Below are 55,929 nucleotides of genomic sequence, written 5' to 3' on the forward strand. Positions count from 1 at the left end.
CGTGTGAGTGACCAGACGGCATTCTTCAACCTCGAGGCAACCGGTAAGCCCGGTCAGCTCGTCGAGATCGACGACACCGAGAAGATCTTCTCGAACCCGACGCAGAAGGCCACCGAGGACTATATCTCCGGCCGCTTCGGATAGCCCCTGGGATTGCACACTGCACGATCATGTTTCACCCCCGTTTCCGACAGGAGACGGGGGTGAAACTTTTTGGTTGTGGTGATAGTTCCCACTCCGGGGCGCAGAGCTGAGCGTCGTTGGGCGCCCGAATAATTCGATGAGCAGCGCAAGTGCGCCGAGTGCGCGCTGAAGTAGCCGACGATGTGAATCTCGTGGATACTGACGACGCTTCGGGCAATGCTAATCTCGGCCCGACAGCACGCTGTCGATCGATGTCGTTTCACAACAGGAAGGGCTTGTCAGTGCACCTCACCCCTTCAGATACCGAAAAGCTCCTCCTGAGCGTTGCGGGCATGGTCGCCCGCGACCGCCGCGAGCGCGGGGTACTGCTGAACTACCCCGAAGCGATGGCCCTGATCTCGTGTTGGATTCTCGAGCGTGCGCGTGACGGAATGACGGTTGCGGAACTGATGAACGCCGGTCGGCAAGTGCTCACCCGCGACGACGTGATGGAAGGGGTACCCGAGATGATTGCAAACGTCCAGGTGGAGGCCACTTTCCCGGACGGTCGCAAGCTGGTCACCGTGACGGAGCCCATTCGATGATCCCCGGTGAGGTACGTGTGTCCACCGAACCGCTCGAGTTCGGCACTGACGCGGAAAAGATCACGATGGTCGTCGTCAACGACGGCGATCGCCCCATTCAGATCGGTTCACATCTCCACCTTCCAGCGGCCAACCCGGCGTTGACCTTCGATCGCGAAGCGGCAGACGGCTTCCGGCTCGACATCCCCTCGGGAACGTCGGTTCGGTTCGAACCCGGGGTAAGCAGGACGGTGACACTGATCGCGCTCGGCGGACTCAAAAGGGTTCCGGGCCTGCAGATCGTGCCGGACGAAGACCTACCGACGCATGCGCGTGAGCCCAAGACCGTGATGCCGTTCGGCACGCCCGGCGTCGAGGTCGAAGAACCTTTGCGAGCCTCTTCGGTGAACGTTCGTGTGAGTGATGTTCCAGTCGAGGCGGATTCACCGGACGACGTCGCGACGCCAGTTGAGAGGACAGCCGAATGAGCAGGATCGATCGACGCGGTTACGCCTCCTTGTACGGCCCGACCGCTGGCGACCAGATCCGTTTGGCCGACACAGATCTGTGGATCGAGATCGAGCACGACTACACCGCGACCGGCGACGAGATGGTCTTCGGCGGCGGCAAGAGCATCCGCGAGTCGATGGGCCAGGGCCTGACCACTCGCGACCAGGGCGCTCTCGACGTCGTCATCACCAACACGGTGATCCTCGATCACTGGGGAATCGTCCGGGCAGACGTCGGAATTCGCGACGGACGCATCGTTGCGATCGGCAAGTCCGGTAACCCCGACATCATGGATGGCGTGCACCCCAAGTTGCTCATCGGGCCGAGCACCGACGTGATCGCCGGCGAGGGGAAGATCCTCACCGCGGGTGCGATCGACACTCACGTGCACTTCCTCAGTGAAATCGAGATGATGGAAGCGCTCGCGACCGGTACGACGACGGTGGCGGGCGGCGGAACGGGCCCAACCGAGGGAAGCAAGGCAACCACCGTCACGCCCGGCGCCTGGTCGCTGACGATGATGCACCGGGCCCTCGACCACATCCCGCTCAACGTTCTTCTCCTCGGCAAGGGCAGCACCGTCAGCCATGAGGCCATGCGTCAGGAAGCTCTCGCCGGCGCAGGTGGATTCAAGGTCCACGAGGACTGGGGTTCCACTCCGGCGGCAATCGACGCAGCTCTGCGAGCAGCTGACGAGTTCGGGCTCCAGGTGGCGCTGCACGCCGACAGCCTCAACGAAACCGGCTACGTACAGCACACTTTGGACGCGATCGCCGGGCGCGGGATCCACGTGTTCCATGCGGAAGGCGCCGGCGGCGGGCACGCTCCGGACATCATCGTGACGGCAGGTGAGCCGAACGTTCTTCCGGCATCGACCAATCCGACGTTGCCGCACACCGTAAACACGGTTGCCGAGCACCTCGACATGCTCATCGTGTGTCATGCGCTCAATCCCCGGGTTCCAGAGGATCTTGCCTTTGCCGAGTCCCGGATCCGGCCGACAACTATTGCAGCGGAAGACTTTCTGCACGACATCGGTGCCATCTCCATCACCTCGTCCGACGCCCAGGCGATGGGCCGTATCGGTGAGGTGACCCTGCGGACATGGCAGGTCGCCCACGTCATGAAGGCCCAGTACGGCAAGCTGGGTACCAGCATGCCGGCCGACAACGAGCGTGCGCGCCGTTACGTCGCCAAGTACACGATCTGCCCCGCGGTGGCTCACGGTATCGATCACGAGATCGGATCGGTCGAGGCCGGGAAGATGGCGGACCTGGTGCTGTGGGATCCCGCGTTCTTCGGTGTCCGTCCTTCTGCCGTGATCAAGGGTGGGGCGATAGTTGCTGCGCCGCTGGGTGATCCGAATGCTGCTATCCCGACCCCGCAACCGGTGTTCGTTCGCCCGGCCATCGCGGCGACTCCGGGATCAGCCCCGCACCTGTCCACGACGTTCGTCTCGCCGATGGCGATCGAGGACGGTCTGGCCGGTCGTCTCGGTCTCACGCGCACCCTCACCGGTGTTCGTCCGACGAGGCACCTCACCAAGGCGGATATGCCGAACAACACGGCACTGCCGTCCATCGACGTCGATCCGGAGACGTTTGCCATCAAGGTCAACGGCGACCTGATCGCTCCCAACCCCGTTGACGTAGTGCCGATGGCTCAGCGCTACATGCTGTTCTGAAACCATGTCAATCGAGATGGCGTCTGCCGAGATAGCATCGATGCTCTTGGCAGACGGGCGTCTGCCTACCGGCGGTCACGCTCACTCGTCGGGGTTGGAACCGGCACTGGCGGGCGGACTCCTACAGAGTCAGGTCCCCGACTTCATTCGCGGTCGACTCGAAACAGTGGGACTTGTCGAGGCCGCTGCAGCGGTGGTCACGCGCCGCTGGGCCGTAAGTGCCGGTGGTGCAGGCGAACTCGAGGACATCTCGCGGGAACTGCTCGCTCGGACCCCCAGCGCACCGCTGCGTGAGGCGTCGATTCAGCTCGGACGTGGACTGGCCAGGCTGGCGTCGCGATTGTGGCCGCAGCACCCCGCGGTGCAGATGCTCATGGCGCTGCCTGGGCATCCGATGCGTCCGCTCGCGTTGGGAGTCTTCACGGCGATCTCCGGGATGGACGACCTGCAGGCAGCCAGATCTTGTTTGTACGACGACGCTCAAACGGTGGCGTCGGCGGCACTGAAGCTACTGCCGGTGGATCCGGCAGAACCGGTCGAATGGTTGCTCCGAGCAGCCCCGACCATCGAAACCGTCGCCGCGGCTGCCGTAGCAGTCGAGGGCGTCACAGATATACCCGCAACAACAGGACCGTTGGTCGAACAATGGTCACTCGAACACCACGCTCGATCCAGGAGGATTTTCCGTGCTTGACAACCTGAACAACACCACCACTGCTGCAAGAGGTTTGAGGCTCGGCGTTGCCGGCCCCGTCGGCACCGGCAAAAGTACCCTCATCGCCACCATCTGCCGCGAGCTCGCGTCGGAGTACGAGATCGCGGTGGTCACCAACGACATCTACACCGACGAGGACGCGCGACTGTTGCGCGCGGCCAACGTACTTCCGATCGAGCGCATCGTCGCAGTCGAGACCGGAGCGTGCCCGCACACGGCCATCCGTGACGACGTGACGCCGAACCTCATTGCGGTCGAAGACCTCGAGCGTCAGTTCCATCCCCTCGACATGGTGATCGTGGAAAGCGGCGGTGACAACCTGACCGCCACGTTCAGCCCGGCACTGGTCGACGCCCAGATCTTCTGCATCGACGTCGCGGGCGGCGGAGACGTCGCACGTAAGGGTGGTCCCGGCATCGAGCGGGCAGATCTGTTGGTGGTCAACAAGATCGACCTGGCCCCGTACGTCGACGTCGACGCGGTCCAGATGGTGGCCGATGCCACGGCCGCGCGAGACGGACTTCCCGTTCTCGCGCTCAGCCAGAAGGATCACGCGACGATCGACCAGCTCAGTGCGTGGCTTCGCCAGGTCATCGCAGCTCACCGCGCGGGTAGTCACACCCCGCAGGATCCGGGGCCGATGGCGCCGCACTTCCATGCCGATGAAGAAGACCACGGACACGGTCACGGGCACAGCCACTCTCACGCTCACTGATGCGCACCGGAGCTACGCGGGTCGTCGTCGAGAGAGTGGGTGACACCGCTGTTGCGCGAGAGCTGATCTCGGGCGACTTCCTGGCCCCGCGGTTCGTCGACGCTCGCGGGCTCACCGTGCGAATTGCCTTGGTAGGGCACAGTGCAACGCTGCTGGCCGGCGACGACCTGCGTATCGAATTCGTAGTCGCTCCGGGTACGTGCCTCGAGGTGATCGAGCCGTCGGGGACCGTCGCGTACAACGCGCGTGGCGGCCGGGCGTCGTGGTCGGCTTCGGCGAGCGTCGGCGCCGGTGCGGCGCTGATCTGGCGCGCGGCACCGTTTGTCGTCGCGGGCGGCGCGGATGTGACCAGGCGCGTGGATATTTCACTGGAATCCGATGCGGTTGCGCTGCTCGACGAGATGATCGTGTTCGGCCGGACCGGCGAAACCGGCGGTGCCCTTCGCTCGGATCAGCGCATTACCGTCGACGGTGACGCGCTGCTCGTGGAAACACTCGACCTGCGTAGCGTGCCGGGCCGTTCGCTGCCGGGAATTCTCGGTGGCCATCGCGTGCTCGGTACGACGATGCTGTTGGGGATCAAGACTTCCGACGTGGTCGAAGGGCACGTGACGCCGCTGGCGGGAGCAGGGATGCTGGCACGGGCCGTGGCCGATCACGCACACGAGGCGAGCGCAGCGTTGGATCCGATCTGGTCGCAGTGGCGTGGGCGGGTTTCGCAGAAATACAGCGACTGATTCGCCCGACCGTCACACTTCGGGAGGCTGCGTCGTCCAGTATGTGACCAGGCCGAAGAGAGCCGGGCGGACGGGTTTGACGGAGGCATCATGCGAATTGTTGTTCTGGGCGGAACCGGCCAGATGGGAAAGCTGGTCGTCGAGCAGGCGAAAATCGGGGGCCATGACGTCGTAGCCGCCGCTCGATCGACGGGAGTCGACATCTCCACGGGTGCGGGGTTGGACGAAGCATTTGTCGGTGCCGACGTTGTCATCGACGTGAGTGATCACGTCACCAACAGTGCCAAGAAGGCGATCGAGTTCTTCGAGACGGCAGCGAAGAACATCGCCGCGGCCGAAGCCAGAGCAGTCGTTAAGCATCACGTGCTGCTCTCGATCGTGAACTGCGACGATCCGCAGTTGAAGTCCTTCGGGTACTACCAGGGAAAGGCCGCGCAGGAACGCGCGGTGGAAGCGTCGGGCATTCCCTTCACGATCCTGCGATCCACTCAGTGGTTCGAGTTCGGCGAGAAGACCATCGCGCTCTTCGGACTGGGGCCGGTCGCGATGGTTCCCCGGATGCGCTCCCAACCGATAGCGGCGAAGACCGTCGCCGAGGCTCTGGTGACATGCGCTCAGAACGGTCCGACCGGGAGGGCTCCAGATCTCGCCGGGCCTGAGGTCCTCGAGATCCCGGCCATGACGCGTGAGATTTTGAAATACCGTGGCCGACGCAAGTGGCTGATCCCGATCTCGATGCCGGGAGCGGGTAAGGCGATGAAGGGTGGGGCGCTGCTGCCCGGGCCGGGATCCACAACTGCAGGACCCACGTTGAAGACCTGGTTACACGAGAACTGAATAGGAAAGGCGGCCGCGCAAGTGCGCGGCCGCCTTTTACTCACGTGGACGGTTGGGTTCAGAGATCCGGGTACGAGGTGAGGTTGTCGACCTTCTCGGTGGTTTCCGGCTCTTCGGGCAGCTTGCCGGTCACCAGGAAGATGACGCGTCGGCCGACCTCGACGGCGTGGTCGGCGAACCGCTCGTAGAAGCGGCCGAGCAGCGTGACGTCGACTGCGGCGGCAACGCCGTGCTTCCACTCGCGGTCCATGAGGACGGTGAAGAGGTGGCGGTGGAGGTCGTCCATCGCTTCGTCTTCTTCGCGCAGGCGGGCAGCGCGCTCGGGGTCGCGGGTCTCGAGGACGACCTTGGCGGCCGCACCGATGGAGACAGCGATGCGTCCCATCTCGGCGAAGTAGCCGTTGACCTCTTCGGGAAGCACGTGGTTGGGATGTCGGCGGCGCGCGATCTTCGCGACGTGCAGGGCGAGTGCACCCATGCGGTCGATGTCAGCGACGATCTGGATTCCACTGACCACCGAGCGCAGATCTCCGGCAACGGGAGCCTGCAGGGCGAGCAGCGCAAACGCGCGCTCCTCGCAAATGGTGCTGAGTTCGGTGATCTTGTCGTGTTCGCCGATTACTTGTTCTGCCAGGGACAGGTCTGCCTGGAGCAGGGACTGGGTGGCGCGCTCCATAGCGGCACCTGCCAGTCCTGCCATCTCGCCGAGCGTGTCTGCAAGCTCGGTCATCTGTTCGTTGTAAGCCACGCGCATGAGGTCAGAGCCTACGTGCCGTGAAAGACCAAGTCACAAGCACCAGGTGAACGCAAGGTGAATGAACGCGTGTCAGTCGCAGGTGGTGTCGCCTGCGTTGACGCTGGCGATGTCGGCGGGCAGAGCCGTCGAGGTGCTGGTGTCGACCGATGTCGGATTTGCCGCCAGGATGGTCCCCGGGTCCGCGGGGGCGACGACGGTGCCGGCGAAATTGCTTCCGACGACGACCTCGATCATGTCTCCCATGCTCGGAGCGAGAACGAGAACCGCACCGGGAATCGACGAAGCGACAGTGACCGCTTCAGCCTCGTAACCTGCTGCGTAACGCACGACGGTGGTCGAGGCTTGAGCATTCGCCAGGCCGGTGGCTGCGCTGAAGTTGCCGACCGTGGAGATCTGGAAACCGTAGGCAGCGAGGCTGTCGGCGATCGTCGCGGCCTGCCCGGCGATTCCCGACGCGTTGGAGACGTCGACCGAGATGTTGTAGGCACTCATCGCTTCGACGGAAGTGGCGGCGGGCGGCATGCTGGACGTAGGAGGGGTTGTCGTGGAACTGGTCGACGACGGTGTGGTGTCCTCGCGCTCTTCACCCGGAAGCGGTTCGTCGTCGATGATCGCCTGGAAGAGGGACTTGATCTCGTCGGTGCGAGGAATCTCGTTGCCCCAGTCGTTGGTGCCGTCCGTGGGGACCGTCAAGAACGTGACCGCGCCCGCGTCGACGTTCTGCAGCGAACGGCCGAGGGTGACCAGCGACTTCGTGTCGATGTTCTCGACGAACGTGTCGCTGGTGAAGGCGTTGATGAATCCGTTGAGCTTGCTCGGATTCAGGAGGACCTGGTTGGACAGGGCCGAGCGGAGCAGCGCCGACAGGAACTTCTGCTGACGGGTGATGCGTCCGTAGTCGCCGTTACCCTCGGCTTCGACGTGGCGCGCACGCACATAGTTGAGGGCGGTACGGCCGTCGAGCATCTGCGTTCCGCCGGATGCGAGGACGGTTCCGAGGATGCCGTCCTCGATCGGTCCGGGGGAGCAGACGTTCACGCCGCCGACGGTGTCGACCATGCGCTCGAAACCGGCGAAGTCCATTCCGACGAAGTGCCCGATTTTCAGGCCGGACATCTTCTGGATGACCTTGACCAGGCACTTGGGACCACCGAGTGCGTACGTCGCATTGAGCTTGTCGCCACTGGCGGCCGGGAAGGTTTCGCTGGTGTACTTGCCGGCGTCGTTGTCCCAGCCCTGGCAGATCGGACGTTCGACGTCGAGGTCACGCGGGAAGGAGACGGCGACGACACGGCTTCGGTCGGCGGGAATGTTCACCAGCATGACCGTGTCGGCGCGCGCGCCTTCGGCGTCTTCGACGGTTCCGGCGCCGATCTCACCGCTCGCGCCGGCGCGGGTATCGGTGCCGATGATCAAGTACGTCTCGTCGCCGAGCTGGCCCCCGGCGTCGATGATGTCGTCGGACTCGGTGTCGAGTGCCGCAATCTGATCGAAACCGCCTTCGACTGACCGCAGATAACCCCAGACGACGCCGGTCAACGCGAGAGACATGACGGCCAGGAACGCTACTGCCGATCGGCCGATCACTTTTGCGCGATGGCGGCGGCGAATCTTGCTTTGCGCCAGACGGGTAGCGCCGGTGTCACCGACTACCCGCGGCACTGCGGAGGTGACGGGATGTTCTTCGGTGATCCAGTCCGCAGCGGCGGGCGGGACTGTCGGACGCGCGGGAATCGGCCGGGCCGGGGGCGGCGCGGACGCTGATGGAGGTGGAGTCCTGGGTGGCGCGGATTTGGTCGGCGCTGCCTTGGGCGGCGCAGCCGGGGCAGGTGGCGGCTTCTGGTCGCCTACCCGACGGACCAACTCGGCGACCGAAACAGAGTCGTCGGTCGGAGGCGAATCCCGGCGGCCGGTCCGTCCACTGCTGCGACGCTCCGGGGGACTGGGTGGTTGCGGTGCTGGTCGCTGGGGTGTGGCAGGACGCTGGGGAGCTGCCGGTTGGTCCGGGCGGGCGTTGCGGAACCGCTTGTCTGCGAGCGGACGTTCCCAGGGGGCGCGGCTCTCGGGCGGAGGTGGGCCCGAATCGTGATCATCACCCACCGATGCAACCTGTCCCGTCGTCGACTGTCAGTAACTCGTCATTCAGATGCCGGCGTCAACCGGTTGTCGACGAAGCTGGAGCCATATTACTGGTGAATCCTGAGTGCTTCACTCAGAAAGTGATGAGAGTAATCCGACGGCGTGTTCTCGCTAGCCACCGGAGTGCATCATGTCAGCCCCCACCGGCACAAGATCGTCCTCGGGATCGTCGAGCCAACCTTCCGGAAGTGCTACCTGACCGGGCGAGCCTTGGCGACCCCGCGGGCCTTCGGCGTCCTTGGGGAACGGGACGTCGTGATCGAGCTGTCCGAGCAGGTCGTCCAGTTCGGACAACGTGCTGACCAACGCCATCGAGACCCGCAGATCCGATCCGACCGGGAACCCACGCATGTACCAGGAGACGTGCTTGCGAAGTTCGCGCAAGCCCTTCATCTCACCGTGGTGTGCGGCGAGCAGCTGGGCGTGACGGGCGATGATCTTGGTGACTTCGCCGAGCGTCGGCGGCGTGGCGATCTGTTGTCCGTTGAGAGCTGCGCTGAGTTCCGCGAACAGCCATGGCCGTCCGAGGCAGCCACGTCCGACGACGACGCCGTCGCAGCCGGTCTCGTTCATCATCCGGGCAGCATCCGAAGCATCGAAGATGTCACCGTTGCCGAGGATCGGAACGTCGGTGACGTGTTCCTTGAGACGCGTGATCTCGTTCCAGTCAGCAGTGCCGGAGTAGCGCTGCGACGCGGTACGTGCGTGAAGTGCGACGGCAGCAGCGCCTTCAGCTGCGGCGATCCGGCCGGCGTCGAGGTGCGTGTGATGTTCGGGGTCGATGCCGACGCGCATCTTCACGGTGACCGGAATATCGGTGCCCTCGGTCGCGCGCACAGCGGCCGCGACGATCTGTCCGAACAGCCGACGCTTGTACGGCAGCGCGGAGCCACCGCCCTTGCGGGTCACCTTCGGGACGGGACAGCCGAAGTTCATGTCGATGTGATCGGCCATGTTCTCGTCGACGATCATCTTCGCCGCGGCGTAGGTCGTATCCGGGTCGACTGTGTACAGCTGCAGCGACCGGGGCGTTTCGGTCGGGCCGAACGTGGTCATGTGCATCGTGGCCGGCTGGCGCTCGACGAGCGCGCGTGCCGTGACCATCTCGCAGACGTAGAGGCCGGACGTGCTGCCTGCACGTTCGAGTTCGAGTTCACGGCACAGCGTGCGGAAAGCGACGTTGGTGACGCCCGCCATAGGGGCGAGGACCACGGGGCTGTGCAGCTCGAGTGAACCGATACGTAGGGATGACATGTCTACCTCTGAACAAATACTTGTGACAATTGGAAGTGCCCGGTACCGAATCCGGTACCGGGCACAGAATAGCTGGTGAAACTAAGAAGCCTGCTGTTCGCGCTTGGCGGCTTCGCGTGCGAGCATGCGATCGCGCTGTTCCTCGAACTTCGTCGCGTTGGCGGCAAGGGTCTCGAGGAAGGTCGCCAATTCTTCGCGCGTGTTCTCGCCTTCGGCGCTGAAATCGTTGCGCTCGAAGATGTTCCACTTGCGCAAGACGGGCCAGACGACCTCGTCGAGGTGCTGGCGAAGGTCGTAGATGCCGTGCTTGGCCATGAGAGCGCCGTTACGACGGAAGTTCGGCATGCCGGCGCCCGGCATCTGGAAGTTCTGGACGATGTTCGCCACAGCCTTGAGCGCCTGATCGGGAGCAAGATCGAGCGCGGCGGCGCAAATGTTGCGGTAGAAGATCATGTGCAGGTTCTCATCAGCGGCGATGCGCTGAAGCATCTTGTCGGCAATCGGCTCGTCGCAAGCCTTGCCGGTGTTGCGGTGGCTGACGCGCGTCGCGAGTTCCTGGAAGGTCACGTAGGCGACCGAGTGCAGCAGGCCGGCGTCGCCCTCGTCGATGGGTGCGCTGTAACCGTTTGTCATGTGTTCCATGCGGAAGCGCTCGAGCTCGACGGGGTCGACTGCGCGCGTGACGACGAGGTAGTCACGCATCACGATGCCGTGACGGTTCTCCTCGGCGGTCCACCGGCCGACCCACGTTCCCCAGGCGCCGTCCTGCGAAAAGTTCTCGGCGATCTCGCGGTGGTACGAGGGCAGGTTGTCCTCGGTGAGCAGGTTGGTGATCATCGCGGCGCGAGCTACCTCGCCGAGCTGTGACTGCTCGAGGCTCCAGTCTTCGCCGCCCATGGCTGCGAAGTTACGACCCTCGTCCCACGGAACGTAGTCGTGTGGATGCCATTCCTTGGCCATGGAGATGTGGCGGTTGACGTTCTCCTCGGCAACCGGCTGCAGCTCTTGTAGCAGCTCCAGCTGCGTCAGAATCCTCGTCATTTCTTGCCTCCATGTTGAGTGAATGCGCGACTTCGCCCCAGCCTACGGCACCGTAGGTTTGAAAAGAATGGCATGAAAATTGCTCCCCTCGAGGGATGTTACCGATCCGTAGTTATCCGGGGGCACTTTCACTACCAAGTCGTTCTTTCGACGTAGTTGCGGAACGTCCGGGCGGGATCGGACAGCTCGCGGCTCTTCGACCAGATCAGCCCTATTTTTCGCTGGGCTCCTTCGATCGGTACGTAGACGACTCCTTCGGCCCAGATCGGTGGATCCTGAACCGGCATGACCGAGACACCGAAGGACGCGGAGACCAGTCCGCCGACCGTTGCCAGCTCGCTGCTCTCGAAGACGAAATTCGGCGTGAATCCTGCGGCCGCGCACAGTTCATCGAGAATTCTTCGCATCCCGAAGTTCGGATGCATACCGATGAACGGTTCGTCGGCCGCGTCCGCGAGCTCGACCGAATGCAACTTCGCAAAGCGATGATCAGCCGGAACAGCCAATGCCAGTGACTGCTGGGCGATCTGCATCCATGCCACCTGCGGATCACGCGGCTGCGGCGAGACGACGGCCAGGTCGGACGTGCCGGCGGCAATTCTGTCGACCAGGAACTGCGCACTGTCCTGATGCAGCTCGAATCGCACTCCGGGATGCTCGACGCGGTATCCGCGCAGCATGTGCGGCACCAACCAGGTGCCGAACGAGTGGAGGAAGTCGAGCCGGACCGTACCGCTTTCGGGGCTCGCCAGCGACTGGATTTCGCTCTGCGCCGCGTCGAGTGAGTGAAGAGCGGTGCGAGCGTGTCGGTAGAGGATCTCGCCGTACCGGTTCAGTTCGAGCCGGCGTCCCTGACGGTCGAAGAGCGTCACACCGATCTGTCGTTCGAGGCGTGCGAGTTTGCGCGAGAGTGTCGGCTGCGACAGGTGAGTCAGATCCGCGGTAGCGGTCACCTGTTGGGTTTCGGCGAGAACGACAAACCATTCGAGGTCTTCGGTCAGCATCACGAACCCAATCTATATACCTATGGCACATATAGAACTCCAAGTTTATGCATTTTCTTTTGTCGAAGCTCGGCGGGAAGATTCTTACCGGAGGTAAGTGATGCCTGGAGGTATGTGGTGACTGTCGAGAATGTGATCGAATCCGAAGTGGTGCCGCTTCGCCGCGGAACATCGGGGTATCGCACGGTGACCGTTGCGCTGTTCGCGGCCGGGCTGTCGACATTCATCTCGATGTACGCGGCACAGGCATTGCTGCCTGCGTTCGCCGAAGGCTTCGACGTCTCGCCCGCGGTGTCTGCACTTTCGGTCTCGGCGACGACGGGCATGTTGGCGTTGGCGATCATTCCGGCCAGTGCGCTCTCCGAGCGGTTCGGTCGCACACGGGTGATGATCGCGTCGGCGTCGGCGTCCTGTGTGATCGGTTTGCTTCTGCCACTCAGTCCGACGATCGAGGTTCTGCTGATCGGACGCGCGGCGCAAGGCTTGGCTCTGGCGGGGGTCCCGGCGGTGGCGATGGCCTATCTGGCCGAGGAGGTTGATCGCAAGGACCTCGGTGCAGCGATGGGAAGGTACGTCGCCGGAACGACGATCGGTGGGCTGATCGGACGGCTGGTTCCGTCGGCCGTCGTCGATTTCAGTACGTGGCGCTGGGCATTGGTGACTGCGGCCTTGCTGTCAGCGTTGTTCGCGCTCAACATGATCCGGAAGCTCCCCGCGTCGAAGTTCTTTCGCCCGCAACCGGTGTCGGTGCGTGCGATCGCGTCGAATCTGCGGCGCCACCTTGCGAACCCGTCGCTGCGCACGCTTTTCGCCTTGGGGTTCATCCTCATGGGCGGATTCGTCTCGATATACAACTTCCTCGGGTTTCGGCTCACGGCAGCACCTTTCGGACTTCCCGAAGCACTTGTCGGCCTGGTCTTTCTTTTCTACCTCGCCGGAACTTTCACCTCAGCGGTAGCCGGCGGGGCCTCGGACCGGCTGGGTAGGCGCAGTGTTCTGCTCGGCTCGGTTGTTGTCATCGGTATCGGGCTGGCACTGACCGTTCCGGACAATCTGGCGTTGACTCTCGTGGGGATGCTGCTCTTCACCGGAGGATTCTTCGCGGCGCATTCGGTGGCCAGCGGTTGGGTGGGGCTGATCGCGACCGATCACCGGGCCGAGGCGTCGGCGTTGTATCTGTTTGCCTACTATGCGGGTTCGTCCGTGGCGGGCGCCCTCGCTGGTCTCGCATACGCGGGCGGCGGTTGGGGTGGGGTCAGTGCCTTTGTGGGCGCGCTGCTGTTGGTTGCGTTTGCATTGTCGCTGAAGATGTTTCGATCTTCGACGGTCGAATGACAGAGCACTGCGGCGACCCCGAACGGGATCGCCGCAGTGCGTTCTGTCTAGCGTCTTACTTCTTGCCGCCGCCGAGGAGGCCGCCGAGCAGGTCTCCGAGGCCGCCGCCACCGGATCCACCCAGGATGCCGCCGAGTGCGCCGCCGATGCCGCCGCCGGAATTGCCGCCACCGCCGAGAATTCCGCCGAGGAGATCCCCGAGCCCGCCGCCACCGGAGGCCTGGGTCTGCGCGCCGGCACCGCCACCGGTGAACTGCTTGGCGAGGTAGGCCAGGACGATGGGAGCGAGGATCGGCAGCAACTGCTTCACCAGATCGTTTCCACCGCCGCCACCGACACCGCCCAGTGCGCTGGCGACTTGATCGGTGTTGCCGCCGAAGATGTTCGAGACGATCTTCTGACCGTCAGCGGTGTCGACTTTGCTGATGTCGACGCCGTCGTCGAGAAGGCTGGTGTCAGCGTGCGACTGCAGCGCACTTTCGAGTGAGGCTGCGCCTGCGGGATCCTGAGCGTTGGCGCCGAGGCCACCGACGAGGGTCGGAAGTGCAGTCTTGACCGCCGATTCGGCAGTTGCCTGGTCCACGCCGAGTTGCTGCGCGATCTGGTCGATGGGGATCTGGGATAGAAGGTCGTCAAGCGATGCCATTGATGCCCTACCTCTTCTGGGGTACTACTCGTCAGTACCCGGCTGTTGCAGACACTAGTGAATGTCGGCGTCGACGGTAACCCTCCGGTTGCCGAGCGGTCAGGCTCGGGTCTTCTCGCGGGGGACCAGACACGCTAGGAGAGCGAGAATCAGTCCGCCGGCCGTCAAGATGAATCCTGTCTGATTTGTCAGGATCGTGGAGTAGTTTTCCCTGATGACATTGTCGAATTGATCGTTCACTCGGTAGTAGAACGTGCCCAGAGTTCCCAATCCCACGATGATTCCGATCCACGCTGAAATACGAGAACCGAACAAAGCGGCGATCAGAATCAATACGGCTGCAGCGAGCAGAAGTATCGCCATCGAACGGTAGAAGGTCACGGACTGATCGCCGAGTTGCTCGATTGCCCACCCGGCCGGAAAACCGTCCCGCAGGTCCTCGAGGCGAACGTTGTTGGGTTTGACCCCGGCCAGTACGTACATGAACGAGCCGACGGCAACGGCGATTCCACAAATGAGCAGAACCAGATGAACTAACGTGCGCATGCCACTCTCCCTGTGTTCGGAGTTCGGTAACGCGGTCGTCGCCGAGCCTAGCGGTGTCGCGGGTGTCAAGCTCGGTATCGAGCGTGCAGAATCGTCTCCATGCCCGACAACATGCGTCGACTCGAAGAGATCTCGTTGTCCCTGCCGGAGGCGGAGCGCGTCGACATCGAAGCGTGGGACGGCCACCCGACCTTCCGGGTCCGCGGCAAGAACTTCGTGTTCTGCAACGTCGAAGCCACCTCCTTGACCGTCAAGTTGAGCAAGGAGGAAGCCGAAGCGGTGGTGGCCACCGAACCAGGTGCAAGCGCTGCCGGCTACGGTCTCGGTCGACACGGGTGGGTTGCGCTCGACATCGGCACCGACGTTTCCGAGGAGAAATGGTCGCAACTGGAGGAGTGGATCTACACCTCGTTCACCCTCGTTGCTCCGAAGCGGCTTGCCCGGATCGTTCTCGATGCGGATGAGGAACGCCCGTAACGGATAGATTCGTCAGTACAGACGCCGACTAGACGAGGATTTGTCATGACGACACCGGAAACTTCACCGGCCACCGAAAAACCGGGCATGCCGCCGTGGGCGAAGAAGGCCATCGGGATCGCAGTGATGGCGGTGGTCCTGGTCATCGCTTACTTCATCCTTGCCGCCTTCCTTCCGCGTTGGTGGGCGCAGCGAATTGCGTCGTTGGCGAACGGCAGCTTCAGCGCCGGAATCGCGTGGGGACTGCTGTTCGGTCTCGTCTGCACCCTGGTCCCGCTCATCTTCTTCCGAGCGGTCTGGCAGGTGCGCAAGCGCAAGCATGCTCGAATCATCCAGATCACGGCTCTCGCGTTGGGTGTGATCTTCGCGCTGCCGAATCTGCTCTCTCTGACAGTTGTTCTCGGCAACAACAATGCAGCGCATGCGGGCGAGCGGATCCTCGACGTCGACGGCCCCGGTTTCCGCGGAGCCTCCGTTGTCGGTGCAGTCCTGGGCGTCGCGTTGTTCCTGGGTCTTGTTGCGCTCGGCTATATGTACAAAAAGCGTGGCAAGGATCTCGACAAGATGCGCGGTGAGCTCAAGCAACACGAGCCGCAGAGTAAGGGCGAGGCTCCAGCCCCGGAAATCTGAGTCAGCTCTTCGACCGAGTACTCAGGCCGACACCGACTCCGACGGTTCCCGCCGCCACCAGTCCGGCGAGCGGGACCGCCCAGTGTCCGGCAAATGTGCAGGCGAGAACCAGGATTGCGCTCACCGGTAGAACAGCCTGCTCGATCCTGTCACGCTTGAAGTGTCGTGAGTGCATGAGCCACACGAAGATCAGGAACATCGCGGCGGGGATCGTGACCGCGGCAGATGCTGCGAACGTCGAAATGTGCGCCTCGCCAACTGCTTCCTCGACGGCTACTTCGATGCCGGCGCCGATGGCCGCAGCGGATCCGAATACGAAGTAGTGCCCGTATCCCCACAACAGGACGGCGCGATTGCCCTGGTCTGCGAGGTACTCGTGGATCGGGACGGCGAAGTAGATCCACAACGCGGAGAACACGATCAGAACTCCGCCGACAGCAATCGGAATCAATAGGTCGGCGGCGTCGAAATCACGAATGCCGGATTGGACCGCGATGGTGGCGGCAGCAATGGTTTCGCCGAGCATGATGATGGTGAAGAGGCCGTAGCGTTCGGCGATGTGTTGCGGGTGCCACGGCGTCTGGTGGTTGCGCTCGGCGATTGCCGGCACCGCGAGTTCGGCGATCATGAGAACGAAGAAGCCCGGAATCCACGCCGACGCCGGCATCAGGAGCAGCACGATCCAGCCGGCCTGGACGATCACGAGCCCGGCGGCATATTGCAAAGCAGTGGTTCGCGCTGCACCGGATTCACCGCTGGCGGCTCGAAGCCATTGGCAGGTGAGCGCAATTCGCATGATGAGGTAGCCGACGATGGCCGTCGTACGGTCGGTTCCGTCGAACGCATCGGGGATTCCGGCGGCGAAGACGAGCACGCCACAAATCTGTACGAAGGTCGCGATCCGGTAGGGGACGTCGTCCGTGTCGTAGGCAGACGCGAACCAGGTGAAGTTCACCCACGCCCACCACAGCGCGAAGAAGACGAACATATAACCGGCGATGCCGTCGACGTAGTGGCCCTCGGCAACAGCATGCACCAGTTGAACTCCGGCCTGTGCGGCCGCAACCACGAAACACAGGTCGAAGAACAGTTCGAGTGGCGTCGATGCGCGATGGTTCTCGTCGCGGCTGCGTGCGCGCATCCGGATGATCGGCATAACGGCCCGGCCGTGGCCCGCGCCTGTACTGGTGTGTTCTGTCATCGTCCCCACCTTGCTCCGACGTCTAGTGCAGGAGCGCAGTCTAGGGCGAATTCCGTCGGGTCGACGAATGAGACATTTCGCCCCTCACCACACGAGAACGGGTTTGATGACGCGCCCCGACGCTTGATCTTCGACGGCTTTGTTGATGTCGGCGAATGCGTAGCGCGTCACCAAGCGGTCGATCGGAAACCGGCCACCAGTGAAGAGTTCGACGAGTTCGGGGATGAACGTCGAGACTTCCGACTCTCCTTCGATGCATCCTCGAATTGTCTTTCCGCTCAGCATGATGTCGGCCATGTTCACCTCGACCGTGGATGCTCCGAGTCCGACTACCGCCAGTGTTCCCCGTGCTCGAAGTGATGTGACGGCTTGATTGATCACGGAGCCGATTCCGGTGGTGTCGAGGGAATGCGTCGAACCTCCGTCGGTGGCGGCGCGGACCGCGTCGAGCGCATCTTCATTCGAGGGATCGACAGTGACGGCGCCGAATTCCTCGGCGAGTTCGCGCCGCTGCGCAACGGGGTCCACGGCGACCAGGGTGGAAACGCCGGCAGCCCTCGCCGCCAGCAGCGCTGCGAGTCCGACGCTGCCTGCCCCGAAAACGACAAACGTCGAGTCGGGCTCGGGGCGAAGTAGATTCAGCACGGCACCCGCGCCGGTTTGAAACCCGCAGCCGAGCGGAGCCGCGACGGTCAGGTCCACCGCAGGATCGACGACGACGGTGTTGTCGGCGGAGGCGATGACGTATTCCGCGAAGCTGGACTGGCCGAAGAATGCGGACCGTATCGGAGTTCCGTTTCGCCGGACCGGCGTCGAGCCGTCGGTGCGTGCGCCAGAGCTGTTGAGCCCGTGTGAGCTTTCGCAGTACGCCCGATGGCCGCTGAGGCATTGCCTGCATACACCGCAACTGCGGTAGCTCAGCAATACGTGATCACCAGCCGCGATGTTGTCGATCGACGAGCCAACGGCTTGCACGACGCCGGCGCCTTCGTGTCCGAACACGCAGGGCCCGAGCTTTTCCGGTAGCACCGTCTTCGTGAACAGATCCGTGTGGCACAGGCCTGTCGCGACGATGCGAACCAGGATCTCGTCTGCGCGGGGTTCGTCGATCTCGACGGTGTCGAGTGTGAAGGGGGAGTGCGGGCCGTGTGAGAGCGCCGCTGTCATCTGCATGGCGGACGTCGAATTCTGTTCGGCGCGAATCACGCTCGCTCGAGCAGGAAGTAGTAGTGCTGTCCGCCGTCGAGAACCAACGCCGATTTTCCGTTCATGATGCCCATGAGCGTCGAATCGTCGACTTTCTTGAAGTGGTCGAAGATCGGCGCGCCGTCGTAGACCATCGTCGCCGTGACTTCGCCACGAAACTCGATGTTCCACAGACTTGCCTCGCCATTGCCGCTCTTGACGTCGGAGTAGAGGTTGCCGTCTTCGTCTCGGCAGATCAACGGCTTGGCATCCTCGACGGAATTGAAAGTCTTGCCGTACCAGCGGCTCGCGAACAGTTTTTCGTGCAGACGATGACCGGTGGCGAAGTCGTCGCCCTTCCATTCGCCGAGGATTTCTTCGGCGGCAACGGTTTCCAGCGCGGCCCACACTTCGTCGAGTTCTGCTGGTGAAACACCACTTTCCGATCCACGGAGCCGGGTGAATGCGGTTCGAGCGTCATCGAGATTCATGTCTCTCCTTGCGTCGGCGGGTGAGTTGGCCGAAGTTCGCGAACCAAATTGTTCGTCAACTCTGCACGCTACGCCGAACCGGATGGTTCGGCAACGGTCGATTCGTTCTAGGCTGTGAACATGCGCTCAGCAGGGGAAGCCACGAGAGACCGCATTCTGGCGGCCGCAAAGGACGAATTTGCGACGTACGGCCTCGCCGGCGCGCGGATCAATCGGATCGCCGCGCAAGCGCGTGCCAGCAAGGACCGTCTCTACGCGTACTTCGCGAGCAAGGAAGAGTTGTTTTCTGCCGTCACTGAGCAATGGACGTCCGAAACCACAGCGGAGACAGCGCTACGAGGTGATGATCTGCCGGGGTATGCAGGTCGACTCTTCGACAACTACGTAGCGCATCCCGAGAACGCTCGATTGCAGCAATGGGCGGATCTCGAAGCACCGGACGTCATGAGCGAGGACGACATACGAAGCAAGACGTTCCGGCCGAAGGTAGCCGAGATTCGCAAAGGTCAACTCGAGGGACACATCGACCCCGAGTGGAATCCCGCGGAGTTGATTCTGTTGATCACCGACATCGCCCGGATGTTCGCGCTCAAGTCGTCCCGTCCCGTCGCTCAGCGTCGCGAGGCTGCGGTCGGGGCGGTTCAGCGGTTGATCGCGACGTGACGAACCGGATGTGCAACGTGATCAATGGCCAACGCCGCGTTCCCTTGTGCTCTCGCACGAGGGGACGCGGCGTTGAATTCCAGTTCGGAGCGGGTCAGAGCTTGACCGACGGCTGACCACTCCTGATACGACTTACCTCGGATCGAGCGAATTCGACTCGGCCGGTGTTGGTTCCGTGGGAGTCTGCCAGAGCGTCGGCGAGGTCTGCCGCGGCTTCGAGGACGTATTCGGCGCGTTTACGGGCCGCGTGTCCGCCTGCAGATTTGCGGAAAGCCCTGCGTGCCTTGTGGTCGCCGCACAGAGCGACGAATTCTTCGTCCGTGATGACACCACGGCCGACTTCCGGTGCCAGGATGTCGCTCAGGAACTGGCGTTCACGTGGAACCGTCATTCGAAACACGCGGACCACGAGGGTCAATGCGGCGGCGACCATGACAAAGAAGAGCGGAAAGAGAAGTGCATTCTTGCCTTGTGTCAAGGCACCGGCGGAATCCCACAGGCCGTGGAGCAGCATCGCGGTCGCCATCAGCGCGAGCCCGCGCCCCACACGACGCGGTTCCGCCGGCCGTCCCAGTAGATAGACGAGTCCGGCACCGAAGATCGCACTGTACAGAGTGTGTGCGGCCACTCCGAATACCATGCGGAGGATGATCGTCGGCATCGCAGCGCCGACCGGATCGGCTCCGAACTGCGACGCGGCCGAGTTCAAGGCGTACAGAACGTCTTCGAAGATCTGGAAGCCGAGTCCGATGAAGGCGCCGAGGATGAATCCGTCGAATGCGGTGCGCACCAATCGAGATGCCAGTGCGATGAGCAGGAGCAACCCGATGCCCTTGGCGATTTCTTCGGTGAACGGAGCTGTCAGGCCGGGGCCCCAGTCCGATGCCCACGCCTGTCCGAATGTCTTGGCGTACAAGGACAAGATGGCGTCGTTGGCGTTTGCGGCCATCACCCATGTAGCGGCGAAGCTGCCCCACAGGAACGCAACGACGATCAGTTTGACCGGTTGGCGCGCGTACCTGTCGATGTGCTGCGTGAACCACCAGAAGATGGCGCCGTACACACCGAACAGCACCAGCGAAAGCGCGATGGCTTCTCCGTAAGCGCCGGCGGACGACGACAGCAGCGAGAAGAATTTGAAGGCGCCGCTCACCACCAAAGCGAGGTAAACCCAGAAAGCGGCGTTGCGCGGCTGGTAGAACGTGAACGACCTACCCCAACCGGAGTTCTCGATCGCACCGGCGCGGGTGAGGAGATCGTTTGCGGGTTGTGTTGTGGGAGTGCTCATCAGGAACCCTCTCCGGCTCGGTGGCTGATGCTCACAATCATGTGAGCAATGTCGTCCGTGATGGTCGGAGCCACATCGCTCGGCCCGGTGGAGACAACTTCGATGCCTTTTCCGTCGACGACAAATGCTGCGATCACGCCGTCGGCAGTCGAGTTCGAGTAGCTGGTGATGACACCACGAATGCCGCTCGCCGTGGTGATCGAGGAAGAGTCGCCGCTGACGCGCAAAGACTCTGCTGTTGCCAGGGCGTCCGAGGTCTTCTTGATCTGTTCGAGTAGAGCGTTCGCGTCACCGGCGAAGGGTGCCGTGTAGACGGTGAACAGTGCACCGCTGTTCACCAGAGTTGCGCGCTGCGGGAACGAACCGGAGACGGGAGCATCAGTTTCGCGGACCCCGTCTGTGATTCCCCAGCCGACGGAGGGAACGAAGGTGATGCCGTCTTTGAGTTCCATGACATCCCCGGCCACGACTTCGTCGTCGTAGGCGACAGAGTTGTTGACGGCCGGGATGAGGATGCTCATGACTATCGCAACGGCCAGCACTATCGCTGCCGGGATGATGGTCGCTCGGTCCAGGCCGAACCATCTACGGTCGACGGGAACCCAGCGATCCTCGGGTTCGAATGGCGTCCGCGGCGGGTCGTCCCGCACTGTGGTTTCCGTTTCGGTCATGTTTGCCCGGGCTTTCGTGAGTGCTTGGTAAGGCGTTCGCGGGCCGCAGTATCCGATTTGTACTGCACGCCGTTTGTGCTGGGTCGACAGCGAATCTGAGGAGTGCGCCTCAGGGGGTAAAAGTACCAAACAGAACGATTCAGGCAGGACGTGAACCTGGACATCGCTTTGGGGGAGTTTCGAAAGGCGCCGGCCCCGGCGTCTGCACGATGTTTACGTGATTCTCAGTATTGGTGCGTAGCTTGGTCGTTGGCTCGTTGACGCCCTCGGGATGTTGACGTGCCGCCCAAACTTTTGTTGTCGACTGTTCAGATACTGGTGAGCTAAAGGATCGCGGCCGGCCACCCGTACTGAATATCGTCGACACTCAGCGTGTTCCTTAGACACGCGCACCTGTTCAGTATCTGGAGTGGAACCGTGTCTCAGTGGCCGTGCCAATGAAGATCTCGAAGAAGGTAGCCCTGGTGCTGGTGGCTGCATTCGCGTTGGCGTTGGGTTCGGCGGAAGTCGGAACCGCCCGCGCAGACACGTCTGTCCGGGTGAGTGTGGCCGGTCATGTTGTGAGCGCCGGACACTTCGAGCAAGTGCGGCGCCCCAACCGGTGTGTGAAGGCTGGGCCGGGGAAGTCGAAACCGAGCGAGCAGAAGTCCACGAATCGCAGTGGGCGTCGAGGTAGCGGGGGATGCTTCTGACGGTGGTTGCGAAGTTCCGCAATCAGCCGTCCTGAATCTGTAACACGTTCTAATCTTGCGTGATGGACGTGACCTATGAGGGGACCAAACGCGAAGTCGCTACCGACAAGGGGACTTTGCGCTTTCACGAGGCGGGCGATGGTCCGCCGTTGATCCTGTTGCACGGCTCAGGGATCGGTGTGAGTGGTTGGCGGAACTATCGGGGGAACCTCGAGGTATTCGCGAAGCATTTCCACTGCTACATCCTCGAGTTCCCGGGTTTCGGCGTGAGCGATCCCGTCGACGGCCATCCGGTGATCACGGCAGCGTCGTCGGTGATCCGATTCATGGACGCGCTGGGAATCGAATCGGCTGCGATGATCGGCAATTCGATGGGTGGGGTAGTCGGCGTCAACGTCGCGATGAGGTTCCCGGAGCGTGTCTGCAGGCTGGTCACCATCGGTGGCGTCGGCCCGAACATCTTCAGTCAGAATCCAAGTGAAGGTACCCGTCTCCTGCAGGACTTCGCCGACGCTCCCAGCCGTGAGAAGTTGGTTCGATGGCTCGAATGCATGGTGTACGACAAGACTGTCGTCACCGAGGCGCGGATCGAGGAACGATGGGAAACGGCCAACGATCCGGCCTCGCACCAGGCATTGACCGCGATGTACGGATCCAAAGCCTTTGCCGCTCAGCAGCAGATGATGTCCAACTCGGATGTGCCGCCGTACTGGTCGATGATGCACAAGGTGCAATGCCCGACCTTGCTGACATGGGGGCTCGACGACAGGCAGTGTCCACCGGACATGCCGATGATTCCGATGCGACTGATTCCGAACGCCGAACTGCATGTATTCCCGAACTGCGGGCACTGGGTGATGATCGAAGCCAAGGAGGCATTCGAGCGCGTGACCCTCGAGTTCCTGCTTCGATGACCTGCTGATGCATTGATGTGGCACGAATTGATGTGGCATGAACGCACAAGACCCGGCGCCTCTGAATGAGGCGCCGGGTCTGTGTTTGTGCCCCCAGTAGGACTCGAACCTACGACCTGCGGATTAAAAGTCAGAACCCAGACGTGACACCTGGCGATACTCAATGACGAACGGACCTCGTTTCGGCAGGTGAACGCCGATCTGAGGTCCGTCTCGTGATGCCTGGTTATGTGGTCACACGCGTCGTCTGTGACCACTCTGAAGCCACGAATCAGTTGGGCGTGATCTCCACGAATTCGACCTCATCGCTAAAACGGATCTGAATCTTCTCTGTCTCGGCATTGGCGTCGGGGGTCGCGCCCCAGTGAATCGTCGCGAGCCATAGGCCTGCGGGATCGGTAAGTACGGGGATGAGTTCCTGGAGCTTGCCAAGCCGGTTGTATGCACCTTCGTGCCGGCCGATTAGTTGACCAATGTAGGTCTGATTCAGGTCGCTTCCAGCTACCTTGGTCAGCTTGATCTGACCTCGATCTGATGGTCCGTCAATGATGTCGCCTCCAAACTGCTCGCTGGTCATTTCGAAGTCCTTTCGTGGTGGTTTTGTTCAATTACTTGCATGGTTGCAAGTAATGTTCGGTCGTCAGTTGCAGGTGGCACCATCACGGATGATGGTCGCTGCCTGAAACTTGCTCTTGAGGCCAGTTTGCGCCAAGCCCAAGTTGTCGAGCGCAAATGATGATGTGCCAAGTGTCGGGCCGCTCGTATCGTCTGCGGAAGTTCCACAGACGATGTTGACGTGCCAGCCGCCTTCTTTGCCGGAATGCAGGTCCACCACGTTTTGCATGACCCGGGTCATTTGCGCTGCGGGATAGCGGGTCGGGACGACCACGGTGATGTAGCGGGGTCCGTTGACGCGCATCCAATACTCGGGGACCACGTACGGAGTTGTGGTTGCTGCGCTGGTCGTTGCGGGTGCCAGGGTGGTTGTCGATTGCGCAACGGTCTGCGTGGTCGATGCAATCTCAGGTTCCGGTTCGCCCGAGCATCCCGCCAGGGTCGCGATCGAGAGGCCAGCAACCAATAGAGCCGTGGATGTCCGTTTCATGGCCAATAGATACCAGACCGGTCAGACTGCAAACGAGGGAGCGCCCCAACCGCGACAGTTGAGGCGCTCGATTGCCAAGCCCTATCAGTTGTGACCGATAAATAGGCGAAATCTATTTACGCTGTTCATCGGCCTTTGAGTCCTTCTCGGATGGATTCGGCGATGGTTTCGGCTACTACGTCTTTGCGATCGATGCACGCGTTTTCGAGGTACTTCGCTTCACCATCCTGATGGTGATAGCCAAGCTCTTCATGCTGACGCACTGCGTACGGTGTGTCGAAAGCGACGATGGCCTCGTTGCCTTCAGCCTGCGTGTACGAGGTATTGCGGAGTACACCTGTCTCTTTCGGCGCTCGCAGCACTGCCTCTTGGTGGATGATGTCAGCGGCTTGCTGTAGGCCTCGGGTTGCTGCGCGTTCGACTGCCGCGATGATGGCGTTGAAGTCGTTGCTCATGGGTGTCCTTCCGGGCGGCCCAGCCGGTGAAGGCTGGGCCGCAGGGGTGTCAGGCTGCGTCGCCGGAGGTATTGAAGAGCGTGAAGGATCGGTTCCGGTTCGAAAGCACGCGCTCGATGGCCTTCTCGGGGGTGATGTCCTCGTTGTAGATAGGCGCTTCCCTATCGGTGAGGTCGCCAGGCTGGATTGCGTCGGCCTGGCCGAAGATGCGGACCTGCTTCGGCTTGCCCGAGACCGCGCCGCCGCTGCCCGGAATCTCAACGAAAGTGTCTTCGGGGTCGGTCTGCGTGTGGATCTCAATTTTCTTACTCATGGTGTTGTCTCCTGGGGTGTCACTCGTCGAAGTAGTCAAGTTCATAGATGTAGTGCTTGATGGGTCGTGCGGGGTTGTTCGTCTCCGCCCCTTCGGCGAGTTGCCGCTCGCGTTTGCCGGCCTCCCACTCAGCGAAATTGCCTACGGGCGAGGGCTGGGTATCGGCTGGATCAGGGTTGGGGATCGCTCGGAAGAACCTGTTTGGCATCGGTTACTCCTAGTCGCGGTGCAGGCGGTGTCGGCCGCTGTTGTCGGTAATGAACCCATGCACGCGTCGGATGCCGGTGCGGCCCTCGTCGAACGCGTATCCGAGGTAGTCCTCGCTGATCCCTGGGAAACGGGGGTCAGGCAGGCCGAGAGCGCTTGCCTGGCTCTCGTAGCTGCGGGCTTGCTTCTGGCGGGCGTTGATGAGGCTCTTGAGTCGTTTGGTCGAGTTAACGATGTCGGCGTAGGCCTCCTGCATTTCGCTTTCAGCGGCGTTTGACCACGCTGCAACTTGAGTGCGGTAGCCCTCGACGGACTTACGGTGGTTCTCCTCGCGCTGTGCTGCTTCGACCTTCTCGGCTGCCTTGCGTCGAAGTCCGAGAAAGCTCAGCTTCTCTCGGGCCTTGCTGATCGCGGTCGAGGTGACAGCGGTGTCGCCGTTGATGACCTTCGTTTCGAGATCCTCGACAGCAGCAGTGGCGTCGGTGATTTCGGCGTCGATGTCAGCGACGGTGGGAATGCTCGTTTCAGTCATGCTGTTTTGTCTCCTGGGTTGAGTGTTGTTGTTGCTGTTGTGGTTTCGACCTGCGGACTGAATGTCCGATGGTGCGTGTATTGATGCAGGTCAGAGGCTGTGTGGTCACGCAGTGGTCACAGCGAAATCAGAGCCCGCCCTTCATGATTGAGATGTTCGCCATGCCGGTTCCGTTGTCTACGTTGACGCTTGCGCGGATCGGCTCACGGTTCTTGATCGCCAACAGAATTGCTTCGAGGATTGGCGCGAGTTCGTCGGTGACTTGCCCGAACCCCTTTTCCAACTGAGCGGAACTGTTGGCGCCTGTGTCGAATTGACCGGTGAAGTTGCCATCTGCGTCGAAGCCACTGGCGAGTGCGAACGCACTGCCGACGCCGAATGCGAGAGCGTTGTATGCGGCTGCTCTGCGCCCGTTGGCGGTGGTGGGCACCTTCAGCCCGGGGGCTTCTCCGACGTAGCCACCGAAGCCGCCTAGGCCGTGGATCCCGCCGTCCTCGAAGGGGACGAGATCGAATCCGAAGCCGTTGACGATCTTCTTCGTCACGGCAAGGGACTGCCGACGCTTGGCAGGATGCAGTGGGATGTAGCCCTCCCCACCTGTGCCTGGCTCGGCGAACCGAACGAGGTCGGCGCCGTCCGGGTAGATGGCAGCCTGTTCAGGTAGGCCGCGAATGCCTCCGTTCTCGAAGACGCGGACAGCTCCCTTCCATATCACGTTGTCATCGGGCTTTGCTTCAGGCGCTGGTGTGCTGGTCGAGGTGGTGTCGGCGGGGGTGTACGACGACGAGCCAGAGGTGGGCCAGTTGGTGACAAACACCCGCTGCCCATCTGTCGCCAACGCAGCACCACTGTCAGTAGTGCCAACAGTCATCTGACTGCCGTTGCCGCGAGCATTCGACGCCGCGATAATCTCGTCCGCCTCAGCAGCCTTCACCGCATAATTCGAACCATCCGCAGTGCCCGACTGCTGCACTCGTTGAGCGGCTTGCGCTTCCGTCATGCTGTTGTAGTCGAAGTCGTCGAGCTTGTCGTAAAACATGCCCGCAGCCCTGGTCGGATCCTTCCGGTCCTCCAACGTGCCCCAACCACCGTTATCGCGCTGCTGCATGATGCCGGCGTTATCGCCATCCATGCCGTAGTCGAGGTTCTGCAAATCGGTTTCAGCGAGGGCGGTCATGACCGCGGCCTTGATGCCCTTATCGCTGATGCCGCGGCGCTTACCTTCCGCGATCACCTGATCGGCGATCTTCTCCCGCTCAGTACGCGAGTCCGGAGCAGCAGGACCCGCATCCTTACCCGCACCAGACGGGGCACCCAACGGTTCCTTCGACGCCGCATGCACATGGTTCTCATGCTGCTGCATAGTCGCCGCACCATAGAACGACGGATCGACGATCTTCCCGTCCTTGATGTTCCGAGTGAATCGCGGATCCGAGTAGATCAACTCTGCCAACTGTGACTGGTAGTTGTCGGCGAGGTAGTTCGCCCACGCCAACTGCTCATCGGTGTTGCCTGAGCCGTTGGAGTAGTCGACTGCCTTCCCTTGTCCGTGGTAGTCGTTGGTGTCCCGATAGGACGAGGTGAGCGTTAGTCCTGGTGCGTGTTGGGATGCGAGGCCGGTGAATGATTCGACGACACCACCCTCCGCCATCGGTCGGACGAGACCCAACCCGAAGCGGCGGGCTGTCTCGGCGAGGATCTGCTCCGAGCGTTCACGCTTCGACGGTGCGCCGGGAATGAAAGCCTCCCAACCGGTCTCAGCCTCCGCCCACTGGTAGATCCCACGCCCGTAACCGTTGCGGATGGCCGCCTGGCCAGGCTCGTGGATATCACCGTCAGCGTTCGGGCGCACACCGGATGGCAACTGCGCCACACCGTTGGAGTTACCGGCCGGGATCTGCCCGAAGTTCGGACTCAGGCCAGCTCCGGAGAACTGCTGACCGACAACAGGGTTGACAGTCACCGTCATCGAACGCGGCTGCGACAACCACGTCTGAAGATTGCGTTGCGCTCCCTCCGTTTCAGCGGAGACAACCACGGTGCCGTCCTTGAGGACCTCGACCTTCACCCCTTCCAGGCCCTTGAGTGAATCAATCGAGTCTTTCGTCAACGCTGACGTGTGGATCGTTTTCGCGTTCGGGACATCGAGGACCTTGCCGCGCAGGACATCGAAGTCGGACTTCGCTTCCGGCATCCCTTCGGTGCGGACCTGGGTGGTGACGAAGTCAGGGGTGAGTCCGAGAGTGTTGAGGTATGCGACCGCGGCTTCGTTGCTGCCGAGGGTGGCCGTGAGCTGCTGGATCAGTGCGTCGCGGTTGCCGGCGTACTGCCTCGTCAGGTTCTCGACGGTGTTGCCTGCTTCGAGTCCGGTCTTGATCTGGTCTCGGAACTGTCCGGACAGTCCGCGCAGTCGGGTCTCCATCTCTGCTTGCAGTGGGTTAGCCCTGTCGATCGCGCCGTTCCAGTTCTCGATCTTGATGACCGAGCCATCGACAGCGACACCGATTTCGCCAATGGATTTGGTGACCTTCGCTGTCTGGTCATTGAACGCTGCCGAGAGTTTCATGCCGTCGAGGAACCCATTCGTCCGTTCCTGGGCTGCGCCGAGCGCTGGAATCAAGTCCTCTCGGATAGTGCTTGCAGCGCCAGTGAGAACGCCCTCGACGCTCGCGCCGCCTTCCCTGGTGGTCTTAGCGAGATCGCGAAGCTTGTCCGCCGCGCCGCCAGTAGCGATGCCGAGGATGGCTCCGAACCCGGGGATCGATTCGCCTACGGACAGGATGTTCGCGCCCATCTCCAGGAACGATGCGCCGGTCTCGGATGCTGACTTCGCGAACTTGCCAAGTCCATCGAGTCCAGATGCCACGAAGTTCAGCACCGAAATTCCGAGTTCGAACGCAGCATTGCCCGCGGATTGGAAGAAATCGATCACTCCCACTCGGTTGTTCGAGATGTTGTCAGCCCACTCCGCAATCTGCGGGCCGAACGCTGCCGCAAGGGCGGCCTTGAATCCGTCTGCCACCGTTGAGATGGAGTTCATCGCACCCTTGACCGATGTTGCCGTGTTACCGCCGATTTGATTTGCCAGCTTCCCGGCGGCACCTTCGAACTCGCCGAAGTCAGCAAGAGCCTTCGACGGATCCCACTGAGACAGAGCGCCAATGAAGTCACCGGACGTGTCACCAAGCAACGCCATCGCCGCAGCGTTTCGCTTCACCGGATCCTCGATTGCGCTGATCTTGTCGAAGGCCTGGTCGAAAGCGGCGTCCGCTTCAGGTCCACCCTTCTTGAACACCTCGTACATTTCGGCGCCGTTCAGGCCGATGTCGTTGAGAGCCGTGACGATCGTGTCGCCCTCTTCAGTGATGCGACGGCCAAACTCACGTAGCGAGTCACCGGCCCGGTCCGAGTTGTCCGCGCCGTTGTCCGTCGATTGCTCGATCAGTGCGAGGGCCATCTCGGCTGAAATGCCGGCGTTCTTCCAACCAGCCGAGTACTCACTGATCGTTTCGAGAAGATCGCCCTGCTTGTTGGCGCTGCCGCCGACAGCATTGGCGATCATGTCGGACGCTTCTTGCGCACTCGCCGCAAGACCTGTGGACATCAGCGACGAGACAGCCAGGACTGATTGCGAGACCTCCCCGTCGAGAGCGGTGGAGATGGTGTCCAAGCTGGCAATGACTTTCTCGGCGTCCTGTTGAGTGGCACCGGGATCGATGACATTCGACTGCAACGCCAGGGTGAGTGTCGAGAGGTTCGCCTCGACCGACTCACCGAATGCGTCCGAATACGCTTCACCTGCTGCGAGCCCGAACTTCCGGGCCTGCGCCTCCGTCGTCTTCGTACGGGCTTGGAATAGGTCGAGGTTGGCTTCTTGCTGCATGCCGTCGTTAATTGCGGCGGCGAGGGCAGCGCCGACGCTGAGTCCGATGACTCCGACTCCGAGCAGCGCGCCAGCGATCGGACCTGTCGACGACGACAGCTTTCCGATCTTGTCTGTGAAGCCAGAGAGGAAGTTCCCACCCATGTTCCCGCCAGCATTCGACGCACCTGACGCGGCGCCGTCGAGGTCACCGCTGAGCTGATCTACCTGCCTGCTGGCTTGCGAGGCGGATGTACTGATGCGGTCTACATCGGTAGCGGCACCGCGGGCAGCGTTGCCGAGTCGGTTCACATCCTGCGCGCTCTGTCCGACACGCGAAGCATCCCGAGCTGCATTGCCGGCGGCGGTGCCGAGCCTGCCCATATCCTGCTGAGCGCCGGACGTGGAGGTACTGAGCCGATCAACACCTTGCGCGCTCTGCTGAAAGTGCTGCTCGATTCTGCGCGCCGCTTGCTGTACCAACGATTCGAGTCGGTCCGTCTGCTGCCCAGCGTTGCGAGTGCCCTGAATGAACCGAGAGTCGTCGAGTGTCAGATGGGCAACCAACTCACCTACGTTCAGTGGCATTACCGACCACCCCGCTTACCTGACTTTGCCTTCTGCTTCGGCTTCTTCTCGGGCTTGGCAGCGAACTTTTCAGCGATCCACTCCAGATCCACCAGCTTCCCGAGCTGAGCCAGGTGCCAGTGGGCTTCGGCCATGTCGGCGGAGAAGCCGAAGTGGAGCTGCGCGGTGCGGCCAGCATGCAAGATCATCGGCCACGTGATGTTGTCAGCAACCATCTCAGCGACAACGCCAGCGAGTTCGAGTTCGCCGGATTCCTCATCACGCTCGGCACCAAGGATTATCAGCGCGTCTTCGACCTGCTCGTTTGGCGGGATTCCCTCTAGTACGAGGCGGTCTCGCAGCGCCAGGCAGTCCTCGGCGCCAGGCGCCGGCACGGTGTACCAGTTGCCCTTGATCGGGAGATGCAGGTCCGGGTCGAAGAAGGTGTCGAGATCCTTGTAAGCCATGTCAGGACTCCTGTCCGTTGGCGCGGACGCCTCGAACGCAACCGATCAATGTCATGACCGTTTGGTAGTTGGACAAGTGCTGTGCGAATGCGAGAGCGTGCTCGCTGTGATCGGCCTGCGCCGCCATCGTCAGCCGAGTGATTTCGTCGTCAGTCATGGCGTCGAGAACCGATCGAACGGCGTCGTTGTTGTAGCCTTCGATGCCGTTGACGATGGCGGCGAGGTCGGCGCGCCCGTGTTGCTCGCTGTTGCGGTTTGTCATGCGTTCTCCGAGAGGTTGGACCTGCGGATTGAGAATCCGATCAGGTGTGTGTTTGTGCAGTTCAGGCCACCTGTGGTCACAAGGTGGTCACGCGCTGCTGTTGCGGTGAGCATCGCGATTTCCTTCCGTTCGAGCGAATGATTATGCGGATTTGTGCATAGTCATTCGTTTGTGTTCATCATGCGAGAGGGGTCCGACACGCTCGACTGGTTTGGCTGGATCCGCTGTCCCGGCGTCTTTTGTTTTTCGCCGTGGCGGTCGTTGGTTCGAGACGAGCCGGCCGTTCCAGATGCCGGATGCCTCGTGGTCGAGCGCCGAGCTTTCGCATGCGGAGCGCACAGGGCATGTCAGGCAAATCTTGCGTGCCTGGTGGTGCCTTTCGGCGCGCTCCTTTTCGGGTTCGGCGTCGTGGTCTTCTCGGTCGAGGCGATCGTCGAACAGTGGCGCTTTCCCTTTGCAGGCTGCGCCGTCGAGCCGAGGGTCGACGAGGATGCTCAATGCTGGTGGTGCCATAGCTCGTAGAAGCGCGTCGAGCGCCACCTTGTCCAGATCACCGCGGGCGTTCATCTCGTGGCTCCTCTCGCGTGCGCACATGCGGGCGCGGATCGATCACTTCTCGCAGATGCATGCGCCTGCGCGGACCTGTCAGCTGCCGAACGTTCGCTTCTCCCGTGCGCGGGGTCGCCATCAAACGTGTGATTCCCGTGCGCGGAGAGGCAAGTAAACGTCTACTTCGCGCACGCGGTGAGCCAAGAGAACGTTCATTTCTCGCGCATGCGGCGACGGTGCCGAACGTCCGATTTGAATCGAGATGGGGGCAGGGCCCTCCCGCGCACGCACGCAGGAGGGCTGCCAAAGGTTTGGTTGGGCTGGTCATGCGATGAGGCCTTGGCCGTCGTTTGCCCAGCTAGTGGGGCGTTCTGTGTCGCTTTGGGGGTGTCCGAAGCAGGGGTAGTTGCGGTCTGTGAGTACGAGTCCGGCTTGTGCGGGTGTTCGGCACTGTTCGGCTCGTCGGTGGAGGTCGAATGCTGAGGGGCTGCTCACCGTTATGTGACAAGCCGAGCAGTGGCAGGTGGACATGCCACCCCAAGTTGCTCCGCACTGGTTGCAAGTAGTCATTGTGCTGTCCTCATTTCTGGCTAAGCCGTAGGAATCTCAGCTCCGTTTAGGGGTTGGCTGGTGTCCTTAACTGGGTGAAGGTGTTTGCGTCGCCCTAGACGCTGATTTCGGTACTTCACGAGTTCGGCGCGAATCGCATACCAGCTGTGGCCCCACTCGATCATGTCCACGGCGTAGGTGTTCTCGTCGTCGGACAGCGCGCCCAAGGTTCTCCGTAGGTGGTCCATCGGAGTTGGCTCGGGTTTCGGTTGTTGCTCGTTGCTGTAACGATCAGCCGAATTCGAATGGGATGGAGGTTCTTTGGTTTGCGCCGCATTTTCGGTCTCGCGCTCATGCGCGCTCGCGCCTGCGTTACTTACGTAAGGGAGAGCCCTCTCTTGTAAAAGGTTTTGTTGGTTAGGTTCTGTTGGGTCGTCATCGGTAACGACCGATAGCGGCTCGTTTGACGACCGGTCTCTGTCGTTTGACGACCGGTCTGCGAGAACGGTCGTCATGGGTGACGAGTGGTTGATGTCCTGATCGGTAGTCGCTGATGACGACCGATCAGGAAACGTCAACGCGTACACATCAGCCCACGCACGACTCGGGTGGCTGTTCGATTCATTCGTTCGCTTCAGCCATCCCGAGTCCCTGCAATCACGCAATGCGCGGTCAACCGTCGACAACGAAATCCCAAGATCCCCGGACAGGACGGAGCGGCCAGGATGCGCGCCGCCACCGTCGCCAGAGGCGTAGTCCCACACTCGGACGCCCACCAGCTTCGCTGTCTTGCCGAGATCCGAAGCGAGGAACTCTCGGTGCCATCGGAACTTGAGACCTGAGGTCACTCTGTGTCACTCCTCCCCGGCTCGAAGTGCTTGTAGTCGTGGGCCATCCACGACACGCTCTGAACGACCAGCAAGACGGCAAGGATGAGTTCAGTGGTGCTCACATGTCCTCCCGGTGCCGTGCGGCCTCGGTGATCTGCTCGCAATCGCGCTTCAAGATGCGTTCGGCATCGTTGATGAGGGCGAACGCCGCTGTTGCCAGATCAGCCGAGAGTTGGAGCGCTGCAACGGGAGACATCTGAAATGTGCCGCCAGTCGAGTTCCATTTGTTGTCAACGCCTTCGAGCCCGACAACGAACTCAACTGAATCCGAATCGGTCCACCTGTGAACAGTCGCTCGGATGCCCGTCGACTGCGCGGGCTGCTCGAAATCTCCCTGCGCCAGTGCGACCGGCTTGCACTGATCCTCGTAGGTATCGCCGTCCGGCTGCCGAGCTGCCGGCAACTGTCGAATGCGGCCGAAGCCGGCAGGGTCCGAGTGGAAGCCATCAAGGTCTGAGTAGGTAGGAGACATCACGCCACCTGCTCAGACTGGAACTTCGCCATCGCACGGGCGGCGTCCTGCAAAACATCCATCAGGCCGTAGACCTCGTCGATATCAGCGATGTGCAGGCGAATGTCATTGCCGATCTGAATGTCGACGGTGTTGCGCTCCGAGTCGAATGCGGCCTCGATCTGCATGCAGCGCATCGTGAGCTTTCCGAAGTAAGGCATGTCAGGCCGCCAATCCGCGGTCACGCGCTTCACCGAGAGCGATGATCAGATCGTCAACGGCGTCGCAGCGGATGGCGTAGTCGTTGATCAGGACGAGACGATCGAAGGTGCCGTCACCGTTGTTGTGAAACTGCGCAGCGATGGTCAGAATTTCACCGTCGTTCGTGATGAAATCGGCCTCTGTCCTGAGGAAACTTGGTGCATCCACAGAGGTGAGATGAACTTGTCGGGGGTTCCGAGTAGTCTTCATTTTGTTGCTCGTTCCTGTTGCGGGTTCGGGTGTGAGGCCTTCGTCGCTAGCGGTGCCAGCCGCTAGATTCACGGCGAAGGCCTTTTTGTTGTCTGTACTCATGCGCGTACTCATGCGGATTGGGCTAGATCTTCGGTCGGCGTCGGTTCGAGTCCGAGCGCTGCCAGTAGGCCGGCGACGGGCACGACGTACTTCCTGCCGAGACGGAGGACCGGCACAGGAAATTCACCCTGAGCTGCCATTTCGTAGCCCTTCACAGTCCCGAGGGCGAGCACAGAGCACGCAGTCGGCAGATTCGTAGTGACCCCGAGATCTCGGACGGCTTGCTCGCTCCATTTCACCTTCTTCTTCACTTCGGCTCCTTAGCTTGTCGTATCGACACGATAGGTTGGCGAATTGCGTACCTATGAGATGAAATGTAACCGAACGTCTTGAGGTGTGCAAGGGGATGCGCTAACTTGTCGATATGGCAAATGAGGTTGAGTGGTCGGGCCCGTCGCTGAGTGATCGGGTGGCTGATCAGATCGTCGCGTACCGGAAGCGGCCAACGATCGCCATGAACCGCGAACAACTCGCCCAACGATGCGCGGAGCTGGGTGCTCCCGGCCTCACTTTTGCCGCACTTACCAATATCGAGACTGGACGCAAGAAGGACGGAAAACGTCGGCGGGACATAACGATTGACGAATTGGTCGTGATCGCTCGGGCTCTCCGAGTTCCGCCCGCAGTCCTAATGTTTCCTGTCGGCCTCGTTGACGAGGTCGAACCAGTCCCCAGCGTGAAAGTACCAACGTGGGGCGCCTACAAATGGTTCGTCGGAAGCGGCCCAATGCCAACTATCGGAGACCCGGGTGGAGGGGAGTACGACGAGGCGACTGGGGTTCGGGATTGGTACAACGATCCAGAGGCCGGTTGGGAGGTCGGAGCGGCACCGATCACGCTCAGGAACAAGCACGACCAGCTTGTAGAGATTCTGCTCAACGATTTTCCATACGGAGAATTGGACATGGATCGCGAGGAATCTGAAGGCTACGAATCGACAGCCTTCAAGATGCTGCTGCCGGCGACGGCTAAGCGCCAGTTTCAAGACGACTTACGTTCGGTACGAGCAGAAATGCGAAGGCATGGCCTTACACCGCCGCGCCTACCTGACGACTTGAGAATGATTGAGGGGAAGCTATGAGGGGGAGTGTTTCGAAGCGGTGCAAATGCCCCGTCGAGCGTGATGCAAAGGGCCGGCGCAAAGCCTGCCGCAAAGCCCACGGCTCGTGGGTGTTCATTGCGGACATGGGAAATGACCCGGCAACGGGGAAGCGTCGACAGGTTCGGAAGTCCGGATTCAAGTCGAGCGATGACGCCGAGGCCGCACTCTCGGCGTTCCTTCACGCGGCCGGCACCGGACAGCTCGCACACGACGACAAGCTGACAGTCGCTGACTACCTTCTCGGGTGGCTCGAAGCGAAACGGGACTCGGGGATCCGGCCGACGACGATCCGGTCGTACGAGCAGCACGTGAACTCGTACCTGATTCCACATCTCGGGCGGCTTCGTCTCGGTGAGCTGCGCGCCACGCATGTCGAGAAGTTCCTACGGGACATCGCGAAGCCGCCAGCCAAGCCGGAGGCAGGCGCACAGATCGCAAAGGGTGCGCGCCGCAATCCGAAGACGCTGAAGCCTGCAACAATCCGGCGCATCCACGCAACGCTGCGCACCGCGCTCACGTCAGCGAAGCGCAAGCACCTCGTGGCATTCAATGCTGCCGAGAACCTCGAACTGCCTCGCGCCACTCGTCCGAAGGTGAAGCCGTGGGAAGCCGAGGAGCTGGGCAAGTTCCTCGACCACGCCACGACCGACCGGCTCGGCACGCTGTACGAGACGATGGCAATGTCCGGACTTCGGCGCGGTGAAGGGTGCGGCGTCCGATGGGATGACATCGACTTCGACAAGGCCACCATCATCGTTCGTCAGCAGCTCGTGGAGATCGACGGAACGGGCATCAAGTGCGAGTTCTGCGGGGACGAGCACCGACAGTTCCAGTTCGGTAAGCCGAAGACGGCAAGCGGTGAAGATCGCGTGGTCGGACTCGACGCGCACACTATCGGCGTTCTGATGGCCCACCGCTTCGCTCAGGACATGGAACGAGCCGAGTGGGGTGACGCCTACGTCGAACATGGTCTCGTCTTCGCTCGTGAGAACGGGCAGCCTTACCCGCCGCAGTACGTCACCGATCAGTTCAACAAGCTGACGAAGGCCGCGGGTGTGCGCTCGATCCGTCTGCACGACCTGCGTCACGGGCAGGCGTCACTGTTGCTCGCAGCCGGCGTCGATCTGACCATCGTCAGTAAGCGGCTCGGACACTCGTCGATCGCCATCACAGCGGACACGTACAGCCACCTTTTGGCTGGTGTGGACTCCAAGGCTGCCGAAGCTGCGGCCGGTCTCGTACCGCGCTCGAACAGGGAACAAAAACCTTCCGGTGACCGTTCGGTGACCACTCCCGCCGATCCGAACGTGCCTGTCCCACAATCTGAACAGGAAGATCCTGGTCAGGATGGTGCCCCCAGTAGGACTCGAACCTACGACCTGCGGATTAAAAGTCCGTAGCTCTACCAACTGAGCTATAGGGGCGCGGCGCAGAGTCTAACGGGACCGCAGAGTCCGTGAAAACACCACCCCCATCAGAAGGGCGATTCCGATGACGGCGATGGTCCCGCCCGTGCGATGCAGACCCGCGTCGTCGATGGTTCCGCGCATGGTCAGCTCGATGACGACGGCCGCAAGGTTGGCGCCGATGTACTGGATTGTTCGGTAAAGGCCGATCGCGGTCCCGACGTCGGCGGAGGTGGTCACCGAGTTGATCAGGTTCTGGTTTCCCATGTTGTTGAAGCCGTTGGGGATGCCCAGGATCGCCGCTATCAGCAGGAGTGCCACAAGGGGAGTCGAACTGGATTCGACAAAGGCGATCAGAATCCCGCCGACAGCCAACGCGGCGGTGCCGATCAGGAGGGTGATTCGTGCGCCGAATTTCCCGTACACCCTGGACGCGGACATGGTCGCGAAGATCCCGACCGCAGCGACGGGCAGCATGAAGAGCCCGGCGCTGATCGGTGACATTCCGCGGGCTACCTGTAGCCACTGGGGGAGTCCGAAGAAGATGCAGTAGAACGCTGTGTAAGTCAGCAGGGTCCGGCCGAGAGTCATGCTCAGTGCGCGGTTTCGGGCGATGGCACGGACGTCGATGAACGCCGAGGTGGTTCGACGTTCCCACCAGACGAACAGGAACGCGAAGAGGGCCGTCGACGGGACGAGATACCACTTCGCGTGCTCGGCGAGAGACAGGAGGAAGAGCATCGTCGACGTCGTCAGGGCCAGAAACAGCGTGATACCGAGTGGGTCGAGAGACTTGAACAACGCAGTGGCGCCGGCCCGGTCGGGCAGGGCGGAGTCGCTCGGAGCGGCGAAGAAGACCCATACGGCAGTGACGACGACAAGCGGGAGGTTCACCCACATGATCGACTGCCAACCGAGTGTGCCGACCAGCAACCCGCCGAGAGTAGGCCCCAGCGCGACGACCGATTGAGCGCAAATGGTGAGTGTTGCTATAGCTGAACGGGTTTGAGCCCGGTGACGGTCAGCGTATTCGCGGATGACGGTCATCGCATTCGGATACTGTGTCGCCGTGCCGATTCCGAGCAGAATCCGCGCCGCGATAAGCCAACCCAGCGACGGGGCGAGCGAGCCGAGGATCGATCCGGCAGCGATCAGACCCAATCCCGCCAGATAGACGCGTTTGGCGCCGAGGATCGATCCGAGTCGCCCCGCCGCCGGTGCCGTGACTGCAGTCGCGATGTAGAGAGCCGAGATGACCCACGCTGTGCCCGAACTGGAACCGAAGTATGTGGCGATCGGGACGATTGCCACCGCAATCATCGACGAGTTCAGTGCCTGAAGAACGGTTCCCGAACCGAGAGCAAGACTCAGTTTCAGGGGAACGGAGGCTTGGGGTGTCGACGTTTCGACGACGGCGGTCACGGGTTCATCAGTGACTCCTCTGATATCGATGTCGATGCTGGGGACGCGCCCTGGCCTAGTCTGCGCAGGATTCGGCCGGCGATCAGAAGCAAGTCACGCTCGGCTTCGGTGCACTCGGCGTCGATGACCTCGGCCAACCACTGCGTGCGTTTCGTTCGGTCTTCGTGAAGGGTCGACGTGCCTAGTTCGGTCATCGTGACCAGGGCCGCGCGGCCGTCCGATGGATCCGCCCTTCGCGTCACCATGCCCTGTTCCTCGAGCGCGGCCACGGTCTTTGCGATGGATTGCGGTGTGACGCGCTCGAATTTCGCCAACTCTTTTGCGGTCAACGGACCTTGTCGGTCGAGGTGGCCGAGAGCTTGGATCTGGCTCGGCGTGAGTTTGTGGTCGTGGCGTTTGGTGCGGAGACGCCGGACGAAGGCACCCAGATCGTCCCAAAGTACGTCGATCTCGTCCCGAGTCTTGCTGCGACCCTCGCCATCGTTCATTTAGACAGTCTAACTGTGTTATTTCGATGCTGCCAGCACGGTTTCGACAAAAACTGGGGAATAAACAATCGCATTGGTTGTTTAAAACCTTGGGATTGCCGTTCATCCGTCGGCGAAGCAGGTCCGTCTGCGAGGTCGGATTATCGGAATCTCGGACACGAAAAAGCTCGGATGCGCACCCCCTGCAGCGCACCCGAGCGGCCAAAACCATACCACTTGGTGTCTTTTGGGCATAAAGTCGGTTGTTGTCCCCCGAGCAGCCGATTGCCTCTAGTACTTTTGGCGGGTATCGCTCTAGTCCTTACGTAGGGTGTGTTGGAGGGGATATTGTGAGGTTTCGGGGGATGACAGGCGCCGATCACGGCGATTCTGCGTACCAACTCTGCGAGAGGCACAACACCGTAAATGGCACGTCAACAAGAGCGTGCGCGGCGTACCCGCGCCGCCCTGGTCGAAGCGGCTGCAGTCGAATTCGCCAAGCGCGGCTATGCAGCTGCGTCGGTGAACACGATCCTCGAGGGCTCCCGCGCCACCAAAGGCGCCATGTATTTCCATTTCCAGTCCAAGGAAGAGTTGGCGCGAGCGGTTCTGACCTCGGCTATCGAAACCTTCACTGGAATCACTGATCGTTGGGCCAAGAGAACAGACCTCGATCCATTCGTCGCTTTGCACGGGCTTGTGCTCGACATTGCCGAGGTCTTCCGTACCGAGGTAATCGTGCAGGCGGAATTCCGGCTGATCATCGAGCCGGAGTTCTACAAGGATGTGCAATCGGGTGGCGGGCAGGTCTGGGGAAAGACCGCCTACGAGTTGGCATTGCGCGCCAAGGACGACGGTTTGCTCCGCGAAGACGTGGACCCGGAGAAATTCACGCGCGTACTGGCAGCGAGCCTTGCCGGCCAGCGGTACATGGCGGACCTGATTGCCTCGAGTGGTGATCTGGGTGTGTGGTTCGAGGAGTCCCTCGAAGTGGTGCTCGAAGCCATGGCCACACCGGAGTGGTTGGAGAAGTTTCATCGCGACGGCTGGCCACAAGTGGAGTTCCCCGACGCGGAATAGTCCACTTTTCGCCCATGACCAGGCGATTTGTGATTTCCGAACGCTGTGCCATAAGCTATCCAAGCTCCCAACGGAACGCCGTTGGGGTACTAGTTCGGAGAGATCCGGCGGGCCCCCTTCGTCTAGCGGCCTAGGACGCCGCCCTTTCAAGGCGGTAGCGCGGGTTCGAATCCCGTAGGGGGTACGTTTTGTGAAAGCGAAACGATGCAGTATGGTTTGACCCGCACGACACGCTTTGAGATGCACAAATGCCAGGCCAGGACAGTGGTTTGGGAGCGGCTCGAAGATGTAGTACTGTTTCACAGCAAGGAAAAAGCAAGGCCCTGTGGCGCAGTTGGTTAGCGCGCCGCCCTGTCACGGCGGAGGTCGCGGGTTCGAGTCCCGTCAGGGTCGCAAAGCTTTGTTCTCAATCAATTGATTGAGAACAAAGCAATGCGATAGGCATTCGGTTCGGGTGCCGTCCGGCCAGGTAGCTCAGTTGGTACGAGCGTCCGCCTGAAAAGCGGAAGGTCGCCGGTTCGATCCCGGCCCTGGCCACCATAATTCTTATCGACAAGCTCCAATCTCATGTTCTTCGAACATAAGGTTGGAGCTTTTTCGTGTTCGGATGTCAGTCGCCGTCAACCACTCGGCCCGATCATCTCAGTTGTGCGCATCCTTTGACTCCGTGAATGTTTCCGGTCACCGGGAACGTGCTGGGCGTCACTCCACAGAGGACATCACTATTAGCCGATTGCGGCCGATCCGTGGCTGCGTCTACTGGAAGTGAGGTGGAATCTCCGTGTCGCACTCGAGATCTTGGCGCATCGGGAAAGTCAGCCGGGTCGCCGTCGCATTGCTCGGTACCGGGGTTCTGTTGGTGGGCTGCGCGAGCAACGGTGACGACAGCGGAACCGATACGACGAATACGTCGGGGGACGTCGTGACCGGCATGGTCAACGAGCAACCGGACCCAGGCGACGCGGTCGCCGGCGGAACCATGACGTACGGCGTGCAGGTTCTCGTTCCCTCACTTGACCCGACCAAGACGGCAGCGCGCGGCGGTTCCGGCGGTGAGGCCTTTGCTGCGGTGTACGACGTCCTGATGAGTTACGACACTGCGAGCGGCGAGTTCGAGCCCAAGTTGGCTGAATCGCTCCATACCAGCGATGACGGAAGCACGTGGACGTTGAAACTTCGCGACGGTGTGAAGTTCAGCGACGGTTCCGCGCTCGACGCCAACGCCGTGATTGCAAGCATCGATCGGTACAACGCGGGCAAGGGCAATGGCGCCGAGTTGTGGCTGGCTTCGGTGGAATCGGCGCAGGCAAGCGGTCCCACGACGGTCGACTTCAAGCTGAAGACGCCGTGGATGCGCTTTCCGTCGATGCTCGCTCTCGGGCACGGGATGATCGTCGCCCCGAGTTCGCAGCAAGGCGACAAGTTCACCGCGGTGGGTGCCGGACCCTTCACGGAAGATCTCTTCACGCCGAGCGTCGAGCGAATCTTCAAAGCCAACCCGTCCTACTACGGCGGTGCTCCCAAGCTGGACAAACTGCGGATGGTTGCACTCAACGGTCCGCAGGCCAATCTCGAATCATTGAACAGTGGTCAGCTCGATGTTGCCTACATTCGCGGCCTCACTTCGGCGATCAATTCCGCCAAGTCCGCTGGTTACCCCGGCTACATCGACGTGCTCAACGCCGGTAGTGCCGAGATTGTCAACAATCGTGAAGGCCGACCGGGCTCGGATGTTCGCGTCCGCCAGGCGATCGGCTACGCGCTCGACACGACATTGATCGATCAGCGCGTGGAAAACGGTGAGGGACTGCCTGGCTCGGAGTTGTTCGGTCCGACGTCGCAATGGCACGTAGACACACCGGGTATTGCCTACGACCCCGAAAAGGCCAAGGAGCTTCTGAATCAGGCGAAGGCAGACGGATACGACGGCACTCTCGACTACGTCGTGCTCAGTGAGCCCAAGGACCACGCGATCGGCCTCGCCGTGCAGTCACTGTTGCAGGCCGTCGGGTTCGAGGTGAACTTGATCTTGGCCAACAATGCCGGCGACATCGTGCAGAACGTCTACGTCAAGCACGATTTCGACCTCGCGCACGCGGGCATCGGAATGTACGAGTCGATTCTCGATCTCGGATTGTTCTCCACGACCAACAGCACCTCGATGGCGAATACTGCTGGATATGCGAACCCGGCGATGGATCAGCTGATCGCAGATCTACAACAAGCCAAGGATAATTCGTCGACCCTGGCGATCATCGGCAAGATTCAGACGCTGTGGAACGAGACGGTTCCGTCGGCGCCGATCGGCGGGCTCACGTCGTTCTGGGCTTGGCAGAAGAACGTGCACGGTGTGGTTCCGACTGCAACCGGCATCATGCTGTTCGATCAGGCATGGATGGGCGCGAAGTAGCGTTCCAGCGCACACCGAGAGCCCCGTCCGACACGAGTCGGGCGGGGCTCTTTGGTGTCTACGTCGGCTAGCGTTGCGCAACCCTTTCGATCAGGGTGATTGTATTGAAATATGTTGTAGGTCAATATGATTCGTAAAGTGCGATTTGACTTGTTCGGCGTCGCCCGCATAGATTGCATCCACCATCCAGAGTGGCTGAGAGACCTGGCTCGATGATGCCGCAGCAACCCGCTTCGTTTGCGCAGTGTGGGTGCTACCGCCAGGACCGATGGAGGACACATGACTGTATTTGCCGTGGGTATCGAACTGGACGGCGAGGGCACTCACCCCGCTGCCTGGCGCCGAAGCTCACATCGCCCGGATCAGTTGCTCACGGGTAAGGCTGTGCGCGATCGCGTCGCGGCTGCCGAGAATGCGGGCTTCACCTTCGCGACGTTCGACGATTCCATCCTCCCTCCGAGTGGTGACATTGTCGGCCGCATCGATGCCGTCTCCAGGGCGTCATACGTGGCGGCGACGACCAGCACGATCGGACTGGTCCCCGTCGTCGGGACGACGTACGCCGAACCGTTCCACACCTCTTCGCAATTGGCGACATTGGACTACTCCTCGCGTGGGCGTGGCGGCTGGCTTGCTGTTCCGGTCGAAGACGATGCCGCGGCGAGGGCGTGGGGGAGGGCTCCGGTAACGACGGAGTCGGCGCGTCAGCAGGAGCAGCGGGATTCGGTTACCGTCGTGACAGATCTATGGGATTCGTGGGAGGACGACGCCGTCGTCCGTGACTATCTCAGTGGGCGTTTCCTCGAGCGTGATCGTCTGCATTACGTCAATTTCGAGGGCGACACCTTCTCGGTGAAGGGGCCGTCAATCGTTCCGCGGCCGCCGCAAGGCCAGTTGGTGGTGTTCGGCCGCTACGGCGCCATCGAACCACACCAGGCCGATGTTGTTCTCGTTTCCGGTGATTCGGTGGAGGCCATTGCACAGTCGGCTGCCAAGGCGCGCGATGAGGGCGCGTCATTGGTGGTCGCCGAGGTCGATGTGGCGTTCGATACGCCGAATCTGTCTGCGGCGCAGCGGTTGATCGAGCTGAACTCGTACGGGAATTCCGTCGTCACTGGCCGACTGCTCCTGGCTGCAGATCCGGGGGAAGCGGCCGTGGTTCTGAAGGAATTGGCCGGACACCTCGACGGTGTTCATTTCCACGCTCTCGTGATCGACGAGGACCTTCCGGTGCTGGCCAAATTCGTGCTTCCGGCGCTGTCGAAGTCCGGATTGACGCGACGCTCGGTTCCGGGATCGACTCTGAGGGGCAACCTCGGCCTGCAGCGGCCCGCAAATCGATTCGTCCACTCCTCCTGACTTGACTTCGCGCTAAGGACATTTCGGCTATGACTGCATCACGCTCCGCCGTACCTCGACCCGACGCACACGTTCACTTCGGCGTCTTCTTCCAAGGGGTCAACCACACCACCATCTGGTCCGATTCCTCGAGCGGATCCCAGATCGACTTCGAGACGTTTCGGCGGTTGGTACTCACCGCCGAGCGAGGTCTGTTCGACGCCTTCTTCCTCGGTGAGGGCCTTCGTCTTCGCGAGCAGAACGGCAAGATTCTCGATCTGGATATCGCCGGCCGCCCCGACGCCATTGCGCAGTTGGCCGCCCTCGCCGGTATCACCGACAAGATCGGGTTGGTCGCGACACAGAACACCACGTACAACGAACCGGCCGACCTCGCCCGTCGACTCTCCGGCCTCGATCTACTTTCCGACGGACGGGCCGGCTGGAACGCGGTCACCACTGACAACGCTTGGACGGGAGAGAATTTCCGTCGCGGTGGTTTCCTCGACCACGCCCTGCGTTACGAGCGTGCCGGACAGTTCATCGAAACTGCACGGGCACTGTGGGATTCGTGGTCCGACGACGCGATCTCGGACTCTCGCACGTCCGAGAACTGGTCGACTCCGGGAGCCGTGAGCGACGTACGCCGCCAGACTTCGCAGTTCGACATCTCCGTGACGCCGACGCTTCCCCGCAGCAGACAGGGACATCCGGTCATCTTTCAAGCGGGCGATTCGCCGACTGGACGCGATTTCGCGGCGACGCACGCCGACGTCATCTTCTCGCGACACGGGACGCATTTCGACGGCGCGCTGGACTTCGCCGACGACATTCGGGCTCGGTTGCGTAGCGTCGGGCGACCGGAGGACGACGTCAAGATCCTGCCCAGCACGCAGATCGTGTTGGCGGAGAACGAGTCCGAGGTCGAAGAGAAGGCGCGGTGGGTCCTCGAAGGTCAGTTCACCGGCCAAACCGCACTGTCCCTTGTCGGATTGGTGTGGGGGAAGGACCTTTCCGACCGAGACCCGGACGGTCCACTACCGGAGGAAGATCCGGTTGCCCGCCCGGTGTCCGAGACGCGCGGTTCCGCACGAGACGGCAACGACCCCATTGCGATTGCACGTGAATGGCGGGCTCTCGCCGAGGCAAAGAATCTTTCCCTACGTCAGGTCGCCATCGAGACCTCGCAGCGTTCGGGTTTTGCGGGCACTCCGGGGCAGGTGGCAGATCAGTTGGTCCATTGGGTGCGCAACGGAGCTTCGGACGGCTTCAACATCTCGCCGTACCTGGTGCCGACCGGCCTCGACGAGATCGTGGACTGGTTGATCCCGGAACTGCAGGAGCGTGGGGCGTACCGCACCGAGTACTCCACGTCGACGCTGCGAGAGCACTTGGGGTTGCGACCGCCGCTCACGCGTCGGGCCGCGTCTGAAGCTGCGGGGTAACGGGTCCTGTCCCACACGGTCACAGCGGCGGCCGAATCCACCAAGCTCGATTCGGCCGTCCGCTGGGAGATCATCGTCTGCGTAGCCGCGGGCTTCACCACCCTTCTCGATTCGGCGGTGCTCGGAATCGGGGTTCCGTCGATCCGGGCGTCGCTGGGCGCGTCGACCTCCGAGGTGCAGTGGATCCTTGCGAGCTATTCGCTGACTTTCGGCTTGGCCCTTGTGCCGGCGGGCCGACTCGGTGACGTCGTCGGGCGTCGACGCTTGTTCTTGGCGGGGCTGAGCATTTTCGCTGTGATGGGAATCCTCGGAGCATGTGCGTCGGATCCGTCGATGATCGTGTTGGCTCGTCTGGGGCAGGGGATCGGCGCAGGCACCATCAGTTCGCAGGTGCTCGGCATCATCACCGACCGGGTGTCCGGAAAGGCTCGGGCGAAGGCGTTAGGCGCTTACAGCACCGCGGGCGGTCTGGCCGGCGTTTCCGGACCGATCCTCGGTGGCGTTCTGCTGAAGTATTCCGACGCCGACTTCGGATGGCGGTTGCTTCTCGTTCTCAACGTGCCGTTTGCCGTGATCACTCTGATCTTGGCGTTTCGCTTTCTGCGCCGTGATCGAACTACCCGATCAGGCGCATCGATCGATCCGGTTGGGCTGTGTCTGCTGGCGACTACGACCGGGCTCCTGTTGTGGCCCATCGTGACCCGAACCAGTGTCACTGTGGCTGCGGCTTTCCTGATCGGTGCGTTCGGCGCTGCCGTTGCCTTCTGGTTCTGGGAACGTCGGTACGCCGAGCGCGGCGGGACGCCGGTACTGCTTCCGTCGTTGATCGCCTCACGGGGCTTCCGGTTGGGTACGACGGTTGCACTCTTCTGGTTCGGATCCATCCTCGCCGTCAACGCGGTGCTCAGCCTCTACCTGATCGAAGGTTTGGGCTTCGCCCCGCTGAGTGCGGCGTTGATCATGACCGGTAGCTCACTCGCGATGGCATTGACGTCGGCTTTCGGATGGCGGCTGGTTGCCAGGTTCGGCCGAAGTGCAGTGGTTTTTGCCATAGTCGGCGAGATCCTTGTCATCCTCGGGTACATCGCAGCGGTCAATCTGATTCCGCGGGAACATCTGATCCCGGTGCTGGTGGTCCTGGCGGTGTTGTCGGGAGTTGCCAGCGGTTTGGTCGACGCGCCCAATCGGGTGCTGACTCTCGAATATGCACCGCCGGGCGCGAACGGTGTTGCGGCGGGTTTCCTTCAACTGTCTCAGCGCCTGTCAGCGACCATCTCGCTGGCCGCGGTATCGGGGTTGTATCTCGGTGTACTCGGATCGTCGCCCGACGGATACGGACGTGCGTTCGGGATCGCGCTTGCCGTCTGCGTGGTCATGTTGACGCTCTCGTTGGCGGGGGCGGTGGCAGACCGACGCCGGCGAAGGACGTGACCTGGTATTTCGTGGGTCTCCATGGACCTCGGGAGGCCGAGCCCGTGTGACTCATGGGACTTGTGTTACCCATGGGTTAGGAGTCGTGGGACGATACTTGTGTGGTGACCGGTCGCAGTGAAGACAAGCCCAACGGTCGCGGGAGTGGAGAGCCAGTTAACTCACCCCGTGGATCGTCGGACAAACGTGACCGCACATCGACACCCTTCCGCGCTCGAACGGCGATGTGGACGAATCGGCCACTGTTCGATTTCCATATGATCGTCGGTCTGGTCGTGCTGATCGTGGCGTTCGGACTGCTGATGGTGCTGTCGTCTTCGGGCGTCGAATCCTATGTTCTGTCCGGGACGTCCTACGCCCGCTTCTGGCCGCAGTGCATGTTCGCAGCGATCGGTTTGGTGATGTTCGTGGCGGTCGTGCGGTTGCCGACCGAAACGATGCGTAGAGCCTCACCATGGCTGCTGATCCTGTGTCTTGTTCTGCTTGTCCTGGTGCTGATTCCAGGTATCGGCTCGGAACAGATGGGTGCTCGCAGCTGGTTTGTGATCGCGGGTATTTCCTTCCAGCCGTCGGAGCTGGCCAAACTTGCTCTGGCGATCTGGTCCGCGGCGACGGTTGCGTCGTTCATGAACGCGCGGATGGATGTCAACCGTGCGCTGCCGGTGATCGGCGGTACGACGCTGCTGGTTCTGGTTCTGGTGGTGTTGGAGAAGGACCTCGGAACCACGATCACCATCGGCATCATCTTCATGTCGGTGCTGTGGTTCGGGCTGTTCCGGATGAAGACGTTCATCAGCCTCACGCTCGGTTCCGCAGTCGCATTTCTCGTGCTCGGGCTTACTGCTGGTTACCGCTCGGATCGCATCAAGGCTTTCCTCAATCCTGATCTCGACCCGCAAGGCTTGAACTTCCAGAGCACTCAGGCCAAGTACGCATTGGCTAACGGCGGCATCTTCGGTCGCGGTCTGGGGCAGTCCGACGCCAAATGGAGCTATCTCCCGCAGGCGCACAACGACTTCATTTTTGCCGTGATCGGTGAAGAATTGGGTCTGGTCGGTGCGCTGATCGTCGTTGCTCTCTTCGCCGCGGTTCTGATCGTCGGACTGCGAATCGCGAAGCGGTCCACCGATCCGTTCCTCAAGGTCATGACGGCGACGGCAACGACGTTGATCGTCGTGCAGGCGTTCATCAACATCGCCTACGTCGTTGGCCTGATTCCGGTGACCGGTCTGCAACTACCGCTCATCTCGGCGGGCGGAACGTCGATGATCACCACCTTGCTGATGTTCGGGCTCATCGCGCACGCAGCCTTCCGTGAGCCCGAGGCTGTCGCCTCGGCCGAGAGCAGCGGTCGCGGTTGGATTCCGCTGGTCTTCGGCAAGCCTCGGTTCGGCATTGCCAAGAAGCCACAGACTGACCGACGTCGGCCGCCTGCTCGCCGCGCCCAGCCGGCCCCTACTGGTCAACGCCGACCGGAGCGACGGGCGCCGCAACCCGACAGGCGCCGGACTCAAGCGCCGGGCCGACGCGCACCGTCGCGCGACTGGTCGGAAGATCCACGTAGACGCGGCCGATCCGATCGGCCGCGGCGCGCTTCCTGATCTCGGCCAGTCCTACTGGCGGCCAGCTCGGAAGCGGGCAGTCATGCACCCGACGATTGCGTTGGGCGGCTACATTGGGAGTCGGCAAAACGACGTCTAATTAGGGTTGTGGACATGGCAGGTGGCGACAAGGCAGACCAGTCGGTGGTCGAACGTAGCTCGGTGACCGGACGTCGTACGACGCCGTCGCAACGAGCGCGTTTTCGCCGGATTGTCGACGCCGCAATGGAATCCGCCTCCGAAGGCGGCTACGACGCGGTGCAGATGCGATCGGTGGCCGATCGCGCCGGCGTCGCGATCGGCACTGTTTACCGGTATTTCCCGTCCAAGAACCACATGCTTGTCGTCGCATTGTTGTGGATGTTCGAGGGTTTGCGTGACAGATTCCAAGACTTTGTAATCCCGGGGGAGACTCCGTCGGACCGGATTCTGTTTGTGCTGCGCAAGAATACGGAGGTCCTCGAGACCGATCACCTCCGTTACGAAGCGTTGGTCCGGGCGTACATGTTCGCGGACGCGTCGGCGACTCCGGAACTCAACGCGCTCGGTGGGGTCGTGACCGAGATGTTCGCGAAGGCGATCGGCGTCGAGGAAGTCTCGCAACAGCAGATGGATGCGGTGAAGGTCATCGACGACGTCTGGATGTCGAGTCTGGTCTCGTGGGTTGCCGGCCGGATGACGACGGACGAGGTGATGGCGCACCTCGAACTTGCCGTGCGACTGGTCTTTCGCAAGTTGGGTGGATAGCGCTCAGACGGTGTAGCCGCCGTCGACGTTGAGCTTTTGACCGCTGATGAATCCGGCCGCGTCGCTTGCGAGGAAACATACTGCTTCGGCGATGTCGGCAGCTGATCCGAAGCGCTTCAACGGAATTCGGCTCATTGTCACGTCGAGTGCGCTCTGGTCGAGTTCGGCGGAGTTGATCAGTCGCTCCGCCATTCCGTCCGTCAACATGCCTGGTCCTACCGCGTTGAACCGAACGCCGTAGCGTCCTTCCTCTGCGGCGAATCCGCGAACAAGTTGTTCGACAGCCCCTTTGGTGCCTGCGGAGAGTCCGTCGCGCACGGGAAAACGATCCGTTGCCGCGGTTGTCACCGCTACCACCGAACCCGAAGATGCACGCAGCGCAGGCAGGGCGGTGTGGACGAGTGTGAAGAACGCCGCGGCTTCCTGGTTCAGTTGTTCGGTGAAGAACGCCGGCGTCACGCGCGAGAGGTGTGTCATCGGGACGTGCGGTCCCGCAGCGTGGACCAGTGTCGTCAACGCGCCCAGATCGCTGACCGCATCGCGGACGGCGGAGCTGATCGACAACTCGTCGGTCAAGTCGAGAGAGTACGAGTGGGCGAGCACGCCATGCGCTCGAATCTGCTCGCTCAGTTGCTCGGCAGCGTCCTTGTTGTTTCGGTAGGTGAAGGCGACGTCGTGCCCGCGGTCGGCGAGAGTAAGCGCGATCGCCGACCCGATTCCACCGGTTCCGCCGCTGACAAAAGCGGTGCGTGCTGCGCTCACAATGCCTCCAGAGGTGTGCCGTTTCATAACATAGCAAATGCTTGGTTGGGTTCTGTCTGGGAATATATCAGTACGCGAAGGACAGGCTCAGATTGCTATCGCAACCGGACTGATCGTCCTAATCTGTTGCCATGTCCGGAGACAGTGTGCAGTTGACCGACGGGGCGCCCGGTGGGGAATCGGAACCTCACGCACCGAGTTTGAACAATCGCCTGAATTGGCTGCGTGCAGGTGTTCTGGGGGCAAACGACGGAATCGTCTCGACCGCAGGCCTCGTGGTCGGTGTCGCGGCAGCCACAACCGAGCGCTCCGCGATCTTCACGGCCGGTTTCGCTGGTCTGGTTGCCGGTGCTGTGTCCATGGCGTTGGGTGAGTACGTCTCGGTCAGCGCTCAGCGAGACACCGAACGCGCACTCCTGCAGAAGGAGAAGAAGGAACTCCTCGAGACACCGGAGGCGGAACTCCAGGAACTGACCGAGATCTACGAGAACAAGGGATTGAGTCCGGAGACGGCCCGCCGCGTCGCCGAAGAATTGACCGAGCCCGATGCTTTTGCGGCACACGTCGAAGTCGAATTGGGTATCGACCCGGACGATCTCACCAATCCATGGCATGCGGCGATTTCGTCGGCAATCTCGTTCACGATCGGTGCGGCGATCCCGTTGGTCGCAATTCTGTTGCCGCCGACGGGTATCCGCGTCCCCATCGCCTTCTTTGCAGTGCTGATCGCACTTGCACTGACGGGGACGATCAGCGCGACGCTCGGCGGAGCCCGCAAGACCAGAGCGGTGCTGAGAGTGGTGATCGGCGGCGCGCTCGCGATGGCTGTGACGTACGGAGTAGGTCAGCTGGTGGGGACGGGCCTCGCCTGACCCCTGCTGTGCGCCTTTATTAACCGCGGGGGGTTAATAAAGGCGCACAGCAATTCAGGCGCGACAGATCATGACCGGCCCTGGCGCATGGTGCAGCAGATTCTGGCTGGTCGAGCCCATCACGGCGGCGGCCATCGCACTGCGGCCGTGGCTTCCGACAACTATCAACTGCGCATCGTCGGCGTACTTGAGCATGACGGGGGCGGCGGCGCCGGGTTCACTGATGCGGGTGACCGGCACGTCCGGGTACTGATCGGCCATGCCGGCCAGGTTCTCTGCCAGCAGTGCTGATTCCTCCTGCTCGACGGCCTCCCAGTCGATGAGGATTCCCGCTCCGCCTTCGCGGAAGGTGGACGAGCCCTGCCAGGTGTGGACCGCGATAAGCGGCGCGTCGAACTGATCGGCATAACGAAACGCGTACTCGACGGCCTTCTTGCTCAACGCACTTCCGTCGACTCCGACGATGACGGGACGTTGATCCGGACCGGGATTCTCCGCCGAACCACGCCAGACGGTGACCGGACAGGTTGCGTGATTTGCCACCTTCAGTGCGGTCGATCCGAGCAGCCGCGAGCGCAGTGCACCGGATCCGGTCGACCCCATCACGATCAGGCGTGCGGTACCCGAGGATTCGAGGATGTGCGTCGACGCCGGGCCCGGTGCGATCTCGGATTCGATGGTCAGTTCCGGGAATTCAGCTGAAATCACCGCGGCGGCGGCATCGATGATCGCTTCGCCGTCTTCGCGGATCTGGCTGAGGAACTGCGACTGCAACATCACTGCAGCGGGACTGTAGATCGGGCCCTCCTGCGGCAGGGCATGCGCCAGAATCAGTCGTGAGTTCACCGCGTTCGCGACCGAGGCTGCCCACCGGGCCGCCGCCGTCGAGGCCTCGGATCCGTCGATACCGGCGACGACGTCCTGGTGTCCTGCAAGTGTGTTCATGTCTACTCCTCTGAAATGATCGAGATCGGTCGACTGGTTGCAGCCTGGTCACCAGAGTGACGACGCTGATTTGACGGCTTCCTTCCACGTCTTGCGGAGCAGTGTTGATTGCCCGTCGGCGATTTCCAGTTCTCGTCGGTAGGCCATGCCCAATCCGAAACTGGTGAGCGAGGTGTGCTCCTGCTCCGCAGCAATTTCGAGCAGGTGATGTTGGGCTACAACGGAATCCTGATGCTCGCCGAGAACATCCTGGAAGTGGCTGAAATGCTTCAAGGCGCGCTTGGCCCGGCTCTTCGACACCGGTTCCATGACCTCGATCGCGTACTTCATCCGCTTGGCGCCCTTGCGTGCGCGGTGCATTCGCTCGTCACGCTCGGTGCGGGTATCGGCATCGAAGACGTGATCGACTCGCTTACCGACCTTGTGAGCTAGATGGCGCAGGGTATGCGCCAGCTCTCGTGCCGACGCCTTTTTTCCTACACGGTGGGCGGCAGTGTCGAATTCGAGGTCGCCGACGTACTCGTCGAGTCGATCGAGCAGTGTGGTGTAGCGCTCGGAATCGAGCGCTTCGAGGGCGGTTTCCTGCGCGGTTTCACCGCGGGCCGAGAAGTACTCGTCGATTCGAGCGCGCACTGCTTCTCGCTCGGGCATCTCGTCGATTTCACCGAGTCGTTCCACAAGACGCTCCCACTGGACCTCGACGTCGCGGGCGTCACCGAACTTTCCACCGATCCACCGAAGATCCGTGATGAGATCGTCGGTCTTGGGGGAGTGACCGGCGTACGACTGTAGAGCGCTGCGGATACGACGTGCTGCGACCCGGAAGTCGTGAACGGCTTCGTCGTCGGCGCGGCGCGTGCCGAGATCCGCGGCGACCAGTGCGCGCAGTTGTTCGATGAGGTAATTACGCAACAGAATTCGCGGATTCGACGCTTTGCCAGTGGTTACCTCGTGGCCGACGTATGGAGTGACCGAAGTGCCCAGTGCTCGTTTGAGTTTGGACGGACTCGCAGAACGCTCGAGCCCCGCGTCCAGTAGAACCGACTCGATTGCATCGGCCAGGGCCTGCCCGCCTGCGCCTTGTTCGACCTCGACTTCCTGCCACGTCGACTCACCGGAACCGTCTGCCTTGCAGGCGATGACGGTGTCGGAGACCACTTCGGCAAGCAGAACACCGTTTTCGCCGTTGAGTCTGGTGCGCTCCCGATCGGTGATGATCAGGGCGACCGGCACCAGATCGTGACCGCGGATGACCGCCCGGATCAGACTCGCCAGCGGCGAGGGCACATCGGTGCTCTCGTCCGGGGGAAGCTGGATTTCGGTTCTAGTGTCCTCGCCTGCGGGAAGTTTCATGTGCCACCCCGCGTCGTCGCCGCCCTCACGCTTGCGCAGCGTGATCTTCTCGGCGAGTAACCGGTAGTCGGCGGTGTCGAAGTAGGTGGCAGAGAGCTGTATCGAGTCGTGGACCGGTTCGCCGACGACACCGGGAAGTCCACCCAGCGCGGGAACTTCCTGCTCGGCCGGCGCCTCGTACTTGCGCTCGATCTCCCGTACGGCTTCGGGTACGACGGCGGTCTTGCTCATCTGGTCTCCTCTTGCGGTGCGGTCTGCGCTTCCATCCTCCCGGTATCGGAGGCGCAGTGGAAGGGTCCGGGGTCCCTACGGCGAGTCGCCACGGCCTGATTCGTCCGGCCAGGACAGGGTCCGCCGACTTTCGAACCGTTGCAGCCGGCCGGTCGTGGGATCCTCGAACTCGAGAACCTTCGACAGCAGGCGCAGCGGGTTCGAATAATCCTCTGCGGCAACGTCGTAGAAGTCGGGATAGAAGTTGTCGCCGTGGATCGGGAGCCCGAGCGAGGTCATGTGCAGGCGAAGTTGATGGGTCTTGCCGGTATGGGGAATCAACCGGTACCGCGCGAAGCCGTCTCGCGTCTCGATCAGTTCGATCCGCGACTCGCTGTTGGGTTCACCCTCGATCTCCGCGGCCTTGAGCACGCCGCGTTCTTTCACGATGCGACTGCGCACGACCACGGGAGTGCTCACCTGCGCGTCGTAACGCGCGATGGCCTCGTATTCCTTGGTGACGCGGCGCTCGGCGAACATGGTCTGATAGCCGCGCCGGGCCGCCTGATGCACGGTGAACAGCAGCAGTCCTGCCGTGACGCGGTCGAGGCGATGCGCTGGACTCAACTCCGGCAGATCGAGATCTCGACGCAACCGCACCAAGGCCGATTCGGCGATGTATCGCCCGCGGGGCGTGCTCGCGAGAAAGTGCGGCTTGTCCACGACCAGGATGTTTTCGTCCCGATAGAGGATGTCGATCTCGAACGGCACCCGCGCTTCGCCCGGAGCGTCGCGGTACAGGTAGACGAAACGCCGGGGGGCGAAACCGCTCGTCTCGGTGATCGCGACGCCCTTCTCGTCGACGACCTCCCCGGCTGCGACTTTCTCCCGTAGGCGGACGGCGTCCTGGGGAAACCGTTCGAGCAGGTAGTCGAGCGTCGTCGCCCACATGCCGTCGTCTGGCTGACGGATGCGACTCGGGTTCAGGCCGTCGCGGACGGGAAGGGGAGATCGTGACACATCTTCAAAGCTAGCCGTCCGGGCGGCATCGAGACCTATTGACGACATATGGGACGGAAGTTACTATCCGGTAAGTTCGTGACGCCGGTCACTGTCGTGGGGGCAGGGCTGGGTCATCACAACAGAAAATTGGGGTTTTCGTGAGGACACGACTTCTACGTCGAAGGTCGACAACGATTGCGGTGGGGCTGTGCGTCGTGGGATTGACGGTGCCGAGCGCCGTCGCTTCCGCGGATCCGACGGGAGGGTCGGACGGACAGACCTGGCTCGCGGCCACGGAGACTGCGCCGCAGTATCCGGGCGTCTCCGTCGAGTGGGACGTACCCATCACGATGAGTGACGGCACGGTTCTGCAGGCAAATGTGTACCGACCGGCGGATGCGTCCGGGCGCGCTGTGGAATCGAAGGCGCCTTCGGTCCTCAACATAACTCCGTACACGAAACTGCTGGACACGTTGGTGGATTCAGCTCTGTCGATCCCGCAGGTGGGTGAGACGTTGATGGACGTGGCGAACTCGCTCGACCTCGCGGCGCCGTTCGACGGAGTCTCGGAGTTGACGGGCGTCATTGCCGGCGGAGGCGCCAGGGTTCTCGGCGTCAACCGTGATCTGGTCCAGAACGGATACACGCAGGTAGTGGTCGACGCACGTGGAACCGGCTTCTCCCAAGGTAATTGGGACGTGCTCGGCAAGCGCGAGCAACAGGATTCGGTCGAAGTCATCGATTGGATGAGCAAGCAGGGGTGGTCCGACGGCAAAGTGGGGATGGCCGGAATCTCGTACTCCGCGATCAACTCCGTACAGGCCGCGAGTAACAATCCGCCTGCGTTGAAGGCAATCTTCCCGGTCGAACCAGGCAACGATCTGCTACGCGACATCGTCGGAACCGGTGGCGGACTCGGAGTCGGGTTCATGCCGTTGTGGCTGACCGCGGTCAACGGGCTCAAACTCATTCCGAACGTTCAGGACATCCTGCAAGGCAACTTCGATCCACTGTGGTTGGCGAGCCGCCTCGAGGATCCCGGCACCCTGATTCCTGAACTGGTACAAGCGATGACGGCCCAGAGAATCGAGGACGTGTCACCGTCGACTCTGCAAGTCGCACAGGACGGTCAGTTCTATCAGGACCGATCCGCTGACGTCGGCAACATCACTGTTCCGACGATGGTCTACGGCGGTTGGCACGACATCTTCGCCAACAGCGAGCCGCGGATCTACAACGGAATCGATCTGCCGGCCGGGCAGAAGCAGTTGATCATGGGCAACGGCTATCACGTCACTCCCGGTGGAGGATTCGGCAAGGACGGTGCGCCGCCTCGCCTCGACGTACTCGAACGCGCGTGGTTCGACAAGTGGCTCAAGGGCATCGACAACGGAATCGAGCGATACGGTCCGGTGACGATGTTCCAGCAAGGTGGCGGATGGATCACGGATGATCAGTTCCCGCGAGCGGGCGCGACGTACGAACGTATGTATCTGAACTCCGCGCCCAGCGGAACTGCCGCACACGCGGCCTACGACGGTTCACTGACCAGTGACCAGCCCAGTGCCGCAGCGCGATTGACAGTCGCACCCGGACTGCGAGGCTTCTGCTCCGGTGACGGAACTCAGGGCACTGCCGGGATCTCCGTGGTGCTCGGTGCGTCGTGTTCCAAGGATTCCCGATTCCAGGAAGCGGAGGGTCTGACGTTCACCGGTGAGGCAGTCACGGAGCCGACCTCACTCTCGGGCCCGATCAACGTCCACCTCGAGACAGTCCTGGACGCGACGGACGGATTCTGGGCAGCGACGGTCAACGACGTAGCGCCGGACGGAACATCGACACCGATCACGAACGGCGCTCTGACTGCGTCGCTCCGGGCGGTCGACGATTCCAAGAGCACTCGCTCGGCCAACGGTGACTACAGTGAACCGCACCACTATCTGACGATCGACACGCGTCAGCCGGTGGTTCCCGGTGAGGTCACCGCCGTCGACATCAACATGCTCCCGACGGACGCAGTGCTACAACCCGGTCACCGGCTCCGCGTCGACGTCTACGCTGCCAGCGTGCCGCGATACCTGGCGCTCGGGCCGATGCTTGCCGACAGCCAACTGAAGCCGCAGCACATCGAATTGGCTGCGGATCGGCCGAGCTTCGTCAACGTTCCGTTCGTCGGGGGTCGCTGACCCGGACTGGATCGGCGGCGTGAGAACCTGCGGGCTCGCGGACGTTCTGCGAAGATCGTCCGATGACAGAATCCCGACTCTCCGCCGCCGTCCACGATCGTCTGGACGGACTTCTGGATCCGGTGGACGAGCGGCTCGCGGCCCAGTACCCGGGAAACCGTGACGAGATCCAGCCCGTGCACACGATTTACGTCAGTGCCGCGGATGCAACCGTCGACACCCCTCGTCTCTGGGGTGAGCAGGCGATCGCGCTGCTCGATTCCCATGCGCATGTGTTCGCCGATCTCGACACGGAGAATGCGCTCGCAGCTGTGCGAGTTCAACTCGGCCGCAAGCCGGTCCAAGACTTTCGGATCGATTTCGAGGACGGGTACGGACGCCGCAGCGACGAAGAAGAAGACGCAGCAGCGACGTCGGCCGGGCGGACACTTGCAGCGTTGAGCGCTGATCCTGCCGGGCCGAACTGGGGCGGCATCAGGTTCAAAGGGCTGCCGGCCGGTGAGCGTCGACGCTCGATCAGGACGCTCGA

General features: G+C 61.9%; 56 protein-coding genes, 4 tRNA genes, 2 pseudogenes and 1 riboswitch (1 of these 63 only partly in view). Of the genes and pseudogenes, 29 read left to right on the top strand and 33 right to left on the bottom strand.

Going from position 1 to position 55,929, the window contains the following annotated elements; all coding sequences use genetic code 11:
* The 8 genes and pseudogenes from pstB to H7C86_RS25320 all read left to right on the top strand — a co-directional run.
* A pseudogene (gene pstB / locus H7C86_RS25285) lies at positions 1-144 on the top strand (phosphate ABC transporter ATP-binding protein); the annotation flags it as partial.
* A gap of 281 nt (positions 145-425) precedes the next feature.
* Entirely contained in the window at positions 426-728 is a 303-nt protein-coding gene (ureA, locus tag H7C86_RS25290) for an urease subunit gamma (RefSeq protein WP_003939800.1), read from the top strand.
* Positions 725-1,195: an urease subunit beta gene (gene ureB / locus H7C86_RS37870; protein WP_047889842.1), complete on the top strand. Its 471-nt coding sequence runs from the start codon at positions 725-727 to the stop codon at positions 1,193-1,195. The genes ureA and ureB overlap by 4 nt, the downstream gene beginning before the upstream one ends.
* Complete coding sequence (locus tag H7C86_RS25300) at positions 1,192-2,901, top strand: urease subunit alpha (RefSeq protein ID WP_019745084.1); 1,710 nt, start codon at positions 1,192-1,194, stop codon at positions 2,899-2,901. Before ureB ends, H7C86_RS25300 begins: the two co-directional genes overlap by 4 nt.
* Positions 2,902-2,905: 4 nt before the next feature.
* Positions 2,906-3,595: an urease accessory protein UreF gene (locus tag H7C86_RS25305; protein WP_069145682.1), complete on the top strand. Its 690-nt coding sequence runs from the start codon at positions 2,906-2,908 to the stop codon at positions 3,593-3,595.
* Entirely contained in the window at positions 3,588-4,331 is a 744-nt protein-coding gene (ureG, locus tag H7C86_RS25310; protein ID WP_020908922.1) for an urease accessory protein UreG, read from the top strand. Before H7C86_RS25305 ends, ureG begins: the two co-directional genes overlap by 8 nt.
* Positions 4,331-5,068, top strand: a complete 738-nt coding sequence (locus tag H7C86_RS25315; RefSeq protein ID WP_020970608.1) for an urease accessory protein UreD — start codon at positions 4,331-4,333, stop codon at positions 5,066-5,068. The genes ureG and H7C86_RS25315 overlap by 1 nt, the downstream gene beginning before the upstream one ends.
* A 90-nt stretch (positions 5,069-5,158) precedes the next feature.
* Positions 5,159-5,905, top strand: a complete 747-nt coding sequence (locus tag H7C86_RS25320) for an SDR family oxidoreductase (protein WP_182262434.1) — start codon at positions 5,159-5,161, stop codon at positions 5,903-5,905.
* A 58-nt stretch (positions 5,906-5,963) separates the two neighbouring features.
* Here the strand turns inward: H7C86_RS25320 and phoU are convergent, their stop codons facing one another.
* The 5 genes from phoU to H7C86_RS25345 all read right to left on the bottom strand — a co-directional run bounded on the left by phoU (position 5,964) and on the right by H7C86_RS25345 (position 12,103).
* Positions 5,964-6,659, bottom strand: coding sequence for a phosphate signaling complex protein PhoU (gene phoU / locus H7C86_RS25325; protein ID WP_003940130.1), 696 nt, complete (start codon positions 6,657-6,659; stop codon positions 5,964-5,966).
* A gap of 72 nt (positions 6,660-6,731) precedes the next feature.
* The gene (locus H7C86_RS25330; RefSeq protein WP_259349294.1) at positions 6,732-8,762 is read right to left on the bottom strand and encodes an LCP family protein; all 2,031 of its coding nucleotides are present in this window, start codon (positions 8,760-8,762) and stop codon (positions 6,732-6,734) included.
* A 150-nt stretch (positions 8,763-8,912) separates the two neighbouring features.
* The gene (gene dusB / locus H7C86_RS25335) at positions 8,913-10,055 is read right to left on the bottom strand and encodes a tRNA dihydrouridine synthase DusB (protein ID WP_003939756.1); all 1,143 of its coding nucleotides are present in this window, start codon (positions 10,053-10,055) and stop codon (positions 8,913-8,915) included.
* A gap of 81 nt (positions 10,056-10,136) precedes the next feature.
* On the bottom strand, positions 10,137-11,096 hold the full coding sequence (locus H7C86_RS25340; RefSeq protein WP_080909530.1) for an acyl-ACP desaturase: 960 nt from the start codon (positions 11,094-11,096) through the stop codon (positions 10,137-10,139).
* A gap of 131 nt (positions 11,097-11,227) precedes the next feature.
* Positions 11,228-12,103 (bottom strand): LysR family transcriptional regulator, encoded by an 876-nt coding sequence (locus H7C86_RS25345; protein ID WP_182262435.1) that lies wholly within the window; start codon positions 12,101-12,103, stop codon positions 11,228-11,230.
* A 114-nt stretch (positions 12,104-12,217) separates the two neighbouring features.
* Here H7C86_RS25345 and H7C86_RS25350 point away from each other — a divergent pair, with 114 nt between their 5' ends.
* Complete coding sequence (locus H7C86_RS25350) at positions 12,218-13,435, top strand: MFS transporter (protein WP_182262436.1); 1,218 nt, start codon at positions 12,218-12,220, stop codon at positions 13,433-13,435.
* Between the two features lie 55 nt (positions 13,436-13,490).
* Here the strand turns inward: H7C86_RS25350 and H7C86_RS25355 are convergent, their stop codons facing one another.
* Positions 13,491-14,081, bottom strand: coding sequence for a DUF937 domain-containing protein (locus tag H7C86_RS25355; RefSeq protein WP_003940105.1), 591 nt, complete (start codon positions 14,079-14,081; stop codon positions 13,491-13,493).
* 99 nt (positions 14,082-14,180) lie between these two features.
* Complete coding sequence (locus H7C86_RS25360) at positions 14,181-14,627, bottom strand: hypothetical protein (protein ID WP_020970602.1); 447 nt, start codon at positions 14,625-14,627, stop codon at positions 14,181-14,183.
* Positions 14,628-14,726: 99 nt separating this feature from the next.
* On the opposite strand from H7C86_RS25360, the gene H7C86_RS25365 reads away from it, so the two are divergent.
* Together H7C86_RS25365 and H7C86_RS25370 are read left to right on the top strand one after the other, a co-directional pair.
* Positions 14,727-15,104 carry an MmcQ/YjbR family DNA-binding protein gene (locus tag H7C86_RS25365; RefSeq protein WP_007733864.1) on the top strand — a complete coding sequence of 126 codons (378 nt, stop codon included), beginning with the start codon at positions 14,727-14,729 and terminating at the stop codon, positions 15,102-15,104.
* Between the two features lie 45 nt (positions 15,105-15,149).
* The gene (locus tag H7C86_RS25370; protein ID WP_019745075.1) at positions 15,150-15,734 is read left to right on the top strand and encodes a hypothetical protein; all 585 of its coding nucleotides are present in this window, start codon (positions 15,150-15,152) and stop codon (positions 15,732-15,734) included.
* Position 15,735: 1 nt separating this feature from the next.
* Here H7C86_RS25370 and H7C86_RS25375 read toward each other — a convergent pair whose 3' ends face one another.
* The 3 genes from H7C86_RS25375 to H7C86_RS25385 form a co-directional block, all read right to left on the bottom strand.
* Complete coding sequence (locus H7C86_RS25375; RefSeq protein ID WP_080572253.1) at positions 15,736-16,935, bottom strand: low temperature requirement protein A; 1,200 nt, start codon at positions 16,933-16,935, stop codon at positions 15,736-15,738.
* 84 nt (positions 16,936-17,019) lie between these two features.
* Complete coding sequence (locus tag H7C86_RS25380) at positions 17,020-18,108, bottom strand: NAD(P)-dependent alcohol dehydrogenase (RefSeq protein WP_031333781.1); 1,089 nt, start codon at positions 18,106-18,108, stop codon at positions 17,020-17,022.
* Positions 18,109-18,137: 29 nt separating this feature from the next.
* A complete protein-coding gene (locus H7C86_RS25385) occupies positions 18,138-18,611 on the bottom strand; it encodes a DUF4334 domain-containing protein (protein ID WP_019745072.1) in 474 nt (157 codons plus the stop codon).
* 120 nt (positions 18,612-18,731) lie between these two features.
* Here H7C86_RS25385 and H7C86_RS25390 point away from each other — a divergent pair, with 120 nt between their 5' ends.
* Positions 18,732-19,274 carry a TetR/AcrR family transcriptional regulator gene (locus H7C86_RS25390; protein WP_029256113.1) on the top strand — a complete coding sequence of 181 codons (543 nt, stop codon included), beginning with the start codon at positions 18,732-18,734 and terminating at the stop codon, positions 19,272-19,274.
* A 94-nt stretch (positions 19,275-19,368) separates the two neighbouring features.
* Here H7C86_RS25390 and H7C86_RS25395 read toward each other — a convergent pair whose 3' ends face one another.
* Positions 19,369-20,562, bottom strand: a complete 1,194-nt coding sequence (locus tag H7C86_RS25395; RefSeq protein ID WP_182262437.1) for a PrsW family intramembrane metalloprotease — start codon at positions 20,560-20,562, stop codon at positions 19,369-19,371.
* Entirely contained in the window at positions 20,562-21,233 is a 672-nt protein-coding gene (locus H7C86_RS25400) for a hypothetical protein (RefSeq protein ID WP_182262438.1), read from the bottom strand. The genes H7C86_RS25395 and H7C86_RS25400 overlap by 1 nt, the downstream gene beginning before the upstream one ends.
* A 425-nt stretch (positions 21,234-21,658) precedes the next feature.
* Here H7C86_RS25400 and H7C86_RS25405 point away from each other — a divergent pair, with 425 nt between their 5' ends.
* Positions 21,659-21,925 (top strand): hypothetical protein, encoded by a 267-nt coding sequence (locus tag H7C86_RS25405; RefSeq protein ID WP_134999848.1) that lies wholly within the window; start codon positions 21,659-21,661, stop codon positions 21,923-21,925.
* A gap of 62 nt (positions 21,926-21,987) precedes the next feature.
* The gene (locus H7C86_RS25410) at positions 21,988-22,839 is read left to right on the top strand and encodes an alpha/beta fold hydrolase (protein WP_134999847.1); all 852 of its coding nucleotides are present in this window, start codon (positions 21,988-21,990) and stop codon (positions 22,837-22,839) included.
* Positions 22,840-23,110: 271 nt separating this feature from the next.
* Here H7C86_RS25410 and H7C86_RS25415 read toward each other — a convergent pair whose 3' ends face one another.
* From H7C86_RS25415 to H7C86_RS25480, 14 genes are all read right to left on the bottom strand, one after another.
* On the bottom strand, positions 23,111-23,416 hold the full coding sequence (locus tag H7C86_RS25415) for a hypothetical protein (RefSeq protein ID WP_182262439.1): 306 nt from the start codon (positions 23,414-23,416) through the stop codon (positions 23,111-23,113).
* 63 nt (positions 23,417-23,479) lie between these two features.
* A complete protein-coding gene (locus tag H7C86_RS25420) occupies positions 23,480-23,944 on the bottom strand; it encodes a hypothetical protein (RefSeq protein ID WP_182262440.1) in 465 nt (154 codons plus the stop codon).
* Positions 23,945-24,069: 125 nt separating this feature from the next.
* Positions 24,070-24,399, bottom strand: a complete 330-nt coding sequence (locus H7C86_RS25425) for a hypothetical protein (RefSeq protein WP_054188942.1) — start codon at positions 24,397-24,399, stop codon at positions 24,070-24,072.
* Positions 24,400-24,448: 49 nt separating this feature from the next.
* Positions 24,449-24,712 carry a hypothetical protein gene (locus H7C86_RS25430; protein WP_182262441.1) on the bottom strand — a complete coding sequence of 88 codons (264 nt, stop codon included), beginning with the start codon at positions 24,710-24,712 and terminating at the stop codon, positions 24,449-24,451.
* A gap of 19 nt (positions 24,713-24,731) precedes the next feature.
* Positions 24,732-24,920 (bottom strand): hypothetical protein, encoded by a 189-nt coding sequence (locus H7C86_RS25435; RefSeq protein WP_054188940.1) that lies wholly within the window; start codon positions 24,918-24,920, stop codon positions 24,732-24,734.
* A 9-nt stretch (positions 24,921-24,929) separates the two neighbouring features.
* Positions 24,930-25,451, bottom strand: a complete 522-nt coding sequence (locus tag H7C86_RS25440; RefSeq protein WP_054188939.1) for a hypothetical protein — start codon at positions 25,449-25,451, stop codon at positions 24,930-24,932.
* 127 nt (positions 25,452-25,578) lie between these two features.
* Complete coding sequence (locus H7C86_RS25445; protein WP_182262442.1) at positions 25,579-29,901, bottom strand: phage tail tape measure protein; 4,323 nt, start codon at positions 29,899-29,901, stop codon at positions 25,579-25,581.
* Complete coding sequence (locus H7C86_RS25450) at positions 29,901-30,347, bottom strand: hypothetical protein (protein ID WP_058227126.1); 447 nt, start codon at positions 30,345-30,347, stop codon at positions 29,901-29,903. Before H7C86_RS25450 ends, H7C86_RS25445 begins: the two co-directional genes overlap by 1 nt.
* Position 30,348: 1 nt before the next feature.
* Positions 30,349-30,609, bottom strand: coding sequence for a hypothetical protein (locus tag H7C86_RS25455; protein WP_182262443.1), 261 nt, complete (start codon positions 30,607-30,609; stop codon positions 30,349-30,351).
* A 141-nt stretch (positions 30,610-30,750) separates the two neighbouring features.
* Positions 30,751-31,203, bottom strand: a complete 453-nt coding sequence (locus tag H7C86_RS37955; protein WP_397517270.1) for a WhiB family transcriptional regulator — start codon at positions 31,201-31,203, stop codon at positions 30,751-30,753.
* A gap of 1,452 nt (positions 31,204-32,655) precedes the next feature.
* Positions 32,656-33,069 (bottom strand): hypothetical protein, encoded by a 414-nt coding sequence (locus H7C86_RS25465; RefSeq protein WP_182262445.1) that lies wholly within the window; start codon positions 33,067-33,069, stop codon positions 32,656-32,658.
* Positions 33,069-33,236: a hypothetical protein gene (locus tag H7C86_RS25470; protein ID WP_220463470.1), complete on the bottom strand. Its 168-nt coding sequence runs from the start codon at positions 33,234-33,236 to the stop codon at positions 33,069-33,071. Before H7C86_RS25470 ends, H7C86_RS25465 begins: the two co-directional genes overlap by 1 nt.
* A gap of 34 nt (positions 33,237-33,270) precedes the next feature.
* Positions 33,271-33,477: a hypothetical protein gene (locus H7C86_RS25475; RefSeq protein ID WP_182262447.1), complete on the bottom strand. Its 207-nt coding sequence runs from the start codon at positions 33,475-33,477 to the stop codon at positions 33,271-33,273.
* 152 nt (positions 33,478-33,629) lie between these two features.
* Positions 33,630-33,872 carry a DNA-binding protein gene (locus H7C86_RS25480; RefSeq protein ID WP_182262448.1) on the bottom strand — a complete coding sequence of 81 codons (243 nt, stop codon included), beginning with the start codon at positions 33,870-33,872 and terminating at the stop codon, positions 33,630-33,632.
* Between the two features lie 113 nt (positions 33,873-33,985).
* Here H7C86_RS25480 and H7C86_RS25485 point away from each other — a divergent pair, with 113 nt between their 5' ends.
* Both H7C86_RS25485 and H7C86_RS25490 read left to right on the top strand, forming a co-directional pair.
* A complete protein-coding gene (locus H7C86_RS25485) occupies positions 33,986-34,702 on the top strand; it encodes a helix-turn-helix domain-containing protein (protein WP_182262449.1) in 717 nt (238 codons plus the stop codon).
* Positions 34,699-35,856: pseudogene (locus tag H7C86_RS25490) on the top strand (tyrosine-type recombinase/integrase); the annotation flags it as partial. The gene H7C86_RS25485 and the pseudogene H7C86_RS25490, both read left to right, overlap by 4 nt.
* A gap of 215 nt (positions 35,857-36,071) precedes the next feature.
* Here H7C86_RS25490 and H7C86_RS25495 read toward each other — a convergent pair.
* The 3 genes from H7C86_RS25495 to H7C86_RS25505 all read right to left on the bottom strand — a co-directional run bounded on the left by H7C86_RS25495 (position 36,072) and on the right by H7C86_RS25505 (position 38,039).
* Positions 36,072-36,147 (bottom strand) — tRNA-Lys (locus tag H7C86_RS25495).
* Positions 36,148-36,159: 12 nt separating this feature from the next.
* The gene (locus H7C86_RS25500; protein WP_182262450.1) at positions 36,160-37,551 is read right to left on the bottom strand and encodes an MFS transporter; all 1,392 of its coding nucleotides are present in this window, start codon (positions 37,549-37,551) and stop codon (positions 36,160-36,162) included.
* Positions 37,548-38,039: a MarR family winged helix-turn-helix transcriptional regulator gene (locus H7C86_RS25505; protein WP_021345391.1), complete on the bottom strand. Its 492-nt coding sequence runs from the start codon at positions 38,037-38,039 to the stop codon at positions 37,548-37,550. The genes H7C86_RS25500 and H7C86_RS25505 overlap by 4 nt, the downstream gene beginning before the upstream one ends.
* Positions 38,040-38,444: 405 nt before the next feature.
* Between H7C86_RS25505 and H7C86_RS25510 the strand changes: the two genes are divergently transcribed.
* The 10 genes from H7C86_RS25510 (at position 38,445) to H7C86_RS25555 (ending at position 48,070) form a co-directional block, all read left to right on the top strand.
* The gene (locus H7C86_RS25510; protein WP_019745065.1) at positions 38,445-39,098 is read left to right on the top strand and encodes a TetR family transcriptional regulator; all 654 of its coding nucleotides are present in this window, start codon (positions 38,445-38,447) and stop codon (positions 39,096-39,098) included.
* A 111-nt stretch (positions 39,099-39,209) separates the two neighbouring features.
* Positions 39,210-39,282, top strand: a tRNA-Glu gene (locus H7C86_RS25515).
* 135 nt (positions 39,283-39,417) lie between these two features.
* A tRNA-Asp gene (locus H7C86_RS25520) sits at positions 39,418-39,491 on the top strand.
* Between the two features lie 70 nt (positions 39,492-39,561).
* A tRNA-Phe gene (locus H7C86_RS25525) sits at positions 39,562-39,638 on the top strand.
* Between the two features lie 241 nt (positions 39,639-39,879).
* On the top strand, positions 39,880-41,508 hold the full coding sequence (locus H7C86_RS25530) for an ABC transporter substrate-binding protein (protein ID WP_182262451.1): 1,629 nt from the start codon (positions 39,880-39,882) through the stop codon (positions 41,506-41,508).
* A 179-nt stretch (positions 41,509-41,687) separates the two neighbouring features.
* Positions 41,688-41,783: riboswitch (SAM riboswitch) on the top strand.
* A gap of 4 nt (positions 41,784-41,787) precedes the next feature.
* On the top strand, positions 41,788-42,867 hold the full coding sequence (locus H7C86_RS25535; RefSeq protein WP_182262452.1) for an LLM class flavin-dependent oxidoreductase: 1,080 nt from the start codon (positions 41,788-41,790) through the stop codon (positions 42,865-42,867).
* A 29-nt stretch (positions 42,868-42,896) separates the two neighbouring features.
* Positions 42,897-44,291 (top strand): NtaA/DmoA family FMN-dependent monooxygenase, encoded by a 1,395-nt coding sequence (locus H7C86_RS25540; RefSeq protein WP_182262453.1) that lies wholly within the window; start codon positions 42,897-42,899, stop codon positions 44,289-44,291.
* A 69-nt stretch (positions 44,292-44,360) separates the two neighbouring features.
* Entirely contained in the window at positions 44,361-45,722 is a 1,362-nt protein-coding gene (locus H7C86_RS25545) for an MFS transporter (protein ID WP_164840885.1), read from the top strand.
* Between the two features lie 224 nt (positions 45,723-45,946).
* Positions 45,947-47,323: a putative lipid II flippase FtsW gene (gene ftsW / locus H7C86_RS25550; RefSeq protein ID WP_020908900.1), complete on the top strand. Its 1,377-nt coding sequence runs from the start codon at positions 45,947-45,949 to the stop codon at positions 47,321-47,323.
* Positions 47,324-47,437: 114 nt separating this feature from the next.
* On the top strand, positions 47,438-48,070 hold the full coding sequence (locus H7C86_RS25555; protein WP_019745059.1) for a TetR family transcriptional regulator: 633 nt from the start codon (positions 47,438-47,440) through the stop codon (positions 48,068-48,070).
* A gap of 3 nt (positions 48,071-48,073) precedes the next feature.
* Here H7C86_RS25555 and H7C86_RS25560 read toward each other — a convergent pair whose 3' ends face one another.
* Positions 48,074-48,859 (bottom strand): SDR family NAD(P)-dependent oxidoreductase, encoded by a 786-nt coding sequence (locus tag H7C86_RS25560; protein WP_182262454.1) that lies wholly within the window; start codon positions 48,857-48,859, stop codon positions 48,074-48,076.
* A 104-nt stretch (positions 48,860-48,963) separates the two neighbouring features.
* On the opposite strand from H7C86_RS25560, the gene H7C86_RS25565 reads away from it, so the two are divergent.
* Positions 48,964-49,704: a VIT family protein gene (locus H7C86_RS25565; RefSeq protein ID WP_182262455.1), complete on the top strand. Its 741-nt coding sequence runs from the start codon at positions 48,964-48,966 to the stop codon at positions 49,702-49,704.
* A gap of 54 nt (positions 49,705-49,758) precedes the next feature.
* On the opposite strand, the gene H7C86_RS25570 is transcribed toward H7C86_RS25565, so the two are convergent.
* The 3 genes from H7C86_RS25570 to H7C86_RS25580 form a co-directional block, all read right to left on the bottom strand.
* Positions 49,759-50,649: a universal stress protein gene (locus H7C86_RS25570; RefSeq protein ID WP_019745056.1), complete on the bottom strand. Its 891-nt coding sequence runs from the start codon at positions 50,647-50,649 to the stop codon at positions 49,759-49,761.
* A gap of 48 nt (positions 50,650-50,697) precedes the next feature.
* Complete coding sequence (locus tag H7C86_RS25575; RefSeq protein ID WP_019745055.1) at positions 50,698-52,233, bottom strand: CYTH and CHAD domain-containing protein; 1,536 nt, start codon at positions 52,231-52,233, stop codon at positions 50,698-50,700.
* Positions 52,234-52,308: 75 nt separating this feature from the next.
* On the bottom strand, positions 52,309-53,232 hold the full coding sequence (locus tag H7C86_RS25580; protein WP_182262456.1) for a pseudouridine synthase: 924 nt from the start codon (positions 53,230-53,232) through the stop codon (positions 52,309-52,311).
* 140 nt (positions 53,233-53,372) lie between these two features.
* On the opposite strand from H7C86_RS25580, the gene H7C86_RS25585 reads away from it, so the two are divergent.
* Positions 53,373-55,400, top strand: a complete 2,028-nt coding sequence (locus H7C86_RS25585) for a CocE/NonD family hydrolase (protein WP_047889858.1) — start codon at positions 53,373-53,375, stop codon at positions 55,398-55,400.
* Positions 55,401-55,462: 62 nt separating this feature from the next.
* Positions 55,463-55,929, top strand: partial view of a DUF6986 family protein gene (locus H7C86_RS25590; RefSeq protein ID WP_021332132.1) — the start only. It continues 778 nt past the right edge of the window; 467 of the gene's 1,245 nt are visible here — the first part of the coding sequence; the start codon lies at positions 55,463-55,465; its stop codon lies beyond the right edge, outside the window.

The sequence above is a fragment of the Rhodococcus sp. UFZ-B548 genome (assembly GCF_903819475.1).
Classification (GTDB): Bacteria; Actinomycetota; Actinomycetes; order Mycobacteriales; family Mycobacteriaceae; genus Rhodococcus_F; species Rhodococcus_F erythropolis.

What these genes read in the sequence shown, in the direction of transcription:
- H7C86_RS25560 (WP_182262454.1), bottom strand. Translation starts at nt 48,859, where the DNA reads ATGAAACGGCACACCTCTGGAGGCATTGTGAGCGCAGCACGCACCGCT.
- H7C86_RS25445 (WP_182262442.1), bottom strand. Translation starts at nt 29,901, where the DNA reads ATGCCACTGAACGTAGGTGAGTTGGTTGCCCATCTGACACTCGACGAC.
- phoU (WP_003940130.1), bottom strand. Translation starts at nt 6,659, where the DNA reads ATGCGCGTGGCTTACAACGAACAGATGACCGAGCTTGCAGACACGCTC.
- H7C86_RS25540 (WP_182262453.1), top strand. Translation starts at nt 42,897, where the DNA reads ATGACTGCATCACGCTCCGCCGTACCTCGACCCGACGCACACGTTCAC.
- H7C86_RS25415 (WP_182262439.1), bottom strand. Translation starts at nt 23,416, where the DNA reads ATGACCAGCGAGCAGTTTGGAGGCGACATCATTGACGGACCATCAGAT.
- H7C86_RS25370 (WP_019745075.1), top strand. Translation starts at nt 15,150, where the DNA reads ATGACGACACCGGAAACTTCACCGGCCACCGAAAAACCGGGCATGCCG.
- ftsW (WP_020908900.1), top strand. Translation starts at nt 45,947, where the DNA reads ATGTGGACGAATCGGCCACTGTTCGATTTCCATATGATCGTCGGTCTG.
- H7C86_RS25400 (WP_182262438.1), bottom strand. Translation starts at nt 21,233, where the DNA reads ATGACCGAAACGGAAACCACAGTGCGGGACGACCCGCCGCGGACGCCA.
- H7C86_RS25505 (WP_021345391.1), bottom strand. Translation starts at nt 38,039, where the DNA reads ATGAACGATGGCGAGGGTCGCAGCAAGACTCGGGACGAGATCGACGTA.
- H7C86_RS25485 (WP_182262449.1), top strand. Translation starts at nt 33,986, where the DNA reads ATGGCAAATGAGGTTGAGTGGTCGGGCCCGTCGCTGAGTGATCGGGTG.
- H7C86_RS37955 (WP_397517270.1), bottom strand. Translation starts at nt 31,203, where the DNA reads ATGTGCGCACGCGAGAGGAGCCACGAGATGAACGCCCGCGGTGATCTG.
- H7C86_RS25565 (WP_182262455.1), top strand. Translation starts at nt 48,964, where the DNA reads ATGTCCGGAGACAGTGTGCAGTTGACCGACGGGGCGCCCGGTGGGGAA.
- H7C86_RS25315 (WP_020970608.1), top strand. Translation starts at nt 4,331, where the DNA reads ATGCGCACCGGAGCTACGCGGGTCGTCGTCGAGAGAGTGGGTGACACC.
- ureB (WP_047889842.1), top strand. Translation starts at nt 725, where the DNA reads ATGATCCCCGGTGAGGTACGTGTGTCCACCGAACCGCTCGAGTTCGGC.
- H7C86_RS25510 (WP_019745065.1), top strand. Translation starts at nt 38,445, where the DNA reads ATGGCACGTCAACAAGAGCGTGCGCGGCGTACCCGCGCCGCCCTGGTC.
- H7C86_RS25385 (WP_019745072.1), bottom strand. Translation starts at nt 18,611, where the DNA reads ATGAATCTCGATGACGCTCGAACCGCATTCACCCGGCTCCGTGGATCG.
- H7C86_RS25425 (WP_054188942.1), bottom strand. Translation starts at nt 24,399, where the DNA reads ATGAGCAACGACTTCAACGCCATCATCGCGGCAGTCGAACGCGCAGCA.
- H7C86_RS25305 (WP_069145682.1), top strand. Translation starts at nt 2,906, where the DNA reads ATGTCAATCGAGATGGCGTCTGCCGAGATAGCATCGATGCTCTTGGCA.
- H7C86_RS25450 (WP_058227126.1), bottom strand. Translation starts at nt 30,347, where the DNA reads ATGGCTTACAAGGATCTCGACACCTTCTTCGACCCGGACCTGCATCTC.
- H7C86_RS25430 (WP_182262441.1), bottom strand. Translation starts at nt 24,712, where the DNA reads ATGAGTAAGAAAATTGAGATCCACACGCAGACCGACCCCGAAGACACT.
- H7C86_RS25410 (WP_134999847.1), top strand. Translation starts at nt 21,988, where the DNA reads ATGGACGTGACCTATGAGGGGACCAAACGCGAAGTCGCTACCGACAAG.
- H7C86_RS25320 (WP_182262434.1), top strand. Translation starts at nt 5,159, where the DNA reads ATGCGAATTGTTGTTCTGGGCGGAACCGGCCAGATGGGAAAGCTGGTC.
- H7C86_RS25440 (WP_054188939.1), bottom strand. Translation starts at nt 25,451, where the DNA reads ATGACTGAAACGAGCATTCCCACCGTCGCTGACATCGACGCCGAAATC.
- H7C86_RS25420 (WP_182262440.1), bottom strand. Translation starts at nt 23,944, where the DNA reads ATGAAACGGACATCCACGGCTCTATTGGTTGCTGGCCTCTCGATCGCG.
- H7C86_RS25300 (WP_019745084.1), top strand. Translation starts at nt 1,192, where the DNA reads ATGAGCAGGATCGATCGACGCGGTTACGCCTCCTTGTACGGCCCGACC.
- H7C86_RS25465 (WP_182262445.1), bottom strand. Translation starts at nt 33,069, where the DNA reads ATGTCTCCTACCTACTCAGACCTTGATGGCTTCCACTCGGACCCTGCC.
- H7C86_RS25455 (WP_182262443.1), bottom strand. Translation starts at nt 30,609, where the DNA reads ATGACAAACCGCAACAGCGAGCAACACGGGCGCGCCGACCTCGCCGCC.
- H7C86_RS25360 (WP_020970602.1), bottom strand. Translation starts at nt 14,627, where the DNA reads ATGCGCACGTTAGTTCATCTGGTTCTGCTCATTTGTGGAATCGCCGTT.
- H7C86_RS25380 (WP_031333781.1), bottom strand. Translation starts at nt 18,108, where the DNA reads ATGCAGATGACAGCGGCGCTCTCACACGGCCCGCACTCCCCCTTCACA.
- H7C86_RS25435 (WP_054188940.1), bottom strand. Translation starts at nt 24,920, where the DNA reads ATGCCAAACAGGTTCTTCCGAGCGATCCCCAACCCTGATCCAGCCGAT.
- H7C86_RS25570 (WP_019745056.1), bottom strand. Translation starts at nt 50,649, where the DNA reads ATGAACACACTTGCAGGACACCAGGACGTCGTCGCCGGTATCGACGGA.
- H7C86_RS25470 (WP_220463470.1), bottom strand. Translation starts at nt 33,236, where the DNA reads ATGCAGATCGAGGCCGCATTCGACTCGGAGCGCAACACCGTCGACATT.
- dusB (WP_003939756.1), bottom strand. Translation starts at nt 10,055, where the DNA reads ATGTCATCCCTACGTATCGGTTCACTCGAGCTGCACAGCCCCGTGGTC.
- H7C86_RS25535 (WP_182262452.1), top strand. Translation starts at nt 41,788, where the DNA reads ATGACTGTATTTGCCGTGGGTATCGAACTGGACGGCGAGGGCACTCAC.
- H7C86_RS25340 (WP_080909530.1), bottom strand. Translation starts at nt 11,096, where the DNA reads ATGACGAGGATTCTGACGCAGCTGGAGCTGCTACAAGAGCTGCAGCCG.
- H7C86_RS25375 (WP_080572253.1), bottom strand. Translation starts at nt 16,935, where the DNA reads ATGACAGAACACACCAGTACAGGCGCGGGCCACGGCCGGGCCGTTATG.
- H7C86_RS25555 (WP_019745059.1), top strand. Translation starts at nt 47,438, where the DNA reads ATGGCAGGTGGCGACAAGGCAGACCAGTCGGTGGTCGAACGTAGCTCG.
- H7C86_RS25395 (WP_182262437.1), bottom strand. Translation starts at nt 20,562, where the DNA reads ATGAGCACTCCCACAACACAACCCGCAAACGATCTCCTCACCCGCGCC.
- H7C86_RS25390 (WP_029256113.1), top strand. Translation starts at nt 18,732, where the DNA reads ATGCGCTCAGCAGGGGAAGCCACGAGAGACCGCATTCTGGCGGCCGCA.
- H7C86_RS25365 (WP_007733864.1), top strand. Translation starts at nt 14,727, where the DNA reads ATGCCCGACAACATGCGTCGACTCGAAGAGATCTCGTTGTCCCTGCCG.
- H7C86_RS25355 (WP_003940105.1), bottom strand. Translation starts at nt 14,081, where the DNA reads ATGGCATCGCTTGACGACCTTCTATCCCAGATCCCCATCGACCAGATC.
- H7C86_RS25575 (WP_019745055.1), bottom strand. Translation starts at nt 52,233, where the DNA reads ATGAGCAAGACCGCCGTCGTACCCGAAGCCGTACGGGAGATCGAGCGC.